This is a genomic window from Leptolyngbya sp. O-77 (genome assembly GCF_001548395.1).
In the GTDB taxonomy this organism is placed as follows: domain Bacteria; phylum Cyanobacteriota; class Cyanobacteriia; order Elainellales; family Elainellaceae; genus Thermoleptolyngbya.
The window spans coordinates 1031760-1088403 of record NZ_AP017367.1; the positions used below are offsets into that span (position 1 = coordinate 1031760).

Sequence of the window (56644 nt, forward strand, 5' to 3'; positions counted from 1 at the left end):
GGCCAGGTGAAGTACGTGGTGGAGCTGGCCCGCGCCCTGGCCCAGCAACCCGGCGTGGCAGCGGTCGATTTGTTTACCCGGCTGATTGCCTCGCCCGATGTGGATCAAGACTATGGCGAGGACCTTGAGCCGCTGGGCGGCAAGGCCCGGATTGTGCGAATTGTGGCGGGCCCGCCAGAAGAATACATCCCCAAGGAGCAACTGTGGGATCACTTGGACAGCTTTGTGGACAATATGCTGGCGTTTTTTCGCACGAGCGATCGCGTGCCAGACCTGATCCACAGCCACTATGCCGATGCAGGCTACGTAGGCAGTCGCTTAGCAAACTTCCTAAATGTGCCGCTGGTGCATACTGGGCACTCGCTGGGACGGGTCAAGCGGACGCGGCTTCTGGCCAACGGGTTGTCGTCGCAGGATATTGACCAGCGCTATAACATGCTGCGCCGAATCGAGGCAGAAGAGCTAACCCTGGCAAGCGCTGAGTTAATTATTACCAGCACGCGCCAGGAGGTGGAGGAACAGTACGAACTGTACGACTGCTACCAGCCGGAGCGGATGCGTGTGATTCCCCCTGGTACAGACCTGACGCTGTTTTATCCGCCCCAGGGGGATGAGTGGGAAACGGCGATCGCCCAGGATATTTGCCGCTTTTTGCGCGAACCCCAAAAGCCACTGATCCTGGCGCTGTCTCGTCCCGATGCCCGCAAAAACATTGGGGCACTGGTGAAGGCCTACGGCAGTTCCGAGCAGCTCCAGGAATTGGCCAATCTGCTGATTGTGGCGGGCAGCCGGAACAATATTAAGGATATGGACGCAGGCGCTCAGGAAGTGCTGACGGAGCTATTCCTGGCATTCGATTACTATGACCTCTACGGTCGCGTTGCCTATCCCAAGCGCCACAAAGCCGACGAAGTGCCCTATATCTACCGACTGGCAGCGCTATCTGGCGGCGTATTCGTCAACCCAGCGCTAACGGAACCCTTTGGGCTGACGCTCATCGAGGCAGCGGCCAGCGGCTTGCCGATTGTGGCAACGGAGGACGGCGGCCCGCGCGACATCATCGGCAACTGCAACAACGGCATCCTGATCGATCCGCTGGACAGTGATACGATTGTTGCCGCGTTGCTGACGCTGCTAGAAAACCCAGAAAAACGGCAGCTTGCTGTTGAAAACGGGCTGCGGGGTGTGCGCGAACACTATTCCTGGGAAGCCCACGCATCCAGCTACCTGGAGGTGATTCGACCGCTGCTCGACAAGACCCAGGTAGTGGAGCGAGTGCCGCTGTCACGCCGCGCTATGGTCTACAACGATCGGGCGATCGTTACCAGCCTCGATCAAAACCTGCTGGGCAACCCGGTTGATATTCCCTACTTTGTCGAAGTACTGCGCGAGAATCGCAAGTCTACGGCTTTCGCTGTGGCCACCGGGCGGACACTAGAGTCTGCCCTGAAAGTGATGCGCCAGTATCATATTCCCGAACCCGATGTGCTAATCAGCAGCAGCGGCACGGTGATTCACTATCGTCCAGATTTTACAGAAGATACCTGGTGGAAGCGGCATATCGACCACCGCTGGACCCCCGGAGAAGTGCGGCGTGTTTTAGCCGATCTGCCAGGTCTAGAGTTGCAGCCTGGCATCCACCAGAGCCAATTCAAAATCAGCTACTTCTATGATGCGGAGGTCGCGCCCGCGATTCAGGAAATCAAGAGCCTGCTCTATCAAGAAGATTTGGCAGTGAATGTGATCTTCTCCTTTGGGCAATATCTGGATATCTTACCCATCCGCGCCTCCAAGGGACAGGCGTTGCGCTACGTCGCCGATCGCTGGGGTATTCCGCTAGAGCATATCCTGGTAGCGGGCGGCTCTGGGGCAGATGAAGACATGATGCGCGGTAATACGCTGGCGGTCGTAGTCGCCAATCGCCACCATGAGGAGTTGTCGCATCTGATGGATGGAGAACGGATTTATTACGCCAAGCAGGCCCACGCGCTGGGGATTGTGGAGGCGATCGCCCATTTTGACTTTTTCAACACCATGACAGAAGTCTAAGCGACCCAAGCTTCTGCAATTTCTGGTGTCCTAACCCCTCACTGCGCCGGCCATCATGCGCTGCTTTAGCCGCTGCGGATCGCCCGATTCCACAATGCGCCCCCCTTCCATAAAAAACGCTCCGTCGGCGTAGTTCAGTTCATCTAGGCGATGCGTCACCCAGAGCGCCGTCATGCCGCGTGTTTTCACCAGTTGCCGGACTTGATCGACCAAATCAAGCTGGCTATCGGGGTCAAGCAGGGCGGTGGGTTCGTCTAGCAGCAGCACTTCGCAATGGCGGGCGATCGCCCCTGCAATGGCCACCCGCTGCTTTTGTCCACCGCTCAGCGCGTAAATGGGCCGTCGCTGCAAATGCAGCAGGTTCACCGCCGTTAGCGCCTCCTGCACCCGCCGCTGGGTGTCTGCCGTAGACAGATTTTCTGCCACCAGTCCAAAGGCCACATCTGCCCCCACCGTTGGCATCACCAGTTGATGATCGGGATTTTGAAACACAAATCCGACGGGCTGCACCAAGTTGACCTGCCCCGACTGGGGAGCCAGTAGCCCCGTCATCAGCTTTAACAGCGTAGACTTGCCGCTGCCATTGGTGCCCAGCAGCATCCAAAATTGCCCTTTGGGGACATGCAGCGAACAGTTTTGCAATACTGGCGATTGTGCCGACCAGGCAAAGCTTACAGACTCAATGGCGATCGCCCACTCACTCATCTAACCCACCTTCAATTACAGGAGCAGCCCCCAAGAGCATTCAGGAAATTCGCCTACAGTCAGGACGGCTCCGTCAGCGCAAAAAATCCCGGCGGACGAGCCGTGCCGCTGGCTCCAGCCTTCTCCGACACCTGAACCGCCGAAATCTCGCTGACCAACACGCCCAGTTTCTTGTCCGGCTGTTTTTCGCAGGTCAACTCCAACGCCACCGGGCTGCCCGACCGAATCGCGTTCAAAATCTCTTGATACACCGCCTCCGCATCTTCTGCGGTCTTCCGCTGAATCGACAGCATCGACGGCGTATTTTTCAGCACAATGTCAACAATAAACATCTAAATCCAGACCTTTACGCACAGAAACAAATGCTACCTCTTCAGTATCTCAGACAGACCTGATTTCAGGGGAAAGGACACAAACCCGTTCTCACGCCTAAATCTCCAAAATCCAAAACCCAAAATCCAACCCCTCCTCACTCAATTCTTAAGCTAATCCGATCTCACCGATAGCTTTCCCAGAAACTATCTGTATAATGAGGGGGAAAGTAAAGAAACGTAAACTCTGCTCATACTCCGTTGTCGATTTGTGCAGCTTTGTTGCACGATCACTCACAGGTATAGGCAGAGCCTTTCAGTACTCGTACTTAATTCATTGGAGATCCGCGCTATGACCATAGCAATGGGAAGAGCGCAAGCCCAGCGAGGATGGTTTGACGTTCTCGACGACTGGCTAAAGCGCGACCGATTTGTCTTCGTAGGATGGTCAGGCATTCTGCTATTCCCCTGCGCCTACCTGGCGCTGGGAGGCTGGCTGACCGGCACCACCTTCGTCACCTCCTGGTACACCCACGGCATTGCCAGTTCCTACCTAGAGGGCTGCAACTTTTTGACCGCCGCCGTATCCACCCCGCCCAACAGCCTGGGTCATAGCCTGCTGTTTTTGTGGGGCCCCGAAGCCCAGTGGAACTTCACCCGCTGGTGTCAGCTCGGCGGCTTGTGGACGTTCGTCGCCCTGCACGGGGCTTTTGGACTGATCGGCTTCATGCTGCGACAGTTTGAGATTGCCCGTCTGGTTGGCATCCGTCCCTACAACGCCCTGGCATTTTCCGGTCCCATCGCCGTGTTTGTCAGCGTGTTTCTGCTGTACCCACTAGGACAATCGGGCTGGTTTTTTGCCCCCAGCTTTGGGGTTGCCGCCATCTTCCGATTCATCCTATTCGTGCAAGGGTTCCACAACTTTACCCTCAACCCCTTCCATATGATGGGAGTAGCGGGCATTTTGGGGGGTGCGCTGCTGTGCGCCATTCATGGCGCGACGGTGGAGAACACCCTGTACGAAGACGGCGACAAGGCGAACACCTTCCGCGCCTTCAACCCGACGCAGTCTGAAGAAACCTACTCGATGGTGACGGCCAACCGCTTCTGGTCTCAGATTTTTGGGATTGCGTTTTCCAACAAGCGCTGGCTGCACTTCTTCATGCTGTTTGTGCCAGTCACAGGCTTGTGGATGGCGAGCATCGGGATTGCGGGCTTAGCGCTGAACCTGCGGGCGTATGACTTTGTATCGCAGGAGATTCGTGCGGCGGAAGACCCAGAGTTTGAGACGTTCTACACCAAGAACATTCTGCTAAACGAGGGCATCCGCGCTTGGATGGCTCCGCAAGACCAGCCTCACGAACAATTTGTATTCCCTGAAGAGGTACTGCCTCGCGGTAACGCGCTGTAAGGGGCTTCAGCAAAGATTTGCAGCTTTGACTGAGTTTTTATTGACAGCGATTATTGCTGTTCTCTCCGCCTTCACAGTTTTGTGGAGGCGTTTTTTTTCAATGCCGTATTTCTGCCTCAAAAAATCTCCTGAAGCCCCCGTCATCTGAGACACTCAGCCGTTAGCTGTGCTATATTCTGGGGTAAGCCACGGAGAAAAGCCTAGCTTTTCACAGCGGCGCTAATGCAGTCAATACGATTAAAAGAACAGGAGGTGTTGCCCATGCAGGACAGCAGTAAACGTATGGGTCGTCAGGTTGAGATGTACTGGCTGTGCGCCGGGGCTGTTCTCTTGTAGCTTGACCCAGCTTCAATCAGAATCAAGTTTTCTGGGAGATCTTGAGATAGTTCAGAGATCCTCCCGGCAGTCTAGGTCAATTTGAAGGCCCGCTAGACCGCCCTTGCTACTGGTGTTTTGGTTTCGACGGTTAGTTTCGATCCAAGGCACTCCCAGCAAGGGCGGATAGTTTTTTGGATAGTTTTTGGGGCAGTTTCAGGGCAATTTCCAGGTCATTTTTTGGGTTGGTTTTCGATGGTTTTTCGGCAGGGATTTCAATGTGGCGATCGCCCCAACCCCTGCTAAACCGTCCTACTGTGAAGTTAGATCAAGGAGTTAGATCAACCCATCAAGCGTACTCCCGGAGGAGGTTCACCATGTCTCAAACGCTAACCGACGCTGAAATTCAGGCTCAGATGGCGCAAGTGCCTGGCTGGACTGTGGAGGGCGATCGCCTCCAGCGCACCTATCGGTTTAAGGATTTCGTAGAGGCGATCGCCTTTGTAAACAAGCTGGTCGAACCTGCCGAAGCCGCCGGACACCACCCCGACATTGCCATTTCCTACAACCGCGTCACCGTTACCCTCACCACCCACGACGCAGGCGGACTCACCCAAAAAGACTTTGACCTAGCAGCCAGCCTGGCCAACTTGTAGGCAAGCACGTAGGCGAGAACTATGAAACTCATTCGCAAACCCAGAATTTAGTCACGATTTTAGTCGTCTTAGTCGTCTTAGTCGTCTTAGTCACTGTAGTTAGTCACTATAGCCCTCAGAGGCTTACCCCCCAGAACCGAGTTCCTGGGGGGCTTCTTATTTGGGTCACTTCCGAAACCTGCCAGTGGAGCAAACCAGCGTCATCTCCAATTGCAAATCTCTTGCATTTTGGTTTCAAACTTGGTATTTTTTTTCTGGATCTAGTTGATATAGATTCTCAACTAGTGAGCCTCTTTGGAAGAGGGCCGAACGTACATCCTTTAAGGCTGTTCGGTTCATTTGCCAGGATGATTCGTCTGGCAAACTCGATAGAGGAGCCGTCTACTATTGCAACTTTTGCAGTAAGACAATCTTCGGTTGTAAACAGGTTTAGTTGCAAATTAAATTCAGGTGTGAGGACACAAGCAATGCTGTCAAAGGTTCTTTGGAACTCTTTGCTGGTCACTCCAGCAGTTTTGGGCGCTGCCCTGGTCACTGCGATTGCCCCTGCCAGCGCTCAGGTTCAGTCTGAGCCTTCCGTGGCAACCCTCGATCAGGTGATGCAGTACAGCAACGAAGGTCGCAACAGTGGCTCTCTGGCCCAGGTGACCTCGGTCACTGAGTTTTCAGATGTCAGCCCCGGAGACTGGGCTTACGAAGCGCTCGCCTACCTGGCCAACTCCGAAGCGCAAGGCGGTCTAGACTGCTTGGAAGGATATCCCGACGGCACCTATCGCGGGGGTCGGGCAATGACCCGCTTCGAGTTTGCGGCTGGTCTGGCTTCCTGCTTGGATGCAGTGGTGGGTCGTCTGGAAAGCCTCGACCCGGAAGCACTGGCCCGCATCGAAGCCCTCCAGCGCGAGTTCGCTGCTGAGCTGGCTGTGCTGCGCGGTCGCGTGGATGCCCTGGAAGCAGCAGTGGAAGAACTGGAAGCCAACCAGTTCTCAACCACCACCCGTTTGAGCGGCACTGCTATCTTTGCCTTCTCTGATGCCTTTGGAAGTGATGTCTATGAAGATGCAAACAACACCGTGTTCCAAAGCCGAGTTCGCCTGGGCTTCAATACCAGCTTCACAGGTCGAGATCGACTTCTAACTCGGTTGCAAGGGGGCAACTTCAAGGACTTTGTGAATGTTCCGAGTATCTTTATCACCCCAGCAACCGAGGCATCCAGCACTCGCTTCTTTGACGAGTACGGCGATTTCTCCTTTGATAGCGGCGGCGACTTTGCCGTGGCAGTAGACCGCCTAGAATACTACTTTCCCTTTGGGCTAGGTCGTGTTTACCTCGGCGCACAAGGGCAGCGCATCTCAGATATGGTGTCTACGATTAGCTCCTTCGACAGTGGCGAGCAAGGAGCGTTATCCTCCTTCAATCGCAATCCCATCTACGACGTGGGAAAAAACGAGCAACGGGTCGGCTTTGGAGTCACCCTTGACCTATCCGATGATCTCCAGCTTGGGTTGGGCTATCTCACGGGCAGAGGCAATGAGCCGAATGATCGTGCAGGGTTATTTGATGGCGGCTACACGGCCTTTGGCCAGTTAACCTTTACTCCGGGCAACCTGAAGCTTGGTTTAACCTACACGAATGTCTACAGTTCTCATCAGGTCGCAAGCGGTATCTTTGCCCCGTCGGTCTATAACAGCTACGGCATCAGCTTTGAGCTAGGCCTGACTGACAGTAACAGCATCTTCATCGGCGGCTGGGGCATGTATACAGACACCCGCACCTTCGGAGGGCCACTGGCTTTTCGGGGGGATGGAGAAGCTTGGTCCTATGCACTGACCCTCGGCTTTCGTGACCTCGGTAGCCGAGGTAGCCTGCTAGGGATTATTGCTGGCGTGCCGCCCTACCAAGGCTCTTTTGGCAACAGCACACTAGGAAACGCCAGTCCCTTTAACACAGGAGGGGCATTTCACGCAGAAGCGTTTTACCGCTTTCAAGTGTCTGACAATATTTCTTTGACTCCAGGAGTCATTTTCGTAACGGATGTTGCAGATTCTGGAACCGATTTATTCATTCCTGTGCTTCGCACCTCTTTCCGATTCTAATGTTCGATGTCCTGTGGTCAACTTTCAGCCCTCGGAATTGGCCACAGGGCACCGAGTTTTATGTTCCCTTAATCGATTTACTCACGCCAAATAGAGAGCAACCTGCTACACTGAGGGGTGTTTGAGTGAGCGCAGTCTGTAGAGTTAGCAATCATTGTTGTAAAAGATTTCTCATCCGCCACGCAGATTTCTCCGTGTTGCTTGGGTAGAAGTCTCGAGCAGTCAATGTTATAACGATTATTGATTGCGAGTTCTTTATTTTAGGTGTGAGGACACAAGCAATGCTGTCAAAGGTTCTTTGGAACTCTTTGCTGGTCACTCCAGCAGTTTTGGGCGCTGCCCTGGTCACTGCGATCGCCCCTGCCAGCGCTCAGGTTCAGTCTGAGCCTTCCGTGGCAACCCTCGATCAGGTGATGCAGTACAGCAACGAAGGTCGCAACAGTGGCTCTCTGGCCCAGGTGACCTCGGTCACTGAGTTTTCAGATGTCAGCCCCGGAGACTGGGCTTACGAAGCGCTCGCCTACCTGGCCAACTCCGAAGCGCAAGGCGGTCTAGACTGCTTGGAAGGATATCCCGACGGCACCTATCGCGGGGGTCGGGCAATGACCCGCTTCGAGTTTGCGGCTGGTCTGGCTTCCTGCTTGGATGCAGTGGTGGGTCGTCTGGAAAGCCTCGACCCGGAAGCACTGGCCCGCATCGAAGCCCTCCAGCGCGAGTTCGCTGCTGAGCTGGCTGTGCTGCGCGGTCGCGTAGATGCGCTGGAAGCAGCAGTGGAAGAACTGGAAGCCAACCAGTTCTCAACCACCACTCGCTTGAATGGTCGCGCGATCTTCGCCTTTTCCGATATTTTCGGTAGCAGCAGCATCGAAGACGCAAACAACACGGTGTTCCAAAGCCGCGTTCGTTTGAACTTTGACACCAGCTTCACAGGTGAAGACCGCTTGAGAACTCGTCTGCAAGCCGGCAACTTCGTCGATTTCAACGCAGTTCCGGGTGCTCAAATCTCTCCCGTCAGCCAGGATTACACGGAACCCACTGATTTCTCCTTCGACAGCGGCGGTGCCTTCAATGTGACTGTTACTCGTCTGGAGTACTACTTCCCTCTCGGCCCTGCCACAGTTTACTTGGGCGCTCGTGGTCAAGGGATCTCCGACATCGTGACTTCGGTCAGCTCACTCGACGACCCTGAGCAGGGTTCGCTGTCCTACTTTGGCTACAACCCGATTTATGACTTGGGTGGCGCTGCTCAGGATATCGGCTTTGGTCTGACTTTTGACCTGAGCGATGCATTCCAGCTTGGTTTGGGCTACCTGACTGGCGAAGGTAACGATCCCTCCAACGGTGCAGGTCTGTTCAATGGTGACTACACTGCCTTTGGTCAGTTGACCTTCTCTCCTGGCGATCTGACGGTGGCACTGACCTACGTCAACAGCTACATTTCTGAGCCGAACAGCCTGGGTGATTTCTCGCCTTCTGTTTACAACGGTTACGGTATTAGCTTTGAGTTCGGTCTGTCGGATGCCTTCACCATCGGTGGTTGGGGTATGTATGTCGATACCCGCACCTTTGGTGGTCCTCTGGCATTCCGGGGTGACGGCGAAGCTTGGTCCTATGCTCTGACTCTGGGTATTGGTGACTTGGGTGTTGAAGGCAGCTTGCTGGGCATCATTGCTGGTGTACCTCCCTATCAAGGTTCCTTCGGCAACTCTACCCTGGGCAACGTTGCTCCTTTCAACACGGGTGGTTCCTTCCATGCTGAAGTGTTCTACCGCTTCCCGGTGTCTGACAACATCTCTCTGACTCCTGGCGTGATCTTCGTGAGCAACATTGGGGACACCAATGATGATGCCTTCATCGGTGTACTCCGTACCTCCTTCCGCTTCTAGAGTTCAGGTTTCATCAGGGCTTATGTCCTGCTGATCAGTTTCGATGAATGCTAGAAAGACCCTGCTTCGGCGGGGTCTTTTATTTTGGGCAGTTGAATCCAAGAAAAACCAAAACCCCGGTGGAGAACCGGGGTATACTGAGGAAGCTACTGATTTTTGATGAGCTTGTGGAACTTTCCTGTAAGACTGAGTATGCCCTGCTGGCACTTCTAGAATTGACGAATCACTACAGCAGTGGAGAGCCGCTGCAAATTCGCCAAATCGCTGCGGAGCAGAACATTCCAGACCGCTATCTAGAGCAACTGCTGGCCACGCTGAGGCGTGGGGGACTGGTGCGGAGCCAGCGGGGAGCGAAAGGCGGTTATGTACTGGCACGAGAACCCTGGAAGATCAGCTTACTGGAAGTCGTGAACTGTATTGAGGGACAGGACGCACAGACCACCGACACGAGACGTGATACCAAAACCGTTGAGGGAATGGTGATTTGGGAGGTGTGGCAGGAGGCGGGGCAGGCAGCCGATGCGGTTTTGCAAAAACAGACTTTGCAGGATCTGTCTGACAAGCGCGAAGCTCGCCGCCGTTTAGACATCATGTATTACATCTGATACATCATAAAGTTGGACTGAATCTAACCATGCGAATAGCTCAAAATATTACTCAGTTGATTGGCGGCACGCCGCTTGTGCAGTTGAACCGGATTCCCCAGGCGGAGGGCTGTGTCGCTCAGATTGTGGTGAAACTGGAGGGCATGAATCCTTCTGCCTCAGTTAAAGACCGCATTGGGATTAGCATGATTGAGGCGGCGGAACAGGCGGGCAAGATTGAGCCGGGCAAGACCGTTTTGGTGGAGCCGACCTCTGGGAATACGGGCATTGCGCTGGCGATGGCGGCGGCGGCAAAGGGCTATCGGCTGATCCTGACGATGCCAGACACGATGAGTTCAGAGCGGCGAGCGATGTTGCGGGCGTTTGGGGCAGAGTTGGAGCTAACGCCTGGAATCGAGGGCATGAGCGGCTGCATTCAGCGGGCGCAGCAGATTGTTGCCCTGTTGCCGGATGCCTACATGCTGCAACAGTTTAGCAACCCGGCAAATCCTCAAATTCATCGAGACACAACGGCGCTGGAAATCTGGCAAGACACCGACGGCGGAGTCGATATTTTGGTTGCGGGCGTGGGCACGGGTGGTACGTTGACGGGCGTGGCTGAAGTGCTGAAGGAGAAGAAGCCGGGATTTCGGGCGATCGCCGTTGAACCCGCCAACAGCCCGGTGATCTCTGGCGGCCGCCCCGGCCCGCACAAAATCCAGGGTATTGGCGCAGGCTTTATTCCCCAAGTATTGAACACAGAAATCATCGACGAAGTGGTGACCGTGACCGATGACGAGGCGATCGCCTTTGGTCGTCGGCTAGCCCGCGAAGAAGGGTTGCTCTCTGGGATTTCCAGCGGCGCGGCATTGGCGGCCGCCATCAAAGTGGGCCAGCGCCCCGAAAACGCCAACAAGCTGATTGTCATGATTCAACCCAGCTTTGGTGAGCGCTACCTCAGCACTCCCCTCTTCCAAGATCCCGAACTGGTTGCGTCTGGTTCGCTGAGTACCTAAGTCTTTGAAAGACGCGCTTTACACACGCCTTACAATAGGCGTATGCAGCAGCAAGACCACTATAAAACTCTGGACGTTCACCAGACGGCGACCCAGGCTGAGATCAAGCAGTCCTATCGCCGCCTGGTGAAGCAGTTTCATCCCGATCACAATCCCGACCTAGACGGGCACGATCAGATTGCAACCATTAACGCTGCCTACGAAGTGCTGGGCGATCCCCAGCGTCGCCGCACCTATGACCGGGAGTTGCACGACGCAGAACGGCTAAAAGCGGCAGGGTTTGACATTTATGAAGAGTCTGCAAGCAGCCGCCAGCAGCGCACGGCCGAAGCGCAGCGTCGCTATCGGCAGCGCCAGACCGGGCAAGACGACGACCAGCAGCTCAAGCTATGGCTGACGCGAGTTTATCAGCCGGTCAACCGACTGATTTCTAAAATTCTGAATCCGCTTAAAGAGCAGCTTGATGATCTTGCCTATGATCCATTTGATGACGAATTGCTAGAGGCATTTCAGGCGTATCTAGACGAATCCCGCGAATTGCTGCACAAGGCCCAGACTACGTTTAAATCGATGTCAAACCCGCCCAGCACGGCAAAGGCCGCTGCCGATTTGTTCTATTGCCTGAGCCAAGTGGGAGATGGCATCGATGAGCTAGAGCGATTTGTCACCAGCTACAACGAGCAGTACTTGCACACAGGTAAGGAATTATTTCGGATTGCCAAAGGGCTGAAGCGGGAGGCGCAGGCAGCAGTGAAGCGAATTGGGTAAGAGCAAAAATCAGGAACCCCTAGAATTCCCCTTTGATTCTGTTGTCGGGGCAATCGGTTTCAAGTTCATAAGTCCTGACCCCTGATCCCTGGGTTGTGCGTCACAATAGAAAAGCTGTGTCAATTTGGGTTGCGGGATCAAGGCTGAACCAGTCCCTAACTGCCAACCCTCAGTCCTCCCATGTCCCTTCCGATTGTTGCCGTTATTGGTCGCCCCAACGTAGGTAAGTCTACCCTTGTCAACCGACTGGCAGAGGGTGCGGGATGCGATTTGTGCATAATGAGCCGGGGGTGACGCGCGATCGCACGTACAAGCCTGCCTTTTGGAATGACCGCGACTTTTTGGTGGTGGATACCGGCGGGCTGGTGTTCGATGACGACACCGAATTTTTGCCGCTGATTCGAGAGCAGGCAATGGCGGCGCTGGCGGAGGCGAGCGTGGCGGTGATGGTGGTAGACGGACAGGCAGGCGTGACGGCGGCCGACGAGGCGATCGCCACCTGGCTGCGGCAACAGTCTGTCCCCGTGCTGCTGGCGGTCAACAAATGCGAATCGGTGGAGCAAGGGCTGATTCAGGCGGCGGAATTTTGGAGCCTAGGGCTGGGGGAACCTTATCCTGTGTCGGCGATTCATGGCAGCGGCACAGGCGACCTGCTGGACAAACTGATTCCCTTCTTGCCGCCGACCGATCAGCTGGAAGAAACTGAGGAGATTCGGGTTGCAATTGTGGGTCGCCCCAACGTAGGTAAATCTAGCCTGCTAAATGCATTTGTGGGAGAAAAGCGGGCGATCGTCAGCCCTATTTCGGGCACAACCCGCGACGCAATCGATATGCAGGTCGAGCGCAACGGCCAGCGCTATCGGCTGATCGACACCGCAGGCATCCGCAAGAAAAAGCAGGTGGAATATGGCCCAGAATTCTTTGGGATCAACCGAGCGTTTAAGGCAATTCGGCGGGCGGATGTGGTGCTGCTGGTGATCGACGCAATCGACGGCGTGACGGAACAGGATCAGAAGCTGGCTGGGCGCATTGCCGATGACGGGCGGGCTTGCGTCGTCGTGATCAACAAATGGGACGCGATTGAAAAAGATTCCCACACGATTTATGAATACGAGCGGCATCTGGAAGATCGACTGCACTTTACCAACTGGGCAGAGACAATCTTTGTCAGCGCGATGACCGGGCAGCGGGTGGAAAAGATTTTGGAACTGGTGAACCGGGCTGCCGAGCAGCATCGCCGCCGCGTTTCGACCTCGGTGATTAACGAAGTGCTGGAGGAGGCGGGCAACTGGCACTCGCCGCCGACCACGCGCCAGGGTCGCCAGGGCAAGATTTATTACGGTACACAGGTCAGCACCCAACCCCCGGCGATCGCCCTATTTGTCAACGATCCCAACCTGTTTAACGACAACTATCGTCGCTATATCGAGCGCCAGTTTCGCCAGTCGCTCGGCTTTGTGGGTACGCCAGTTCGCTTCTTTTGGCGAGGCAAAAAGCTGCGAGAAGTGGAGCGTGGCTCTGCAAACCGAGCGACGAAGGTGTAAGCGGAACGGCTATGGATCTGCTGCGATCGCTCCCCATCGGGCTATATCTAGAGCAACCCGTTACCTGGCTACATCGGCTTGATCCCCGCGTCAAAGCGGCCTGGCTGATGGCATTCGTGCTAACCCCGATCGCCGCAACCCCCTACTGGCGGCTGTCGCTGGTAGGCTGGCTGCTAGCGCTGATGGTGAGTACGCTGCTGCCGCTGCGCGTCTGGAAGCGGCAGGTCGGGCTGGCGGCGGGATTTAGCCTGCTGCTGTTTTTGGTGACGCTGGTCGTGCCTGACGGGTTGACGGTTACTCATCAGCCGCGCACCCCTGCGGACGAGCTAAGCATCACCGTGCCTCCGTCGTCCTCATCTGCAACTCCGTCCGTCGGGGAGGATGCGCCCATAACGCTGAACCTGGGCAATGGCTATCAGTATGTACTGCTTCAGGCAGGGCCGCTGCGCGTCACGCGGCGATCGCTCAATCTGGGCATCCGAGTCGGCACGCTGGTTTTCACGCTGCTGGTCAGCACGAACCTATTTTTGCTAACCACTGCGCCAGAGGAGATCACCGCTGGGCTAGAGCGCTTGCTAAGACCGCTAGGACGGTTTGGCATCCCTGTTACCGAAATCGTGCTGACGCTGACGCTCTCGCTGCGCTTTATTCCGCTGGTGCTAGAGGAGATTCAAAACCTAATCCGCTCCGTGCGAACCCGCGCCATCAACTGGCGAAAGCTGGGGTTTCGAGGCAGTTCCCAAGTCGCCCTCACCGTCGCAGAACGCCTAGTCGATAACCTGCTGGTTCGCGCCACCCAGATTGCCAGCGCCATGCAGGTGCGAGGCTTCACCAGTCCCAACCGCCATCAGGTCAAGTGGCATCAGTTTCACGTGTTTTGGCTCGATTGGCTAGCGATCGCCGTTCTGATGCTATTCATCCTCGCCCGCATCCGCTGGGGCAGCTAGCAGGCACGCCCAGAGCGTAGCCCAGACAAGCAGCAGGAAATGTTGCAAACTCGTGCAGAACTCCTTAACCTAGCGATAAAAACTTAAAGAAAACTTGTTTTTGTAGCGCCACTATACAAACTAGCATACAGTATTACTGTGAACGCATTTTGAGGCACGATTGAACAGCTCTCTAAACATCTCTCTAGGGACGGATATCGTCCATATTCCTCGAATCAGGGCGTTGATTGACCGTTTTGGCGATCGCTTTTTGAAAAAGGTCTACACTGTTATCGAGCAGCAAGACTATTGGCAAGCCTGCGCCCAGGCCATCGAAAATCAGGTTGGCATTACCAGACTGGCAGGACGATGGGCGGCAAAAGAGGCGGTAGTTAAAGCAATGGGCACTGGCTGGCGAGGAATTCGCTACACCGATATCGAAATTCAGCGACAGGGAAACGGCGCGCCAACGGTTTGTCTACACGGCACAGCAGCCCAGTGGGCAACTCAAGTGGGTGGCGGAAACTGGCGACTCAGCCTCAGCCATGACGGAGAGTATGCGATCGCCACGGCACTGTTTCTGGGCCTCGCAGCCGAATAAGATCCACCTGGGCAAAGTGAGCTGGTCGAAATCACCTGGGCAGGTTCACTGAGTCAAGGTCTTATCGTTTCAACATGCAGTCGGGCTGTCTGCATGAACTGCTCAGTCAAAACGCTTGATGAGGAGCTTCTTTCAATAAACCTCTTTGGGTGAGCGTTTTGCGTTTTGGTTAAGTTTTTACCGAACTTGTTAGACCACTTTAGACAACTTGTTAGACCAAACGGTTCAGCCAAAGCTCTTAGCCTGCCTCCAAAACATCCTGAACGTTGCGCTTCTCTGTCGTTCCACACTCTGCTAATCTGCTGTCATCATTTAACAATTTTATGAAATTTGCTCAATCGCTATCTGCCCCACCATCAGGAGCTAATGCAACTCGAATGAGTCGCGAATCCTACCTGAACCACCCAACCTTTGGGCTGCTCTATCAGGTTTGCGAAGTTACCGCAAATCAAGATTTGTTTGCGACACTCTACGCGCAGCGGCTGTTCTTTTTGGTGACGGCCTCCTCAGAAGGCTTGCAGTTTGAGCCGATCGGTCGCTCAGATGCCCGCATTTTGCTGGAGAATCGTTTGCGGGGTCTGCGTCGCAGCGGCAGCGAAGCGGAGTATGCCGCGTTGCAACTGGTCTATAAACAGACCTTTCAGTAGTCTGCTAAATGAACACTGCGCGGAATATCTGAAAGGTCGCAGAACCATCATTCCAGAAGTCCACGTCAGAAGGGATCGGCATGAGTGCTGCTGCGCCTGAGGCGATCGCCCAAACGATTCATCAAATTCGTCAAACGCTGCCCGATACGGTGCGGCTGATGGCAGTCACCAAGCAAGTGTCTCCCGCCGCAATGCGGGCCGCCTATGCCGCAGGCATCCGCGACTTTGGTGAAAGTCGGCTGCAAGAGGCGATCGCCAAACAAGCCGAACTGCGCGACCTGAGCGATGTGACCTGGCACCTGATCGGGCATTTGCAAAGCAACAAGGCCGCCAAAGTCCTCGACCATTTCCACTGGATTCACTCCGTAGACAGCCTCAAGCTGGCCCAGCGCCTCAATCAGCTAGCGGGCGATCGCCCCACCCGCCCACGCGTCTGCCTCCAGGTTAAAATTCTTCCTGACCCCAATAAATTTGGCTGGACGGTGCCAGCGTTGCTAGCTGACCTGCCCCTGCTCGACGAGTGTCAGCACTTGAATATCGTTGGGCTGATGACGATTCCGCCCTATGGACTAGAGCCAGCTGTAACGAAATCAGTCTTTGTGCAAACTCGCGAACTGGCTGAAAAAATTCGTCATCAAACCCTCAAAACGATCCGAATGGAAGAACTGTCGATGGGAATGTCAGAAGATTATCCCCTGGCCATCGAAGCCGGAGCGACCATCGTCCGGCTAGGTCGGGTCTTGTTTGGCGAACGAACCGCAACCTGATTATCGGTCAGGTAACCGACCAGCGATCATATTTCGTTTTTCATGAAGATGCCAGTGGAAGGGCGATCGCATGGCACACTAGCTAATGCAAAAGCCGCATTCCATTCAGCATGACGCGACCGATTGATTCCCTTTCTCCTGCCACTGCCCAAGCCCTTAGTGCCCCTTCCGAGCAGGCGATCGCCACCCAAGCCCGCAAAGCCGAACACATCCGCGTCTGCCTGGAAGAAAACGTCCAGTCGCACCTCACCACGGGTCTAGAGCGCTATCGGTTTACCCACTGCTGTTTGCCGGAACTGGCTCCAGCTGATTTGAACTTGCATACAACCTTTTTGGGCAAGGCGCTGACGGCTCCGCTGCTGATTTCTTCTATGACAGGCGGCACAGATTTGGCGCGAGTGATCAACCTACGGCTGGCGGCGGGCGGCGCAGCGACACGGGCTGGCGATGGGGCGTGGGGTCGCAGCGCGTCGCCATCGAAAATCCAGAGGTGGTGTCTACCTTTGCCGTGCGCTCCGCTGCGCCAGATATTCTGCTCTTTGCCAACCTGGGCGCGGTGCAGTTGAACTATACCTACGGCGTGGAGGAGTGTCTGCGGGTGGTGGACTGGCTCCAGGCGGACGCGCTGGTGTTGCACCTGAACCCGCTGCAAGAGTGTGTGCAAACGCGGGGGCGATCGCAACTTTCGCGGCCTGTTCGACAAAAATCGCGGCGCTGTGCACGCCCTGCCCGTGCCCGTGATTGCCAAAGAAGTCGGCAACGGCATTTCTGCGCGAATGGCGCAGCGGCTGATTGATTGTGGGGTGGGGGCAATCGACGTGGCGGGTGCTGGCGGCACGTCCTGGGCCCGAGTAGAAAGCGAACGCGCCCAAGATCCGCTCCAGCGCCGCCTGGGCAATACCTTTGCTGACTGGGGCATTCCCACGGCGGAATGCATCACCTCGATCCGAGCGATCGCCCCCCAGATTCCCCTAATTGCCTCTGGCGGTCTGCGAAATGGGCTGGATGTGGCCAAGGCGATCGCCCTGGGTGCAGACCTGGGTGGACTCGCCCTCCCCTTCTTGCAAGCCGCTGCCGACTCCGATGCCGCCCTAGATGAGCTGATCAAAGCCCTGATCGCAGAACTTAACACCGTCCTGCTTTGTACGGGCAGCGCTGCATTGCGGGATTTGCGGGAGCCGGGGATCTTGGTCAAAGCGGGGGCGAGAATGGAGTGATGCAATCCCCCTCGATTCCACGGTTCTCCATTCTCGCGCTGCGAACCTACTCCGGCTTTTCTTCAAAGGTCAGCGAAGCGGAGTTGATGCAATAGCGCATTCCCGTGGGTGCGGGGCCGTCGTTGAACACATGGCCCAAGTGAGCGCCACAGGTTTCGCAGTGGACTTCGACCCGGCGCATAAAGAAACTGTTGTCTTCCTCGTAGCCCACGTTTTCGGCCGCCAGCGGGGCCCAATAGCTCGGCCAGCCCGTGCCAGAGTCAAACTTGGTTTCGGAGCTAAACAGCGGCGTGCCGCAGCAGACGCACTTGTAAATACCAGGAGCCTTGTGGTTGTGATAGGCCCCGGTAAAGGCGCGTTCGGTGCCCTTTTTGCGGGTGACGTTGTACTGCTCTGGTGTCAACTGCGCTTTCCACTCAGCGTCAGACTTCACAATTTTTTCTGCCATGATGATTCCTTCAATCCTGCTTCTATTGTAAAGCTGTGTAAAGCTTTCGAGGCAGGACTGGTTTGCAAGTCTGGGTCGAGGGGTGCAGCAACGCCTCAGGCAGTCGCCACGGGTTCTAGCGCCAGCGCACTCATCAGCCGCTCCAGGTCAAAATGGCTCTGCATCAACTGGCGGATGTGCTGCACTTTGATCGATTCATGCAGGCGCACCTGACCAAAGGTGCGATCGATAATTTCCACCGTGGTCAGCGTGTCTAGATCAACAGAGAGAATGGGCACTTCCAGGTCTTCGGCACGGCTGAGGACGGCGGGTGTTGGCGGAATTTGCCCGGTCAGAATCAGGCAGTGCGTCGAGGTTTCCAGCGCTGCAAGCTGAATATCGGGGCGATCGCCCCCCGTCACCACCGCCATGTTGCGCGATTTGCGAAAATACTTGAGCGCCGAGTTCACATTCATCGCGCCAATTTTCAGGCTTTCCACCATTAAGTCCAGCCGATCCGGGCGACACAGCACCTCTGCATTCAGCTGATGCACCAGTTCCGCTACGCTGACGCTCCGCAGCAAGTCGCTCCGGGGCAACACCGCCAGCACTGGAATCCCCTTGCTTTCCAGAAATGAGCGGACGTTGGCATCCACCGCGTCTACCTGATCCAGCGGCACATCGTTCAGCAGCACCCCCTGGAGGCGATCGCCCAGCACCCGCTTCGAGGCCAGCAGCGAATCCACCACCAATTCTGAGTGATAGCGAGATACCAGCAGCACAGGCGCATCCAGCACCTCCGCCATCTGCGGCAGCGTCAGGTCAAACAAAGAGCCTTCGTCCAGGGTTCCTGGCCCCTCCAACAGCACCAAACTGCCGCCCTGCATCCGCTCATAGGCAGACAGCGCCTGCTGATAGTGGGTAGAGTCTTCGCCCCTGATGCGGCGGGCGATCGTGTTCGGGTCGAGCGAGAGCAGCGTGGGACGCAACCGACTTTCTGGCAGGTTCAGGGTGGCCGCGATGAACCGCACGTCTTCATCTAGCGTGTCTGCTTCCGACTCGCTCAGGCAAGTCCCCATCGGTTTGCCGTAGGCAATATCCACCCCTCTCTCTTGAAACAGGTGCGCCAACCCCAGAATAATTGCAGACTTGCCACTATACGCTTCGGGAGACCCAACGAGTAAATACTGCACAGACTCACCCACCCACCTTTTCTGAAAGACACGCTTTTGCTGCAAGACACGTCCGACGCTGCGGACTTCTCCCCATTGTAGAAGAGGTCTTTGCTTTCACAAGGGGGGGGCGGGCGAGTTCAGAAACCCCGCTTATTCATCCAAACGCAGCAGCTTGCGATAGAAACCCTGCGAAAAGTCTGCTATGCGGTTGGATTTGAAGTAAAAAATCACGTCGATTAAAAAATCGACAAACTCAAAATTTGCCAGCGTGACTTCATAGCTCAGCTCGGCGTTGCCATCAAACTGCATCCGGCAGCGCGTTAGGTCAGCAGGCAGCGACGACACGCTCCAGCTTGCCACGAACGGAATGCTCTCTCCCCCCTCGATCTTGCGAGACCCCTCCAGGCTGCCCTTTTGATAAAGGCTGATGGCGAGGGGCAGGGCGTTGCGCTTGCGGCCCTGATAGTAGGGTGCGTACACGTTCACGTCGCGAGGATTTGCAGGTTGAAGGGTCTCGATGGACATGCTCAAATCGTCCTTGGAGTCTCAATAGTTAGCAGGTGAAGAGTTGCAAACCAGCAGCGTGGGGATAGCAGGCTGGGCGATCGCCAGGATCTAGCCAAGATTTGCACCCTCCCCAGCAGCTATAGATGGACAAAGATGGACAACGGGTAGTGGATCACGACTAATGATTCACTACTGATTCAGTATGCCCTGTTCCCCCGGTTTGATAGCACCGCCTGCGAGAAAAATCGCAGAGAGACCACGTCATGACCTGAATCAGTGCTTCCCCAGTTGCAACCTTTTCAACGGTTTCAAGACGGGATCGCTCTCGAGACGTTAATTTAGACGGCGATCGACGACTTACAAGGCGGAACAAACTTTTGGCAGACTAAAAGAAAGTAAAAATGTATCAGAAATCACAATGAACTCTGGGCGACAACTTTAGCATGAGGGCTTTATGACTTGGTTTAGGACGATGCCTTTTGTGCCAGCATTACTGATTTTGAAGCGTCCCTGTTTGTAGCATAGGGCGCGTTCTGTCTGAGCTTGGTTCTGGGCTGAAGATGGGCTGAATGAACGGGTGAATTGAATGGGCTGAGGGTGGGCGCTTTCTCTCTCGACTCCTTCACTTTTCTATGGGGTTCTATGAGGCGGTTCTACGAGGCGATCGCCTCTGAGTCTCTCCTTCACCCTTGCGCTATCTAAACCAGGGAAATTGCAACCAACTATCACATCGTTAAAGCGATAGGGAGGATCAACTATGGAGCCTGAGGTTCTCCAGTCGGAACCCGGATCGCCTACGCCGCAATACAGCGGCATTTGGGCTAAGCTGGCAAACTTTTTTCGGTTCGACCAACACGGTACAAACTTTCGGACTGAGACGCTGGCGGGGTTCACCATTTTCATGACCATGGCCTACATCCTGGTCGTCAACCCGCTGATTCTGTCGGATGCAATTTTCCTGCAAGAACCGCGAGATCTGTTCGGTGAACAGGTGTTTGCGACGGCAATCTCAGCGGCGATCGCCACCCTAGTCATGGCCCTGATCGCCAACTATCCCTTCGCCCTGGCTCCTGGCATGGGGCTAAATGCCTTCTTTGCCTACTCCGTCGTGTTGACGCTGGGCTTTGACTGGCGGCTCGCTCTGGCGGCAGTGCTAGTGGAAGGCATCATCTTTATCCTTCTCACCTTTACCAATGTCCGTAAGCAGATTGTCGATGCCATCCCGATGACGCTGAAAACGGCGACCTCTGTGGGCATCGGCTTTTTCATCGCCTACATTGGGCTGGCGGGCGACCCGGCCACCGGCGGTGCTGGGCTGATTGCTGCCAGCCCAGTCACCAAGACCACGCTGGGCAGCTTGGGCAATCCCAATGCGCTGCTGGCCCTGTTTGGCATTGCCCTAACGACGGCCTTCTTGGTGCGGCGAGTGCGCGGAGCATTGCTCTGGGGAATTTTGGCAACGGCGGTGCTGGGCTGGATTTTGGGCGTGTCGCCCTGGCCTAGGGGCATTGTTGGCGCACCCCAGTTTCCGGTCGATCTGTTCGGCCAGGCGTTTAGCGGACTGGGCATGGTCACGGGCAGCAACTGGATCGATTTCCTGGCGGTGCTGCTGGTGTTTCTATTTGTGGATATGTTTGATACCGTAGGCACGCTGTCGGGCGTAGGCAAGCGGGCCGGCTTTTTGACAGAAACGGGCGAACTGCCCCGCACCAATCAGGCGCTATTGGCTGATGCGGTGGGCACAACAGCCGGGGCGATTGTCGGCACTTCGACCGTCACTACCTATGTAGAATCGGCAGCGGGCGTAGCCGAAGGCGGCCGCACGGGCTTTACGGCCCTGGTGACAGGCATCCTGTTTGCCCTGGCGATTTTCCTGGTGCCGTTGTTTGAGGCGATTCCTGCCTACGCCACGACTCCAGCCCTGGTGATTACGGGTGTGCTAATGATGGCAGGCGCAGCAGACATTCGCTGGGCCGACCCTGCCGAAGCGGTTCCCGCCTTCCTCACCATCTTCTTCATCCCGCTGTCCTTCTCCATTGCGACGGGCCTTTCCCTGGGCTTCATTGCCTATCCCCTGGCCAAGACCTTCCAGGGCAAAGCCCATGAAGTGAGCCTGGCCACCTGGATTTTGGCAGCGATTTTCGTAGCACGGTTTATCTTTATGACGCTGCGCTTTGGCTCAGCGGAGTAATCGGGTGATGGAGGCACGGGCGAATGGGGAGTGGGACGGTGGCTTTCTAGCACTCCCTAACCCCGTGACTCCATGACTCCACCCCTGCTGGTACTGTTCCGATGTCTATCCAATGCTTCTCTCAACTCGCAATCCTTTTGCAATATCATCCAGTTGTCCTGGCGACGGTCATCCAGGTGAGGGGATCGGTGCCGCGTGAGGTGGGGGCGCGGATGCTGGTTTGGAACGATGGCCAGATCTGGGGGACGATTGGCGGCGGGGCGGGTGAGGCCAAGGTCATTCGCGCCGCGCAGGCGGTACTGGCATCGGGCGAAAAGCAGCAGGTGCAAATTGACCTGTCGGGTGCGCCAAACCGCGAGATTCAGGGCGTGTGCGGCGGCTGGATGCAGGTGTGGGTAGAGCGCTGGCAGGGGGAAGGGGCGATCGCCCTGGCCCGGTCTATCTGCGATCGCCTCCAGTCGGGACAGCCCGCCACGCTAGTTACGCCCCTTGCTATTGACCTTGCTCCTGATCAGTCGCCTTACCTGGCCGATGAGTTGGGGAATGGACGGGCGATCGCCCTCAGCGAATCTGCCTTTGTCGAAACGCTACAGCCGCCGCCTGCTTTGCTGATCGTCGGCGCGGGTCACGTTGGCGAACAGTTGGCCAAAGTCGCAGCTCTCATTGGCTTTCAGGTGATGGTGCAGGACGATCGTCCAGAGTGGGCCAACGCCGACCGCTATCCCCAGGCGACGCGCATCTTTGCCGAGCCGATTGCTAGCGCTCTGCGCCAGCTAGCGCCTCATCCCCAGCTTTATGTCGCCCTGGTGACTCGCGGCTACCAATATGACCTAGAGGCGCTGGACTGTTTGCTAAGCCGCAATTTGCCTTGTTGCTACCTGGGTATGATTGGCAGCGAAAAGCGCGTGCGCCAGGTCTATCAGGCGATCGCCCAGCGCGGCATTGATCCCAGCAGGTTGCAAACCCTCTACGCCCCCATCGGGTTAGACATCGGTGCCCTCACTCCAGAAGAAATTGCCGTCAGCATCGCTGCCGAGCTAATCCTGGTTCGGCGCGGCGGCACAGGGCGATCGCTCTCCGCATCCCTCCGCCAGTCCGCCACCCCTCTTTAGCGTTCGCGTTTACGATTCCATCCCTCTGCCACCCTGTCACCCCCTCGTGTCCTAATGTCTTTCAACCCCTCTACGCCCGCCCTCGCCAAATCGCCCATTGTCCTGGTTGCACCCTTCTTCTTTTTGGGGACGGCGATGGTGGTGATGAAATTTGTTCTGCCGCATACCACGCCGCTGTTTCTGGCAGGATTTCGGCTCCTGCCTGCGGGGCTGCTGGTGCTGCTGGTGGGGGCGATCGCCAAACTGCCGCAACCTCAGGGCTGGAAAGCGTGGAGTTGGATCGCGCTATTTGGTCTGGTCGATGGCGCACTGTTCCAGGGCTTTCTGAGCGAAGGACTGGTGCATACAGGTGCGGGGCTGGGAGCCGTGCTAATCGACGCGCAGCCGATGATTGTGGCAGTGTTGTCGCGGTTCATTCTGAACGATGTGATTGGGCTTTGGGGCTGGATTGGGCTGGCGATTGGGGTGCTGGGCGTAGCGCTGTGCGGTTTGCCAGAAGCAGCGTGATTCGTGATTTTGCTTCGTTGTTCTGACGAATGGATGGATGCTTATGCCCAAAGAGCGATCGTTTTGTGTCGCTTTACCCGGTCTTAACTTTAGACAGGCTTAAATAGGGGAGGCGATGCCTTGCTATGGCTTCCTGAACGCAACTTCCTGAAACCGTCTCCCTTGCGATAGGTCTGAATTGGTCAATGCTCATTTCACTGTCTGATTTCATCTCTCGAACAACCCCTACAGGGGCGGCGCTGTTTCTGCGGTGGGAGGGCTATCACGTCTTTTCGATTCCCCGGAGAGAACTGACCCACGGCGGCGATCGCCTGCGTTTTTTTGGAGTGGGCGGCAAGCGGCGATCGCCCGACGAGTCCTGGACAGACTGCGCCCTGCGAGAGAGCGCTGAAGAAATCGGCGCGGTGGTTTCTGCGATTCACAGCGCTGAGCAGACCTATTTTCTGAGCGCTGAGGGGGAAGTCCTCACGGTGCGTCTGCTGGAATCAGGCCTGCGCCCCCGGCTGATTTTAGAAAAGCGAGCGCACTCCAGCTACGGCAGCCTGGCCAGCAGCCAACAGACCTACTACTTGCTTGCCTTTGATGCGTCTCTGCGGGCAAAACCCCAGCCCAGCAGCGAAATCGCAGCACTCCTGTACCTACGCGACGAGCATTTGCAGCAGATGCAGACGGGCGATCGCCCCACCCTCGGACACTTGCTCAGCACGGGTGCAAAAATCGACCTGCAACCGGGCATCCGGCTCAGCCCAGACGTGGTGTGTGTTCCCCACGGCACGGCCGCTTTTTTGACGCATCAGGGCGCGAGGGGTTGGGGATTGGGGACTACTACGCCACAGCGCTAATGCGAGGAAGGTTGGCGGTTTGGGATTAGCGCTTTAGAAGCGATTCAGCGTTGAAGTGCAACCTTGCCACAGCGTTTTTGAAGCTAGTGGGGTGTGCGGATGGCCAAGAAGCCCTTGCCTTATCAAAAACAGTGAGTGCCTCACCCCGCAAGACAATGCTGTAGTGCTGGGCAACATTAAACAGGCTGGCTGCCTGTAGTGGTGACTTTAGTTGCCCGGTTCAACGACCGTTTGTAGTGCAGACTTTAGTCTGCCTGTTCACGGCTAGCCCCTCGCAGGCAGACTAATATCAAATCCTTTGAATTGCCCATAATTGCAACTCAGTTACGACCAGGCTTTTGGCTTCTCTGTATTATGGCTAATCAACTGGATTTGATATAAAGTCTGCGCTAGAAATCTGGCAGACCAAAGACTAAAGTCTGCGCTACAAACCTGGCAGACTAAAGTCTGCACTACGAACTTAGGGCAGAACTTTCGCCTCAGAGTACATACAGGGCAGCGCGTTGAGTCTGCTTTCCCTAACGAATCGCTAATCTCTGCCCGCTGATTAGGCGTGTGCTTCAAACTTGTGGGCGTAGGCTTTGAGCAGCGTACTCACCTGACCCAGCACTTCGTCGCTGGTGCTCTTGCCCAAGGCCTGGCGTTCGGGATAGAAGTCGGGGCGGTTGACGCTGCGGGCAATCGCCTCTGCCACCTGTTCTGAAATCAGCGGTTGCAGATCTTCGCGGGCGCGGCTGCGCTGATAGTCTGCGCCTTCCTCCGTTGTGGCATACATGGGCGGCAGTCGGTTCAGCGCGTAGGCGGCAATGTCGCCCAAGTCGAGAGTGCAATCGCTGGTGGCTTCGATTTCGGCAACGCGGGCGATCGCCTCCGTCAGCACCATTTCTTCCATCACGTTAATAAACTGTTTGCGGGGCACCGCGACCACCTCGCCGGTCAATAGCGCCCCCATGAGCCGATCGAGGGCCATGTACTCTTCGATAGACAATTCGGAAGCCGTATCGCAAATGCGCCCAACCTCAGCTTCCATCGCAGGGGTAAGGTAGCCATCTTGAAGCGCTTGCTCGACGATTTTCTCAATGCTCATGTCGCCCTCAAATCTTCACAGCAAAACGGAATGGGTCACTCGAATCCATCAGGCTTATACCCATTAGGCTTAGTGTGCCCTGGAATTCCACAACTGCACCAAACCCATTTAACGATTGTGTGAAGATCTATCCGGATAGTGATCCGGATAGGGGCGCATATATTGCCTGATCTGGGGTTAGCATCTATGGGTTTCGTGATGACGTTATAGCATTTTCTTGCGAGGTGAGGCACGCGCTGTCCTCACCCTGCAAGAAAATGCTGTAGCTTCAAAAACGCTGTACAAACAATTCAACTGCTTTACGAAAAAATGACAATGCTCGCGCCTCAAGCTTGCCCCGTTCAGCAAATTAAGTTAAGTAAAGCCAATTTCAACAAAAACAGCCCGCTGGTGTTCGATTTGGCAAGGCTCAATCTGGCTCAACGTAGCCCTGGATATTTTCGGGGTCAAATTGTTTCAAGATTTTCGTGGCCTGATTCGTCAGGTTGGGTTGCCCCTTCACCACGACAAGATATTTCCCTGCCTTGAGGCGATTCCGGTAGGGCAAAGCATCGCCCCCGCCAAAGACCAGCCCCGTGCCGCCGCCGACAAAGAAGCTGCCCATTGCCCCGGCGATCGCCCCCAAAACGCCACCGATGATCTGATTGCCCAACACGCCCGCCGAGGGCACCAGTTGATACGCGGTCGCCAGGTTAAACGCCACCCCTGCAATAAAGCCAAATGGCACCAGCCACGTCGCCATCAGCAGTGCCTGCTTGCGGGCGGGCTTTTTGGGGTCAAGGAAGCCATACTCATCAGCGCTTTTATAGCCGCGCCCCAAAATGCTCACCTGATTCATGGGCAGGTTTGCCGCCTCCAGTGCTGAATAGGCCGCCTCTGCCTGAATGCGGTCAGGAAGGATTGCTACAACATAATTCATGGCGATCGCACTCCGTGCCTTCTCTGCAACGTCAGCTTGCAAGGTTTCCAACTGCTGGTTCCATTATCGGCTGAGATGGCAGCGCAAGCGTCGTTCGCGGGGTCAGGTGCAAAGCTGCCGATTAGGATAAAGATAGAGAAATTTAGATGCTGGCCCGGAGGACACAGTTCGATGGCATTGCAACAAGATTCACGCCAAGCAGCCCCGGCAGAGCAGGTGAGCGATGAGGGGATGCGCGGGGTAGACACCGCCGCGCCCCAGCCCAACGACGGCGAAATCATTACCGTGCGTCCCGATGCAGAAACCCTGACGCGCCAGCGGTTGCCCTATTTCGTCGGCATTTCTGGTAACACCGCAGGGACGCAGGGCATCTCCATGAACCTGGTGATGATTCCACCCGGAGCCTCTGCCGAGCCGCATTTCCACCGCGACTACGAAACCGCCATCTACATCCTGGAGGGGCGCGTCGAAACCCGCTACGGGCTGGGACTTCGGCAGTCGGTCATCAACGAAACAGGCGATTTCCTCTTTATTCCACCTGGCGTGCCCCACCAGCCCCACAACCTCAGCCAGACCGAACCCGCCCGCGCCCTCGTTTCCCGCAACGACCCTAACGAGCAAGAAAACGTCGTCCTCTACAATCCAGCACACCACAATCCAGCAGGTAATGATCCAGCAGGCAATCATCTAGCAGGTGATGATCCGGCAGGCTAGCACATCGCGCTAAAAAAGTTTCTTCCCTCTTCGTTCTTCCCTCTTCGTTCTTCCCTCTTCGTTTTCCCTCTTCCCCCACATCCCCCACCCACTCACCATCCCAACGGCGTTGGCGGGACGGGCGCAATCTCCGGGCGATCGCCCCCCACCTGGCAGGTTTGCAGCACCCAAATCCGTGCGCCCTGATTGAGAAACTGGCGGGCAATGGTTTCGCAGGCGAGGCGGGGCAGCAGCGTCCGCCAGCTAATCAGCCCGACGGTGAGGTTATAGAGAATTTCGCTTTCGGGGCTAACGCCGAGGGTGCTGTCGTTCGTTTTCCAGTCGGCGCGAGCCGTGCCGAGCGGCAGCATCTCTCGTTTGATAAACTGCCCCAGCCGCACCAGTTGGTCAAATCGCGCTGCCTGGTCGGGCTGTTCATCCAGCCAGTCCTTGAGTTCGGGCATCCGGTTGAGCGCGTCGCCCAGGTTTTTCACCGCCGCGTAGAGGGCCTGGTTAGAGTCTTGCGAGCAGTTGTGAGCGGGGCCGACGTAGGTGCCGCCAGTGCCGTCGCCGACGCGATAGCGGGCGGTCATGATTTCGAGTTGGGTCACGAGTCCGTCTAGCGCCGAGGCTTTTACGCCGCCAAAATCGAAGGGATTGGTGAACGGATCGTATTGAATCACTAGGTCACACACTGGTCGCACGCCCAGCCAGCCAAACTGGCGATCGCCCAAAAATCGCTGCCACGATAGTCTTCCCGCAATCACCCCATCGGTGTTGTGGGTATAGACTTGGTGATAGTGAATGTCGAAGATTAGCTCGTCGGCCAGCGGCTCACGCACCACCGTTGCCACGCCGTAGGCAAAGTGCCCAAAGTACAGCGGCCCCTGCGCCTGGGGTTCTGCTTTTGCGCCGCCGATGCCCCCATAGAGGTGAATCACCAGCGCCCGTGAGCCTTCGCAAACAGCGGGCTGGTGATTGGCGGGTTGAAGGGCATCCTGAGGGGCAGTCGGGGAATCTGCCAGGCACTCGTTCAAGAGCAGCGTTGAGCGGACGTTGCCTTTCAGCGCTGCTATGTTTTCCCAGATGCCGCGCCTAAGGAACTGCCAGGCCTCGCGGCGATCGCCAATGGTTTGATCCGGCTGCAAGCGCAGGAGCGCACGGGGGGCGATCGCCTGCACCACAAACCGACCCGCTGCGTCCTTTGCGCCATAGAGATACCAGCCATCGCGCCCCGCAGGAGACTTTTCCAGTCCCCGATTCCCAGCAGGCGGCAGGTTGTTTGCATCGGGAATGACCGGGGGAAAACGCACAATTTCCGTGGGCCCGTCAAACTGGCGCGTGGCCCGGTTGAAATGCTGAATGCGGAAAAATTCTGGCTCAGAGGCATCGGAGTCTGGCAGGGGTTGTCCCTGGGCATTGACGGGTTCCAGCACCGTCGCCAGGGCATAATAGCGACCTGTAATCTGCACGGGTTCTCGCGTAATCGCGAGGAGCGATCGCCCTTCGCCACAAATTTGGATGTCCTGCACCTGTGGCTCGTCCAGCATCACCAGCACGTCATCGTAGGGGCGGCTGCCTGCCAGCGACTCTAGCGGATCGACCCGCTGCCAGCGGTCAATTCGCAGCGGATGCACCAAGCCCTGGCAAATGCTGTATTCCGTCTCTTCGCTAAAAAAGACATCGCGGGTGGTCTGCTGCAAAAAGAACTGAATCCCCGGCGTTTGCTGCCAGCGCAGCACCACCACCTGTCCCATCAGATGGGCATATTCTGGCGGCGTGTGATGCACCTCAAACCACACGCCGCGCACCTGCCGCCGCTCGTTCGGTTTGGGCAAAATCAGCCGCCCCGTCCAGGGGGCGATTCGCGGAGCGATCCCTGCGGGAATCGCCCGATACAGCGATGGATCTACAGTTTGGTCGAGCGGATAATAGTCGGGTCGGTTAAACTCGGCTTGCCAATAGCGCTCATAGTTGCTGGGTTTGGCGACCTGCGTCTTGCTCACCAGCGCCGACTTGCCCTGCAAAATGTCGGATACAGCGCGGACAGTTGCCTCCAGGTGCGTGCGGCCGTCGGGCAGGCGCTCGGTGACGCTGTAGGGGCCGTCGGCTCCGTTGTGCCCTATCGAGCCAAGGGAAGAAATGGTAATCTTGCGGCGCTGGCGGGCGCGATTCCACGGTGACAGCGGAAACAGCCGCCAGCGCTGGGGAAACAGCACTGCGCCTTGTTTTTCTACCCAGTCGCGATCGCCCACCAAATGATAAAGATGCTCTAACTCCAGCAAATTGTGGTTGCCGCTGACCACGCCCGCCAGCGAAATCACGTCGATGGGTGCTTTGAGCAATCGCTTGAGCGTCAGCGCCGCCCGCAGCGCCACCTGCGCCCCGCCGCTATAGCCCAGCAGCGTCACCGGAACGCCGCTATTGGGCTGATACCCGTAGTGGGTCAAGCTGTTGAAGATGACCTGCGCCGTGCCCTGGCCGTAAATCGGACCGTAGCGCTGATCGGCAGTCACGGCGACGACCAGCACGTTGCGGATGTTAATCAAAAACGAGAGCAATAGCCCAAAGATGCCGCTGGAGGGCGACATTTGCAGCCGATCGACGATGCGCCAAAAGAACGCCAGTATTCGTCGCTCGGTAAGGGAGCGATTCATCACGGAGTAAGACATGATGCCCTGGATTAGCACGATGTCATCGGGCATGTCGGCCGCCAGCGTCGCCAGGAATTCCTCCACATCGGGCAAGTAAGTATACTTTCCTTGGGCGATGCCATCCAGGTAAACGACGTAGCGAGTGATGGTGCTGGGTTCGGGCAGCGGTTCTGCCAGGATTCCCGGTGCTTCCAGGGTTTGCAGATCCTCACCATACCAGCCCGCCCACCAGCCCAGGGCCTCCAGCGGGGCCAGCAGGCTGGCGATCAGGACTGCAATGCCGCCCACCAGCAGCAGGTCTTTGGTAATGCTGAGGGTGGCCGCCAGCACCAGCAGCGTGTGCGAGAGCCAGCCACTGACCGCCGGAATCAGCGTGGACGATGCTGCTAGAAATGCTGCCAGAACCGTGCCCGCGATACTGGCGACTCTCCAGGGCGCTTTCCAGGGCGATCGCCCTCGTTTGGCAGCACGAGTCGTGGTTGGGCTGGGCTGTTCCATAGACTCTCAGGGCTGAAACTCAGGCTCGGCGTTCGGCCTTATCGTCCAAGATTACGGCCCGGCGAGGTGTCTCAGCAAGCTTGAATCCCTTTAGCAGGATGGCTACGCTAAGGGCAAACAGCGTGGCAGGATGGGCAGATGCAAATCGTCAAGCGGAACGTGGAACTGCGGGTGGATGACAGCCTGATGCGGGTGTATGTGGCTGCGCCCAAGCCAGAGGGCCGCTATCCCGGCATCGTCTTCTTTTCGGATATTTACCAACTGGGCGGCCCGATTACGCGGCTGGCGGATCGGCTAGCGGGCTATGGATATGTGGTGGCTGCGCCGGAAATCTTCCATCGGCTGGAACCCGTGGGCACGGTGATTGAACCCAGCGACCTGGGGCGGATGCGGGGTAATGATGACGCTCGACGAACGGCGATCGCCCACTACGATGCCGACACCCGCGCCGTCCTCGATTTCCTCAAGTCTGAAGTCTCGGTGTTGCCCGATAAGCTAGGCAGTATGGGCTTTTGCATTGGGGGGCACTTGGCCTACCGCGCCGCCTTCCAGCCAGAGGTGAAGGCGACGGTAAGCTGCTACCCTACGGGCATCCCTATTGGCAAACTGGGTAAGGGCGTGGCCGATACGCTCCAGCGCACGAGTGAAATCCACGGCGAACTGCTGCTTATCTTTGGCACCCTCGACCCGCATATCAAAGAACCCGATCGCCACACCCTTGCCCAAACCCTGGCCAAAACAGGCGTAAAGCACCAAATTCTGATTTACGAAGCCGACCACACCTTTATGCGCGACGATGGCCCCCGCTACGACCCCGCCGCCACTGATGCTGCCTGGAATGAACTCATCCCGTTCCTGAGACGGGTAATTGGTTAGCGCCTCACTGCGACTGGCGGCGCGAGGTATAGTTGTAGGCGGCGATCGCCAGCAGAATCATGGCAAAGGAAAACAGCGTCGTCAGGGTGCCCAGAGCATACAGCGCAGGCGAGGTAACGTTGGTGGTCATGCCGAAGATTTCCAGCGGCAGCGTGTTCTTTTGCCCTGACACCAGCGACGTGCGCGTAAATTCGTCGTAGGACAGCGTAAAGCCCAATAGCCCAATGCCGATCAGCGCCGGCAGAATCAACGGAAACACAATCTCCCAGAAGGTTTTGGTGTCGTTTGCGCCCAGGTCGCGGGAAGCCTCTTCGTAGGACGGGTTAAATCGGTTGAAAATGCCCAGCATGATTAGAAAGGCAAAGGGAACCGTCCAGGTTAGGTGTGCGCCTAGACCCGACGAGAACCAGTTCGTTTCCAAATCCAGCACCTGAAATACAATGCCAATGCCTAGAGAAATCAGCACGCTGGGCACGATCAGGCTGGCAATCGTCAGATAGAACAGGGTTCCAGCCCCTTTGAACCGCTGCCGGAAGGCCAAGGCAGACATGACCGTGACGATAACCGATAGCAGCGTCACGATCAGTCCCAAGAGGAGCGATCGCCAGAAGGCATCTGTAAAGTTGCCCACGCGCTGTTCCTGGAAGACCTGCCCCAACCAGTAGAAGCTAAAGCCTTTCATCGGAAACGTCAGCGTGCCCTCTTCGCCTTGCAGCGACAGGATAAAGATCGCCAGCATGGGGCCGTAGAGAAACAGGACAAATAGCCCAAAGAAGCCCGCCAGCAGGTAGTAAGTCAGGGAGCGTTTCTGTTGCATCACAACTCCTTGCGAATATCGACCACGCGCAAAATTGCCATGACCAGCAGCAGCGTCACCAGCAGCAAAATTACCGCGTTTGCCGCCGCCAGCGGATACTGCAAGCTGCCGATTTGGGTCTGAATCATCTTGCCGACGGAGGCCGCCTGCCCGCCGCCCATCATTCGCACCCGTGACGAATTCGCCCCATCACCAACGTCACCACAAAAATGGAGCCGATGGCAATCCCCGGAGCCGCCAGCGGCAGGATGATTTCTTTGAGAATTTGAAACCCGGATGCGCCCATGTCTCGTGCGGCGGTGATCAGGTTGCGATCGATCCGCATGAGGCTATTGAAAATGGGCGCAATCATAAAAAAGTTATACAAATGCACCATGCCCAGCACAATGGCAAAATCCGAAAACAGCAGCCACTCCAGCGGTTGATTAATCAGCCCCAGGCGCAGCAGCGTGCTGTTTACCAGACCTTCCCGCCCCAGCACGGGCACCCAGGAAATCATCCGGATAATATTTGAAGTCCAGAATGGTACTGTACACACTAAAAAGAGAATGATTTGCCACTTTTGGTCTTCGATGAAGAATGCCAGAAAGTACGCCACAGGAAAGGCGATCGCCAGACAAAAGAACCACACCAGGAACACATACTTGAACGTGTTTAGGTAGGTTCTCAGCGTCACGTCGGACGTGAAGATACTTTTGTAGTTATCCAGCGTAAAGCTGGGAATCATCTGAATGCCGTCAAACTGCCAGAAGCTGACCACAAAGATCATGAGAATCGGCAGCACCAGAAACAGCAGCAGCACGAGTGTTTGCGGCGTTGCCAGTGCATAGGGCTGAATGCTTTTCCAAGATTTCAGCATCGCAAGTTAACTGAATAGCTGCGGCGCTTTGAGGGGGCAGGTCGCTCAAAGCACCGCAATGGACAGGAATTAGTAGAGATTAGCAGGCGATCGCTACGACGCGATAAACTCGTTCCACTTTTGCACCAGGTACACGTTCTCCTTCATCGTGGAGTTCCAACACACGATGTTGCCGAAGCGATCCTTGAAGGAGCCGCCATCCCGCACTGCGCCTTTTTTCTCAAGGGTTTTGCCGAAGGGGTCTACCATATCTTCGGCGGCGGGCTTGCCTTCGTACCAGAAGTCCCACTCTGCCTGCGACATATATTTCTTGGCATTTTCTGGCACGGCGCTGTAGTAGCCCTGGCGACCCAGGAAGGAGCCGACCCAGCCCTCTAGCATCCAGTTGATGTACTCATAGGCTGCGTCAAGCTGGATGCCCGACAGGTTCTTCGACAGGCCAATGCCGCCGCCCCAGCCGCGATAGCCTTCCTTCAGTGGTGCATAGATGCACTCCATGCCTTTAGACTTCACGGCGGTCACCGCAGGCGACCACATGGATTGCAACACTACCTCGCCAGAAGTCATCAGGTTCACCGATTCATCAAAGGTCTTCCAGAAAGCCCGGAACTGACCCGCCCGCTTCTGTTCCTTAAGAATATTGGTAATCTGGTCGATTTCTTCGCGGGTCATGTTGCCCTTGTCGCCAAATTTCATCAGCCCCAGCGACTCGGCTACCATTGCCGCGTCCATGATGCCGATTTGGGGGATGTCCAGAATCGAAGTCTTGCCTTTGAATTCGGGATTGAACAATTCGCCCCAGGTTTCGATCTTGCGGCCCACCAAGTCGGGACGGTAGCCCAGCGTGTCTGCGTTGTACTGGAATGGGATCAGCGTAGCGTAGTCGGTGGGGGTCGGTGAAAACTCTTTGGAGTCTGGCCCAGTAAGGTACTGCACCTTGTAAGGCGCTGTGCCTTGGGATTGTTCTACAGGCATCCCCTCAAACTTGCCCTGGGTAAAGAAGGGCACGATCTTGTCGTAGTCTTTGATCTTGCTAACATCGATGGGCTGGAGATTGCCCGACGGCACCACTAGCGGCAAGCTGAAATATTCCCCGTCAAAGATGTCGTACTGTTTGGGCTGAGTAATGGCGATCTGGTTGTTTTCTTCGGTGCTGAGGGCCCGCATGTCTAGCTTAAAGCCGAGATCTTGCTGCGCTTTATCGCGAATTTCATTGATCTGCGATACGCCGGTGCCAATCAGCCGCAGGGTCACGTCCTTGGTCTGGTTGGTGTTTACCTCCGGGCCCGTAGCCGGGTTGTTGGGGGTGCCGACGGGGGCTTCGCTGCGGGCGCAACGGGTCGCAGCCAGCGCGGCTCCGGCAGCGAGTCCAGTGCGGATGACTTGACGACGAGAGATTTTAGCCATAGTGCCTAGATGTGTAGAGAATGAATGAGGGGTAAACGTTGCTGGGCTGTTTGAGTTGCTCTGCTGGCGCTAGCTTTGCATCTATAGCGGTGACTGCGGGGTAGGTGCTGCGGATGATGGACAAGAGAGAGGGCGATCGCCCCACGCCAGATCACCAGTCACCCATAATCTCACCAGTCACCCATAATCTGCCGCAGACCCACCAGTCGCCAAGCTACTCGGCTCTGAGATCGCGTCATGGCTGGTGCGACGTTAATGCGACAAGAACACACAGTCATCAGCCAGCCAGCTTAGCGCCACGACCTGCCCTTCCTGGAGCGCTTGGCTCACCCAGTCGGTGCTGCGGACTTTGTACAGCACTTCCTGTCCGGTCTTTTCCAGCGCCAGGGTAACGCGAGTGACGTAGCCCGTGAATTCGACGGCTACAATTCGCGCTGTCACCTGATTCACCAGAGCGCGGGGTGATGTGTCCGCCGCCGACAGCGGCTCCACCTTCACCCGGTCTGCCCGCACCGAGCAGGCGGCCGCTGCGCCAGCCTGGGCATAGTCACCCCGGCAGAGGAGCGTTCCCAACTTTGGCACATCCATCTGCACTAGGTAGCCTTCGGCATCCTGGTCGGCGCGGCTGACGGTTCCTTTGAAGATGTTGTTGTCGCCTGTGAATTTTGCGACGAACTGGGAAATTGGCTTGACGAAGATTTCCTGAGGCGTGCCCACCTGGTCGATCCGCCCATGATCCATGACCACGATCATGTCCGACAGGGAATAGGCTTCGTCCTGGTTGTGCGTCACCTGGATGAAGGTCATGCCAAACTGCTTTTGCAGGCGGCGCAACTCACCCCGCGTTTTTACCCGCAGGTTTTCGTCGAGGGCGCTGAGGGGTTCGTCGAGCATCAGCACTTGGGGACGAGTGACGAGCGATCGCGCTAGGGCTACGCGCTGCTGCTGTCCGCCGCTGAGTTGGGCGGGCTTGCGGCTGGCAAACGGGGTCAGCCCGACGATTTCCAGGATTTCACCCACGCGCTGGTCGCGTTCGGGCTTGGGGATATCGCGCATCCGCAGCCCAAACTCGACATTCTGCCAGACCGTCTTGTGGGGAAATAGGGCATAGTTTTGGAACATCATGGCGGTGCTGCGCTGGGCAGGCGGCAGGTCGTTCACCCGCAGGTCGCCAATGTATACGTCGCCCTGAGTAATGTCTTCGTGACCTGCAATCATCCGCATCGTGGTGGTTTTGCCGCAGCCGCTTGGTCCCAGCAGACAGCAGTAGGAACCGGGCGGGATGTCCAGGGTGATGTTCTCAACTGCCGTCACGGGGCCGTATTTTTTGGTAACCGAGCGGAGAGATACGCCTACGGTCGTGGATGGCATGTCGTAGGGAATTGGTGCAACTCCGCCCCCATCGACGGTCGGCGAAGCTGAAGCTGAGACAGATGATTGAGTCATTAAAACATCCCCAAAAAGCCTTAAAAGAGCTTTGCAGCATGGACAGCGGCGAAGTGAGTCAGGTGATACCTCGAGTTCAACCAGAGATCCTGAAACGTTCTACAGGATCGGAGTTGCATCTGCCTGCTTTATGATTCGGATTTGCAATTCAGATGCCAGACATCTTAATGCCGAACGAATGTCATCTATCAAAAGGCTTTAAAGATCTACACGTTGTATCTGATGCTACATTCGCCAACCTCTGCAACCTCTAGAGCTTTCAGTCGCAAGTAATGGCAGATTACAGAAAAATTCCGATTCCTGGAGGATTGCCAGGGTTTCTGGTAGTTTATAGCTCTTTATTATGATTAAGCGTTCAAAAACGGCCGTGAAAGACTTTCCACGGCCGCTGAACGGTTTCTATAAGGCTCCCTATGGGCCTTTTTAAGGCCTTTTAAGCATAGATCGAGTCGAGCTTGATCAGCGTGTGAAGCAGCACGTCCGCGCCCTGGGTGCATTGCTCTGGCGAGGTGTATTCCATGCCGGAGTGGCTGAGTCCCTCCTGGCTGGGTACGAAGATCATACCCATGTCGGTAAAGCGGCCCATCTCCATTGCGTCGTGGCCGGCGCGGCTGGGCATGTAGAGGTAGCTCAGGTTCAGGTCTTGGGAAACAGCTTCAATCGCTGCCTGGACATTGAGAGAGGCCAGAGTCGGCTCGACGGTGAGGACGGGCGCGATGTCGATGCGGGTGTGGGTGGCGATCGCAATCTCGCGCAGGGCTTGCTTCAGCTTCTCCAGCATTTGCTCCAGCACCACCTGCGACAGGTCGCGCATATCGACCCGATAGCTCTACGGGTTCCCGGCACAATGTTCATGGCGTTGGGGGCGACGGTGAGATAGCCCACCGTGGCGACGGGCTGGCTGGGCTGCTCTAGGGCGATCGCCTGCACTGACAGAATTACCTTTGCGGCGGCAATCAGCGCGTCCTGGCGCATGTCCATCGGGGTGGTGCCTGCGTGGTTGGGCTGGCCGTGAATCGTGATCAGATGCCGCTGCATCCCTACTACGCCCTGCACCACGCCAATCGCCTGAGCTTTGCGCTCCAGCACGCAGCCCTGCTCCACATGCAGTTCCACAAAGGCGGCAATGTCGGCGCGGGTGCGGCGGGCGCTGGGCAGTTGGCTCCAGTCGCCGCCAATTTTCTCCAGGCACGACTCAATCGGCTGATTGATTTTGGGCAGGTAGCGTTCTGGCTGATCTAGCAGCACTGTCCCGGCGATCGCCTGTCCGCCAATCATGCTGCTCTCCTCATCGGTAAACACGATGACCTCAATGGGATGCCGCAGCCGCAGGTTATTTTCCTTCAGCGTCCGCACGACTTCGATGCCGCCCAGCACCCCCAGGGCCCCGTCGAAGGGGCCGCCAGAGGGCACGGTGTCGATATGGGAACCTGTGGCCAGGGCGGGTGCGTCGGGGTCGGTGCCCTCGTAGCGGCCGATTAGGTTTCCGGCGGCATCCGTCCGCACGGTCATCCCCGCCTCGATCATCCACTGCTGCACTAGATAGCGAGCCTGCAAGTCTTCTGGCGAAAAGGCTAGGCGGCAGATGTCTCCATTGGGCTGTCGCCCGATTTTGGCCAGCCGATCAATAGACTGCATGAGGCGATCGCCATTGACTGCAAGCTGTTTAGAAAGAACAACCATTCCATCCCCTAAATATGGATTTTCTGTGATTTCAGCGTCAACACGGGTCACTGAGGCGATTCCCATCCCAGGTTTGATCCTGTCGGTGGCGCTGCGTCCTGGAAGATCGGCGAATCAGCACACGCCCTCAAGCTACCCAGCATAAATTGGCTTCTATATGCATACTGTATACAAAGATGCGGAAATCGCAAACTTTTGGATTTGCAGGTTGTTGCCGCCATTGCTCACCCTTGCTAACTAAAAGGCAACCGTTTAGCGGTGATCGCTAACCAGCAACAAACCCGCAGCGCTCTGCCGATCTCCCCCTTTCCCCGTCACCCTCTATACACCACTGCCCGCCATGCAAACTGCGGCAGGGCCAGCATTCGCCGCCAGCGCCACGGTTCTTGATAGAGCCGATAAACCCACTCCAGGTTATTGTTCCGCAGCCAGCCAGGAGCGCGGGTTTTGGTGCCCGACCAGATATCGAAGCTGCCGCCCACGCCGATCCAAATTGCGTTGGGGCAAACATGGCGGTGTTGGGCAATCCAAAATTCTTGTCGAGGAACCCCCAGCCCCACCAAAATCAGGCGCGGCTGGAGTTCTCGGAGCCGTTCCAGCAGCGGGGCTTGCTCTTCGGGCGGGAGGTAGCCGTGCTGCACCCCGGCGATCGCCAGTCCTGGCACTTGTTCTTGCCACACCCGCGCCGCTTCATCTGCGACCCCGGGCGCACCGCCAAAGAAAAATAGCGAGTAAGGTGCATTGGGCAAGGCTGAGTCGGCAGACGCTCGAATCACCCGCTCTGATAGCTCAATGCCCGGACAGCGGTTGACGCGATGGCCGCGCAATCGCAGATATAGCACCACGCCCGCCCCGTCAGGAATCACCAGTTCTGCCTGCCGGATCACCGCTGCCAGCGCGTCGTTTTGCTCTGCCTGCATAGCCATTTCGGCATTCAGCGTGACCACATGCACGCCGCGATCGCCCTGCGCGAGTTGCGCCAGCAGCCAGTCGCAATAGTCTGGCAGCAGGTGAATCGGCAGCCCCAGCACGTCCGCCATTGCAGGTTGGAGGTTGTCTGGCAGCGCGTCGATTACGTCAGGCATGTTGAGCTTGTTCCCTCAAAACCACCGCTGATCATTATGCCCCAATGGGTCGGCGCTGATGGTTTTCTCCTGGGAGGGCGCATGAGAGGAAATTTCTCGATAGGCGATCGCCACCGTAGGGAACTTTATTTTAAGGACAGGTTGGCTGGGTGCATCTCTCACACTCTGATGAATCTCTATGAAAGCTTTGACTCGTTTGGGGGCAGGGTCTTTGCCCCCTGCGGTTCGAGCGCAACGTGGCGATGGGGTTTACGCTGATTGAGAAATTGCGGTCGTGGCGATTATTGCGGTTCTGATGGCGATCGCCGCCCCTAGCTGGATTACTTTCTTTAGCGCCCGCAGTCTCAACGTAGCCCAGGATGAAGTCTTTCAAACCATGCGGCTGGCCCAGTTTCGGGCAGAGCAAACCCGTTCTACCTGGCAGGTCAGCCTTCGGACAGACTCCTACGGCTTTGTGCAAGTTGCTGCCCACCCGATCAACACACCCATTGAACAGATTTTGTGGCGCGACCTCGACCCCAGGATTCAGCTTCATCCAACAGAAATGACGCTGTATCAAACAGGTGGGCTATATCGCGTTCAGTTTAATCATCAAGGTCGCGTCCTTGGGCAACTAGGACGGGTAACCCTGATCCGGCAGAACAACCTCCAGGTAAAACGATGCGTTACGGTATCTACATTGCTGGGAGCCGTTCGGAAGGGCTGTCCGCAGCCATAGCTTAGGTGAGCCATAGCTTTAAGTATTTAGATGCATGGTCAAACGCAGAATAGAACGAAACTTGTCTTGGAACCTTGGAACCTGCTTTTGAGGGTTGCCAGATGTCGCCGTGTATTTCTGCCATTGTCTGTACGCATAATCGGGCTGGCTATCTAGCTGGGGCGATCGCCAGTCTGCTGCGTCAAGACCTGACGGAACCCTACGAGGTTTTGGTGGTAGACAACGCCTCCACCGATGCCACGCGGACTGTGGTGGAGCCGTTTTTGCAGGATTCTCGGCTGCGCTATCTGCCAGAGCCGACGCTGGGGCTATCCGTCGCTCGCAACACCGGAGCCGTCAACGCTGCCGCGCCCCTGCTGGCCTATCTAGATGACGATGCGATCGCCGCTCCACAATGGCTGCGGACGCTATCCGAAGCGTTTCAGGCAGACGAGAATTTGGCGATCGCAGGCGGGCGTGTCTTGCTGGATTGGGAAGGACGACTGCCCCCCCGCTGGCTCTCGGCAAACCTGGCGGGCAGCCTCGGCGCATACGACCTGGGCAATGCACCAGTGAAGATTCAGCAGCCAGGGCAAACGCCACGCGGCGTGAACTACGCCCTGCGGCGCGACTTTTGGGAATCGGTCGGTGGCTTTTCGGTGCAGCTTGGCCGCATCGGCAATACGCTGTTATCCAACGAAGAGTTGCACCTGACAGAACTGGCGCTACGCCAGGGCAAAACCGTCCGCTATTTGCCCGATGCCGAAGTCACCCACCGGGTCGCGCCCGAACGCCGCCAGCAGGCTTGGTTTTTGGAAAGAAGCTGGTGGCAGGGCGTGAGCGAATATCAGCGGGAACGCCTGACCGGAAAAGCCGGCCTGGGGCAGGTTCAACGGGGGGGCGATCGCCTCCTGCGCGGGCTATATCACGCGCTGCGATATGGCAATGACCCCGCCCTGCGGTTCGATAATCTGGTCTATGCCTACGGCCAGATTAGCTACCTGGGGCTGGCACTCCGACATTTGATATTGCCCCAATGATGATTGTTCGTAGTGGCGACTTCAGTCGCCCTGAACATTCGTAGTAGTGACTTCAGCCGCCCTAAACGTTTGTAGTGGCGACTTCAGTCGCCCTGAACATTCGTAGTAGTGACTTCAGTCGCCCTGAACGTCCGTAGTGGTGAGTTCAGCCGCCCGATTCACAGCTAGTCCCTCGGAGGCAGACTAAAGTCTGCACTACGAACTGGAGGCAGAACTTCCGCCTTAGAGCAATAGTCTCAATTCCTGCAAACAGCCTAAACGATGAAAGCGCTAGATGTGTCACAGATACTTGATCGGCAATCCAAAATCGGCCACCTAAACATAAAACCGCTAATCCAAAATCGCCAATCCAAAATCCAAAATCGATATAAGTTTGGTATGGCGCTAGAGGTTTTGGCACTCACGTGATGGCACTTGACAAACCGACAATAGAGACCCAAGCGATGGATGCTGGGGCGATCGCCCCCCGCCAAACGCAGCATCGCCCCTGGGCGCTGGGGCTTTGGGCCGTGCTGGTATTCGGCTTTCTGTATTTGCCCATCGGTGTGCTGGTGCTGATGAGCTTCAACAACTCGCGCATTCTGTCGCTGCCGTTTCAGGGCTTTACCCTGCGCTGGTATCGCACGGCTCTGCAAGATGCAGCGATGCGCGTGGCGCTGGGCAACTCGATTCGGGTGGCGGCGGTGGCGACGGTGCTGGCATCCGTCTTTGCGCTGCTGGCAGCCTTTGCCATCTATCGCTACCAGTTTTGGGGCAAAAATGCCTTTCGCATCGCGCTGAATCTGCCGATCTTGCTGCCGGGAATTGTGACGGGCGTGGCAATGCTAGCCTATTTCTCGGATTTGGGGCTGTCGCTGTCGCTGTGGACCGTGATTTTGGGACATGCCATCTTTGGCTTGCCCGTGGCGCTGGGGCCAATGCTGACGCGCCTGGGCCAGTTTCCCCGCAGCCTCGAAGAAGCCGCCTATGACCTGGGAGCCACGCCCGTTCAGGTGTTTCGCGATGTGCTGTTTCCCTACCTTCGCAGTGCCGTGGTTGCTGGGGCTTTGCTGGCCTTCACGCTATCCTTTGATGAAGTTGTTGTCACTATTTTTCTCACTGGCCGCGACAATACTTTACCGATGGAGATCTGGGGTCGCCTCCGCACCAACATCACGCCAGAAATTGCGGCGATCGCCACCCTGATTCTGACTGTGAGTACCGTCCTGGTGCTGTTGAGCCAGCAGGCGCAGCGAGACGGTTGATGGCGTGAAGCGGCTGTCTATATCCCCAGCAACCCTTTCCAACTCTTCCACTCCTCCATCCCCAACCCCTCTCCATGCCTTCCCAACCCATCGTCTCCCTCGATCGCGTCAGCAAAATCTACGGCAGTGGACAAAAAGAGGTCTACGCGGTGAAAGACGTAACGCTGGCGGTGCAGCCGGGGGAATTTTTTTCGCTGCTGGGGTCGAGCGGGTCGGGCAAAACAACCACCCTGCGGCTGATTGGCGGATTCGAGATTCCAGAGTATGGGCAGGTTTGCATCGGTGGTGAGGATGTGACTACGCTGCCGCCCTACCGACGGGCGGTGCATACGGTGTTTCAGAGCTATGCGCTGTTTCCCCACATGACGGTGGCGGAAAATATTGCCTATCCGCTGCAAATTGCAAGCGTGGCGCGGGCAGAGGCAGAACCGCGCGTGGCAGAGGCGATGCGGATGTTTCGGATTGAGGGGCTGGGCGATCGCCGTCCGTCGCAGCTTTCGGGCGGGCAGCAGCAGCGAGTCGCGCTGGCACGGGCGCTAATCAGTCGGCCCAAGGTGCTGCTGTTGGATGAGCCGCTGTCGGCGCTGGATGCCAAGATTCGGGAAGAGGTGCGACAAGAACTGCGAGAGCTTCAGCGCGAGACGGGGCTGACCTTTATCTATGTGACGCATGACCAGGAAGAGGCGCTGGCCCTGAGCGATCGCATTGCCGTGATGCACAGCGGCCAAGTGCAGCAGTTGGGCAGCCCGAAAGACATTTACAACCGACCCGCTTCGCATTTTGTGGCGCAGTTTATCGGCAAGGCAAATTTTCTGCAAGGCACGGTGCAGGCGATCGAGGGCGAATGGGCGGCGATCGCCCTCAAAGGCTTTTCCCTCCGGGCGCTGTCTACTGGAACCCCGCTGACCGTGGGCGATGCAGCGACTGTCATGCTGCGGCCAGAGCGGGTGCGGCTGGTCGCAACAGAGGCTCCAGGGGCGATCGCCGCGACGATTCGCCAGGTCACCTACATTGGCCAGGTCTGGGAATGCAGGTTGGATACGCCGGTGGGCCCCCTGATGGCGACCCAGCTTGGAGGAATGGTCTCCCCTGCAGAGGGTGATGCCTGTGGAGTCATTTGGGAAGAGGACGCTTGCATCGTGCTGCCAAACTAGAGGGGCGACTGATGTCGAAACCCAGACGAGACCCAGTAGTCACCGCATCTTCTGAGATAAGATCGAAGTGCCGACTTTACATGAAGGCAACAGAACTTCACGCCATATACGCATTTTCTTGCGGGGTGAGACACGCATAATCCTGACGAGGCAAACGCTTCTTGACTATCCACGTACCTCACCAGCTTCAAAAACGCTCTATCTTGGACATTTTTTAAAGGTTTCAGCGTTTTTGACTTTATCCATCGAAAAACTGACGGATAGATTTGCTTTTTAGGCAAAAGTCGCTTTTTCGGATTTTTTTGGCATTTCTGGGATTTATTAAAACAAGCCCCCTCCTAAGATGTCCTGTCTGCAAGATGCCTGCGTAACGCAACTATGCCATTTGATGTTCAGCCCTTCTGGGTCCTGTTTGATGATTCTCTAGACGGGGTGGTGGCGATTGATGCCAGGGGCTGCGTCGTGGGCTGCAATGCAGCGGCTTGCAAACTATTGGGGCGATCGCGCGAAGCATTGGTGGGGCAGCCTGCTGCGGAGGTACTGCCTGCGTTCCTCTGGGCCGGTTTGCAGCGGAGCCAGAAGGCCGACGGGGCAGCAACGGAACCCATCAAGGGTGAGCTAGATTGGTTTGCACAAGACGGCACTGCTCGACAGATTGCCTACAAAATCGCAGGTCATGCCCTGCCCGACCTGAGTTTAATCACCTTGCGGGAGGTCGGCCACTCTAGAGCGAATTGCTCTGCAAACTGCCAGCAGATAGAGGAACTGCTCCACCAGCAAATTCAGCGCGAACAGGTTTTGCGGGGCATTACTCAGCGCATCCGCCAGTCGCTCAGTGTGGAAACCATTCTGGCGACGGCAGTGGATGAGGTACGACAGGTCCTCCAAGTCGATCGAGCGCTGATCTTTCGGCTGATCAGCGCTGAGGTGGGTGTGGTGATCCAAGAATCGCTGAACCCGGCCTACCCGCTGACTCTGGAGATGAAGCTGGAAGATCGGTGCTTTGGGGGCAGCTGTCGAGACTTTTATCAGCAGCACAAGACGCGGCTGGTTCCCGATGTGCGGCAGGATGCTTGGGCTGGGTGTCTAGCAGACTACATGCAACAGTTTCGCGTCAAGTCCAAAATGGTGGCGGCGATTTTGCAGCGAAACTCTCTCCAGCCCTCGGATCAGCCCACCAAGGGCAAGGATTTGGTGGACGACGCTGACAATGCTGACAATTTAGACGGCTCGCCTGAAATGCCCACGCTCTGGGGGCTGCTGATTGTGCATAGCTGCGAAACCCATCGCCAGTGGCAGCCCAGCGAAGCAGACCTGTTGCAACACATTGCTGATCAGTTGGCGATCGCCCTTCAGCAGGCAGAACTCTACGACCAGGTGCGGCAGTTAAACCTGAACCTAGAAGACAAGGTGCAGCAGCGCACGGCAGAACTGGAGCGATCGCTCAATTATGAAGCCCTGCTGCGCCGCATTAGCGATCGCCTGCGCGACAGCCTCAACGAGCATCAGATTTTGCAAACGGCGGTGCAAGAACTCGCCGAGCAACTCCACCTGTCTACCTGTGAAGTCGGTTTTTTTAGCAGCGACGGCCAGTCCTATCGAATTGCCTACGAATTTCCGACTAGTTTGCCGCCGATTCGAGGAGCCGAGTTTCGCTGCGAAGAGCATTATGAGCTGGCAGTTTGCCTGAAAGCCCGTTCCTACACGCACACCTGCGGGCAGCACCCGCTGGCGGGCTGGGTCGGTCTGTTTCGCTGCCCCATTGCCGACGAACAGGGTAACCTGGGTATCTTGACGCTGGTGTGCCCGCCGGAGCGGGTGTTTACGGAGCCAGAAATTCGCCTAGCGGAACAGGTCGCGATTCAATGTGCGATCGCCATTCGCCAGGCTCGCCTGTTTCAAGCCGCCCAAACCCAGGTCGCCGAGCTAGAGCGCCTCAACCAGCTCAAGGACGACTTTCTCAATACAGTGTCTCACGAGTTGCGAACGCCCCTGTCGAATATCTCGATGGCGACGCAGATGCTCGAAATCATTCTGCGCGACATGACCGACAGCGTGACCGAACCGCTAGCCGCCCAATTGCTCCGGCACGCCGCCCCTTTTGTGCAAATTCTCAGAGAAGAGAGCCTCCGTGAAATCAGCTTGGTCAACGACCTGCTCGACCTGGCCCGCATCGACTCAGAAACAGAGCCGCTGCTGTGGACGACGGTGAACCTGCGCGACATCTTGCCCCACGTCGCTGAGCCGTTTTTGCCATATGTCCATCGGCAGCACCAGCACCTGGAAATCCATGTTCCAGATGACCTGAAGCCGTTGACCACCGACCTGAACTATCTGGAGCGCATTCTTTCGGAGTTGCTGCACAATGCCTGCAAGTACACGCCCGCCGGAGGCAAGATTCAAGTCTTGATTGAACAGGATCAAGAATCGTTTGGAGAACAGGGTCGAGAACAGGCTAGAACACCAGCAGAAGGGGTATCGGTTCTCGGTCAACTGCGGCTTTGCGTAACGAATACTGGGGTGGAGATTCCCGACCAAGAGCGCGATCGCATCTTTGAAAAGTTCTATCGCATTCCCAACAACGACCCCTGGAAATATGGCGGCACGGGCCTGGGTCTGGCGCTGGCTCGAAAGCTGGCCACGCTCATCGGGGGGCAACTGTCGGTTCAAAGCGCTCCAGGTCAGACGACCTTTGTGCTTGCCCTACCACAGTTTGGGCTGTTTCACGATGGAACTGTTGCTACACCCAGCAGCACCCACACCAACGCATGAACGCCGATGCCAGTGCCAAATGCCAGTGCCCTGCTACCTCGAGCCTTTCTGGCAGCAAATTTAGCAGCTTAGCGCTCGCCCTGAGCGCCAAACTGGTACAACCGCACCCTCACGCTCCGCAGCGCCCTGTCGTGTATTCAAACTCATCCAGCACTACAGGCGGCTTTCCATCCCCTTTCAAGCCATAAGTCTTAACCTGCAATCGCTGATCCGGCGTGAAGTGAAGCTGCGTAAACACATGCATCGTATTGTTGCGATAGGCAGTCCAGGGGGGCGCAGTGTCGCTTTGAAAGATGGAAAACGAGCCGCTCTTGTTGCTCTCTTTGCCGCCAGGACTCGATTTGAGCCAGGTCACGCCATCTTCCAGGGTATAGCAAGACTTTGAAGTAGACGTTGCGGTAATAGACTGGGGTACATTAACCAGCGGATAGGTGCGCTCGTAGGCTTGATCATGGGAGGAAACAATCAGCTTCACGCCGTACTTTTCAAGCAGCGGCCCAAGCTGCGCTCGCAATGCCAGGTTAGACGGATGGCTCTTGCCCTCAGCAAAAGCAGACACATGGGTAAACGGAATAATCCACTGCTTGCCTGCTGCTTGCGCTGCTTTGAGGTCTTCCTCCAGCCAGTTCAGTGTCCCACTAGAAACGCCCTGCTCTTCAAAAATCGTGAGCAGCGAGATGAAATGCACATTGCCCACGTCAAAAGAATAATTCAAGTTGTGGTCAAATCCGGCGGGCGTTGGGAAGCGCTGCGACCAGAGATCGACACTCTCCTGCAATATAGCTTCGTGATTGCCATAGGTCGGCATCAGCGGGGCCTTGCTGGCCACGGGCATCATCTGGTTAAACCAGGCATCGATCGCCCGATCGAGTGGTCGAAAGCGCTTGTCGCCATCGTAGTAGGCATAGTCGCCTCCACCCAGCACAAGCAAGGGATTCAGCTTGGCAATTTCGTCGATGATTTGCTGGGTTCCGGTCGAAAGTCCGTCCTTGCGGCCCACCAGTCCTGTATCTGCGACATACACCACATCAAACTCACTTGCGCCCCCCGATGGAGCCGTGCGGAACGTGTAAATATCGCTCCAGACTGACCAGTAGTCGCCTTTTACGCGGTATTCGTATTCAGTGTTGGGCGAAAGATCTTCAAGGGTAACCTCATGCAACATGCCCTCTGTGCCAGAGGGACGGTGGACTCCTACCCACTCTTGCCACTCTTCAGCGCCCTTCGGGCGATATTGCACATGGGAGGGGGTGTAGTCCCGGTAGGTGCGCCAGGTGACGGTCATGGTGGTTGCGGGGTCTTTGATCCAGGCGAGATGCACCTGATCGGGCGGGCGACGGCGATGTGCTTTGTAGGCGGAATAAGCAACCGTCGCGCTAAAGAAGAGAAACAGCAGCGCTAGCGCCAGCGAAATCAGCCATTTGGGAAGGGATTTGCTAACGAATTGCCAGCGTGGAACTGGGGAAGTGCGATGACGAGCCATGATGGTTTCGGTAGAGAGATTTTACAAGGGTTTACAGACTCTAGAACTTTAGGAACTTTGGGAAAAACAGCCCGAAGCGTGTGTGAGGTCAGTCCCCAGAGGAAGGGATTAAGAACATCGGCCTCAGGGCTATTGAGTGTGGTCTATCGGTCTAGCGGTCTAACGATCTATCGTTTTGCAGCGATCGCCCGTTGATAAATCTCAACGGTGCTTGCAGCAATCTTTGACCAGTTCAGGTCAGTTTGGCAGCGGGCTAGACCAGCGGCCGCGAAGCGCTCTTGTAAAGCGCGATCGCCCAACAGGTGAATGATTGCGTCTGCCAGAGCGCGGCTATCTCCGGGAGGCACGAGCAGCCCGTCTTGTCCGTGGTTGACCATTTCTGCCAGTCCGCCAATGTTAGAGGCAATGACCGGAGTTCCCATCGCAAACGCCACAGCCGCCACGCCACTCTGGGAAGACTCGACATAAGGTAAAACCGCCACAGTGCTGCGCTGAAATAGCCCCGCCACCGCCTTGAGGGGAATAAACTCGTTCAAAATTTCAAACTGGCGGGGGTCCGGTTCCCCAGAAAAATACTGGCTCAGGTTTTCCCCCCGCCCCGCAACAATCAGTCGCACATCGGGGAAGCGCTCTGCTACCAGCGGCATGGCTTCCACCAGATACTTCAAGCCCTTGTAAGGCCAGATGCGACCGAAAAATAGCAGAGTATAGGGTTCGCGCGGCAAATGCACGCCATCGGCCCAGGTCTGAAAAAAGCTGCCAATTTCGCCATGAGGCAAGACCGAAATGCGATCGCCCGACACCCGAAACTGGTTCACTAGGGCTTCTTTGAGCGGATTGGCATGGACGATCAGCGCCTGCGACTTGTAGAACGCGATGCGCCGGGTATATTCAGACCCCCATACATTGTCGCGATCGCCCGGATGTCGAAACACATCGTGAATCGTGGTCACCAGCGGCGGCATTGAGTTGAAGAACAGCGTCAGGTCATACCAAAAGTCGTTTGTCTCCTGCACATGCAGCACATCGGGTTGAGCCTCCCAAATCAGCCGCATCATCTCCGCCATTGCAAACACATTGCGCGGATCGCGAATCCGAGGCTTGGCAAACGTCCGCACCTTGACGCGCGGATCGAGCGCTTTGTGACAGTCCGCAGAAATCTTTTCTGGATGAATCAACGTTAAATCAACATAATTCGCCAATCCATTGGCCAGCCCAACAGTATATTCCGTAAAGCAAAAGTGTAATAGAACAACCTTCATCAATGACCCCGTCTATTTCTGCAACAGCTTTGTGTAAACTACTCTGACTCCACCCGCCTGAAACGTCACCATCGCACCCACGAGCAAAAGATAAACCACAGTTGAAATGGTGGTAATCTTCAAAATTTCTTGAACATGGCTTTCGAGAACCCAAAATACTAACGTCATCAGCGCTGTGATTAAAAGGGGACGCTTGAGGGACTTCCAAAAGCGAACTGAGAATAAGTTAAACGAAACGCCGTAGACATACTGTCCAAGACTGATGAATCGCATGAGCAAAACGCAAACTGCCGCCCCCATTAGTTGAAACCGAGAAATCAAAACAATACCCGTGATACCTGTTAGCGTTGTGGTTACCATCACTTCACGCATATTGATATGTTCGAGATGATTGGCAACCAGAAGATAGCTCAGAGGGCGAATATATGAAGATGCAATCAGCCCCAGCGAAACAATAGCTAGGGGAGCTGCGGCATTTCCAAAATCAGATCTGTGGTAAACCAGGTTTAGCAACTCTTTGCCAAAAAAGATCAGCGCCATGACCAAGGGCAAAGACACCGTCAGCAGCAACTCTATGCTCATTTCAGCAAGCTGCCGCTGCCTGTGTCGCCCAAGATCCACCGCCTTTGACATGCTCGGAAAAACGCCGACCGTGAGGCTAGTCGATAAAATGTCGAAGGGCTGCATTAATTGCATAATGGCCCCGTAAAGACCAACGATAACCTCTCCGCCTAGCACCGAAAGAATCAGGATTTGCATCCGAGCGTTGATCACTGAAACGCCTTCAATTGCAACAAACGTCCGCACCGACTGCATCGATTGTCGGATAAATGCTCGATCAACCTTCCAACAGGGAATGACCGATCTCAGAAGCAACCCCCACTGAAAAAATAAGATGAGTATTTCCGAGAAAAACATCACCAAGCTCAGCCCAACAACCCCGTACCCCGCCTGCATTGCCCAAATCATCACGGGCAGACGCAAAATGTAAACCGGAACCGTGGTAACAGTAATCAGATACATCTTCTCTTTGGACTGGAAGATAGCCTCTGATATGTTTGACAAAGAGAATGGAAAAATAGTTAGCCCCATGACGTAACACACCAGCGTTGTGTTGTCTTGATAGGGCAGAAAATACACAATAAGCACCAAAACCGCGTAGGCAATGGTGCTGAATAGAAGTTGCAGGAGCGTGCCGCTAACTAGGTAGGTGGGCGTTTGTTCTGGATGGCGAGAAAGCTCTCGCGTGAATAAAACTTTGAACCCCTGCGAGGCGAGGCTCATGAAGATAAAATAGTATCCAAAGGCAAGGAGATATTGACCCAGCTCGTATGCGCCTAATAAACGGGCAATGAAAGCGCTGAGCGCAAACGTTGTAATACTTTGAGTTAGGCGCGTGACAAAAATGGAGAATGAATTCCCAAGCAGTCGCTTTCCCATCATCAATAGCGCTCCTCTCTTGGATATATCGAAATCGAATCTCTGCTGCGATCGCCCTTCTAATCTCCCTACTGAGATCCCTTAGCTAAAAGGCTTTGGCGAGGATCGCGATTGGTTGAGTGATTGAAACCATTGAGAGTTATTGAGAACTATTGATTGGATAAGCGAGTTTCGTAGGCCAGCGTATTTTTTTGGAAATAGTAGCGCCAGCGTCTTTGCAGAATGTTGCTAATCTGCCCTGCAAAATGCACAAAGAAATAGGGATTTTGCACTGCGGCAAGCAAGGCTTTGAAATACTGCTGTTGCTTCAGTGGTTCAACGACCCGATAGTAGGCTCGGTTGCGCTTGAAGACAGCAAGATTGTGAGAGAGCGATCGCACGAGACGAGGATTACTCCTGACCTGCTCCTTTTGCAAGCAGCTTTGTGCTGCGCGGCAGTAGCCGTCTAGTCGAGCAATTTTGCTCTGCTTGACCAAGGAGTTGGGGCGGAAGCGATAGTAGTAATATGGCTCTGGCACGAGAAAATAGCGTGCGCCATTGATCAGGCAGTTCATATACAGCCAAAAGTCTTGCCCAAGGCGCAGCGAGAGGTCATACTCAATGCCGTGTTTAATCAAGAACTGACGGCGCATCAGCGGCTTGCTCAATCCCAGGTGTAGCCCCTGCTGTCCGTAGACATCGGTTTCCACAAAGAAGACCGGATCGACGCGGCGGATCTCTGTAATCGCGTGCCCGCTTCCCTGGATTAACGTGCTTAGAGGGGTGTCGCTGCCATCCTGCACGTAGTACAGGTCGTCGGCTACCATATCTGCCTGTTCTGCTTGGGCAACCTGGAGAAGACGTTCTAGGCGCTCCGGGGCGTACCAGTCATCGGAGTCTAGCACAGCAATCCAGTTGCCTCGGGCTTCTCGCAGAGCGCGATTGCGAGCGCCCGCTGCCCCCATATTCCGGTCATTCACAAAGACCCGAACCCGCTCATCTTGAAAGCGTCTGGCGACCTCTGCTGTGCTATCGGTCGAGGCATCGTCTACTACGAGAACCTCGATGTTGTGCAGCGTTTGGTTCAGGGCCGAGGCGATCGCCCGTGCGATATACGACTCAGTGTTGTAAGCAGGGATGATAACAGAGACTTCGGGACTCATAGGAAGCGCTGGGGTAGATCTGCAAAATCGGTTGCTTATGAGGCAGGACGGGCTGCAAGTTCGACGATATCGCCTCCACAGCCCGCGCCTCGATTCATGAATGTGGAAGTCTGGATGATAGAAGTCTCTTACCGAATAGCCGCCGACCGAACGGAGGACACTTCCAGCAGCGGCGTTCCATCCAGGCGATCGGGAATGGGCGCACCCAGCAGACCCAAAATCGTCGGCGCAATATCGAGTGCCTGACCGCGCTCAATGCTGGAATTAGGAGCAATACCCGGCCCCTGAGCCATGAAGAATCCTCTAGACCGATGCCCGCCCGCCCGGAAGTGGGGAATGGGGCCAATTCGCCCAAAGTCGGGGCTGTCTACCACATCGGTAATCACTTCTTCCCAGACCACCACAATGTCTGCATCCGAGAGATTGCCCTCGTCAAACGGCGTGCGGCGAGTGCGAGAAATTTGCCGCACGATGGACTTGCCTGTTCTGGCATCCTTGAGCTTCCAAAGCTTTTCGATCACCTCTTCACAGACGGCATCATATTCAGACGGCGGCACAATGCCACTGCCCTCGCGCCCCTGGACATTGATGCGAACGTGTCCATCGGCAAAGTAGGGCAGCGCGAAGGCCCGCATCTGCGACCACAGCGGGCGATACCACATGGCTGGCATCCAGAACAGCGGCGCGTTTTGCTCCATTAGCACGTAGGGCGATTCCAACCCATTCAGGCGATCGTGCAGAAGCTTGCTGGGCAGATAAGGACGCAGCGCCCGCTTAAGGGGATTTTGCTCGTAGTTCCGCGCCCACATTTCACCCATCCAAGACTTGCGGAACGGATGGCTGATGACCGGGCCTGGCTCCTCGTCCGGATTTCCGGGGGCGATCGCCGCTTTGCCAAAGTTAAAGCGATACATCATCTCCGGCAGCACAGCCATGCTCAGCAAGTCGGTATAGTTTGCGCCCATGCCGTGGGGCGAGAAGAGCGTAATGTAGGCATTTTCTGGCACGGCATCTAAAATCTCGCCGATCGCTCGGTCGATATTCTCAAAGGCCTCCAGCATCAGCGGGCCCGCAGGCTTGCCGTGGAATTCGTATACAGGATGATCGGGATGGGTATACCAGAGGTCATGCCCAGCGGTATGGGCTTCTCCAAACCCAACAAAGAAGAAATCCCAATCCTCCTTCTTGAGATAGTCGCGGCAAACCTGGGCACGCTTCTCCACACTGTCCTTGATTGCGCTGGGAACCCACTTTTCGTAAGCCTTGTCCCACCAGATGCCATCGTCTTTGTAGAGAACCGGATTTTCCCCATATTCCCGAATCATTTCCGGCAGCACCTCTGCGGGAACAGACACACTGGGAGTGAAGGGATAATGTCCGCCCCACGCGAGAACCTGAAGCCCGTTGACCTGGCTCGACAATCCCGAAGTCGGCGGGTCTAGCACAAATACCCGATAGTCTTCGCCAAGGGCATAAAAGGGAGGATTCTGCTCAAAATCGCAGCCGACCTTGAGAATGTCTCGGTCAATGCCGTAGCTTTCGGGATAAAACTTGGACGTGCCCCAAAAGCCTGTCTTGTCAGGCATGCAGCCTGTCCAGGTCATAGCCCACAGCCGCTCAGTCGAAGCAGCGGGTGTCGGCACACCGCAGTAGTTCACGATGTTTTCTAAGCGACCGTAGGCACCCTGCTCACGGATACGACTAAGATTCTTGAGATGCCCCTGAGACATCCACTCCTCGAGAACCACTGGGTCAGCAGCGTCTAATCCAATCGCAACTACAGGAGTTTTCACACTATCCTCCGACAAAACAATGCACTACCAATGAACTAAAACCAGGCGAAGACGTGCCCAGCCTTGGGAAACCGAGCGCCAGACAACGAAGGCTACTGCCCACCGTCGGAAACTGGCGATGCATGAACGAGTGCTGTGAACTTAGTGCAGACTGATTCCCTGGCGATCGCCCGCTCCAAGAACGCTTGCCTAAGGACTCAGCGGTCTACCTAAACAACCATCCGACAGATTCGGAAACCGCTCAAGCGCACGCCTTAAGCACTATGCAAAAACTTTGTGAGAAAAACTCGCAAGCCAAAACCAAGCCAGACCCAATCTAAAACTATGTGAAATCACGGAGCTTTATACTGTGTTGCTCGAAATCATAGTCAAATTACGGACAGGCTTCTAGCCCTCACTGAGAACTTTATGGAAACTTTGTCTAGAATCTGAAATTCTCTCCTTTTTTGTAAGGGATAGTGAAGCTCTCGATTCAGTAAGCTTCTGACTTATACCGCTTTAGAAAATAGTTTTGGAGCCACACATAGCGGTTCGTGAATTCATGGATAACCAGGTTAGGTTTGCTTTCCAGGGCGAGATCCGGGTTATTTACAGGCGTTGATTGTAATGTCTTGATTAATTTTTGAAGGACGACAAACCAAACTGATAGGAGGAATTGAGAGACTAGTTTTTTCTCCAGAATGATTCTTCAGAGAGTCTTTAAACAGTCTTTAAAGACTCTTCAAACATTCATCTAGCACAACTCCATTGTCTGTATTTTGGGGCGGATAAGGTTTCTCTTTATACGACAATCACATTTTCTTTCCTAGGATTAGACTCAAACTTCAAAGCAAAACCACTATGTAAGCCTTGATACAGACTAGCTACAGCATTTTTGAAGCTAGTGAGGCACACGGATGGTCAATAAGCCCTTGCCTCGTGAGGGCAGCGTGTGCCTCACCCCGCAAGAAAATGCTGTATACAAACTGGCTGTGTTGAAATCTGAGTTGAAATCTGACTTTATGGCTCGGATTTTATGGCTCGGTTCTCAAGCCAGCTTTCACAAATCTGTGGGCGATCGCCCTTCCTAGTGCTTACGCATCCGCACAGCGCTTGCATGGCAATTGTGCGAACGAGAGAACTGCGTAACAATTCAACGTATAACCCACCCGACTCAACGCGATTCAACGCCTGTGATGGCTCATCATGGTTGAAGTTTTGGCCATTCTTTCGATTTCAGCCGCTACGGGGATGCGGATTGCCCTGCCGCTGCTGCTGATCGGGCTGTTGCAGCGCGAGTCGCTCTGGTCGTCGGTGCCGCTGCTGTCGCAGGTGCCGCCGCCGCTGGTGTTGGGGGTGCTGGTGAGCTGGTCGCTGGTGGAGCTGCTGTTTTCTAAAGACCGACTCGCTCAGCGGTTGCTGCAAATTGTGGAGATGGTGTGCAGCCCGGTGGTGGGGGCGATCGCCGGAATAACAGTCGCCCGCCTCATGCAAACGAGCCAAGAGCTAGTACCCGTGGCGGCGCTGGTGAGCGGGCTGCTGGCGCTGGTGTTTCAGTTGGTGCAGGTGGGCTGGTTTTATCGGCTGCGGGGGCTGCCGCTCTGGGCCATTTTTCTGCAAGATTTTCTCTGTGTGCTGCTGGTGCTATTTGCCTTTGATGCGCCGCGCCAAGGGGGGCTGATTGCGCTGCTGTTGCTATGGCTGGCGATTCGCAGCACGGCAGAGTGGCAACAGTGGTATCAAGCCCAGGCTAGCGCGGGCGATCGCCGTTTTCCCCGGCGCGGCAAGCAAGATCCTGATTAGCCAGGAAAAACACGCTATGCCAGATGAGCTGAGCCAGGAACAGACTGGGTGGGCGAGTGTGTGGAGCTTGCGATCGCATCTGGAGGTGGCGCTGGCAACCTGCTGGCGGGGGGCGATCGCTCGTCACCCCTTGCCTGACCTGCCAGATTTGCAAAACCAAATTAGACTGCGCCGAGTGGATGCGCCGACGGGAGTGGTCTATAGCTCGGCGATCGCCCCCCGACTGGCGGCGAGTCTAGATATGACAACCGAAGAGATAGCAACCCTGTTGGCCCACAGTTGGCAACCTCCGGCTGAACCCCAAGCAGACTGGGCCGATAGCCTGCTCACCGTCACCCAGCGGCATCTGATCCAAATTCGCCTGGGCGATCGCCTGCTGGCGGCATGGTTGCAGCAATTTGCAAAATCTGCCAGCGCCAGAGCGCCAGATTCCCCAACCCCTGCGACACTGTCTGTTCCAATCTCGCCGCCCCTAATCCAGCCGTCTCGATCTCTCCGCCAGAACGAATACTTTCAGAACGAATACTTTGAAATGCAGGCTGCTCACGCCCGATGTTGCGCCTTGCTAACCCTAGCAGAACGGCTCGGTCTGATTCGCTTTGAGGCACCCGTAATGATCGACGGTGCGCTGGTCTGGCCAGCGCCGCTGCCCTGGCTGGAGGCAGATGGGACGCTTCGCACTCAGCAGCCCACAGAGCTGCGCCTGCTTCTGCAAGTGGTGGATAGTGTAGACGCTCTGGCGCAAGCTCAAAACGGTTCGGCGATCGCCCTAGCTCTGTCCCTCAGCCGCTGTGTGTATGACTTTGACGCAAGCTGCCGCATCTTTGGCGACGTGGCAGTTAACCAACTGGAACTGGCGCAGGCGAGGCTGGGGCTGGTGCGAGCCGCGCAGCAGACGTTGCGCTGGCTGCTAGAAGGGCCTCTGCGGGTGGCGGCTCCATGCTCCCTATAGGCATTTTCTTGCAGAGAGGAACGTGTAAAGACTGTGACAATTATAGGAATTGCTAATCATTGGCACTGGGACGCTGACAAGACTGGGAAGGGTCTGATATATTTTCATCAGTGTGAGGAGCGAACCAGCAAGGGCATCGAGACGAAACACGGTCAGTCGCCGATGCCCTTCCTGATTTCTAAGCTCCACCTCTCAGGTGAGGGGCTTTATGTTGCTAGCTTTTTGAGCTTTCAGAGTTTTGACGTAGGTTTTAATCGCTGAGCGACTTCCATCTTTTCAGGCAGGGAGTGAGCAAGCGTAGCAAGGATTTAGGCGGATTTTGTTTTACCGAACCACGCTTGCGCTGCGGGCTGGATTCTGGCTTCTCGGTTTAGGAACTTGCTTCAGCCCAGAATGAACTTTTCGATGGCGATCGCCGCTCCGTCTTCTTCTACGGAAGGGGCGACCCAGTTGGCGATCGCCTGCACGCCCTCCGGCGCGTTGCCCATTGCCACGCCAATGCCTGCATATTGCAGCATCTCAAAGTCATTGAAGTTATCGCCGATCGCCATTACCTGGTTGGCACGGAGTCCCAGAATGGTCTCCGCTAGATAGCGAACCGCGTTGCCCTTATTCACCTTTGGGTGGGTCGCTTCCAGGAAAATATCCACAGATTTGGTCAGGTATAGCTCGGTCGGGGCGTAGCGCTGCCGCAGCTTTTCCAGCAGGTCGTCAATCAGTTCTACGTTGCTGCTTTGGGCGAGGATCTTGGTCAGGTCGGCATCGAGCAGGGTTCGCAGGTCGCCAACAGCAATCGGCTCAATGCTGGAGCGTTCTGCATAGGCTTCGGTTTCGGCGGTGATCTCGCGGACGTAGAGCTGGTCATTAATATAAAAATGCACCGAGACTTCTTTTCGCACCGAGGGCTGCTCGTAAAACTCTAACAATTGCTGCGCGTAGACCCTGGGCAAGTGCCAGTGGCGATGCAGCGTGTCGTCGGCAGGATCTTTGATTAATGCGCCCTGATAGCTCATCAGCGGCAGGGTAGAGCCAAGATCTGCATGAAAACGGCAGGCTGATTGATACATCCGCCCCGTGGCGATCGCCACAGGAATGCCCTGCGCCTGCACCGCTTGCACCGCCTGTTTCACTCGCGCCGAAATCTGGTTCGACGCGCCCACAACTGTCCCGTCCAGATCCACTACTAGCAGGCGAATCTCTCCCGATTGGGCTGCCGAGTTTTCCACAAATGCCCCTTGCGCTGTCCCTGCCGCTAAATTTCCCATCCCAGCTTACCGCAAGCTTCAGTTTTCATTAAGCCAAGCCAGGTCAGCAATTAGCGCTTGTTATGATTTGAGCCGAAATAGCGAGTTGAGTTCATCCAACCATGACTACTGCAACTGTGCTGGAATTTATGCATCGCACTGCCGCCGACGACACCCTGCGACAACAGCTTGAAGCCCTGCTCGGTGTGGGCGACGGCAACATCAGCAGCGAATCTGAGCTAGACCCGGCCGAAACTGCCGCTCTGACGGGCGATCGCGCTCCGGATGTGGCAGCCTTTGCGGCTCAAAAGGGCTTCCAGTTTTCTGCCGATGAGCTAATCGCCGTGGTCAGCGCTTT

The 56644-nt window shown here is 56.1% G+C and carries 55 protein-coding genes (2 of these 55 only partly in view); 32 read left to right on the plus strand and 23 right to left on the minus strand.

Annotation, left to right across the window (positions count from 1 at the left end; translation table 11 throughout):
• A protein-coding gene (locus O77CONTIG1_RS04410; protein ID WP_068508394.1) for an HAD-IIB family hydrolase crosses the window boundary here: on the plus strand, positions 1 to 2049 show its 3' portion. Its footprint begins 102 nt before the window's first position; only the last 2049 of its 2151 coding nucleotides appear in the window; its start codon lies off the left edge, out of view; it ends in the stop codon at positions 2047 to 2049.
• Between the two features lie 30 nt (positions 2050 to 2079).
• Here the strand turns inward: O77CONTIG1_RS04410 and O77CONTIG1_RS04415 are convergent, their stop codons facing one another.
• A complete protein-coding gene (locus O77CONTIG1_RS04415) occupies positions 2080 to 2754 on the minus strand; it encodes an energy-coupling factor ABC transporter ATP-binding protein (protein WP_068508397.1) in 675 nt (224 codons plus the stop codon).
• A gap of 59 nt (positions 2755 to 2813) precedes the next feature.
• Entirely contained in the window at positions 2814 to 3086 is a 273-nt protein-coding gene (locus tag O77CONTIG1_RS04420; protein ID WP_068508399.1) for a hypothetical protein, read from the minus strand.
• Between the two features lie 331 nt (positions 3087 to 3417).
• Here O77CONTIG1_RS04420 and psbD point away from each other — a divergent pair, with 331 nt between their 5' ends.
• From psbD to O77CONTIG1_RS27760, 16 genes are all read left to right on the plus strand, one after another.
• A complete protein-coding gene (psbD, locus tag O77CONTIG1_RS04425; protein ID WP_068508400.1) occupies positions 3418 to 4476 on the plus strand; it encodes a photosystem II D2 protein (photosystem q(a) protein) in 1059 nt (352 codons plus the stop codon).
• Between the two features lie 692 nt (positions 4477 to 5168).
• The gene (locus O77CONTIG1_RS04430) at positions 5169 to 5447 is read left to right on the plus strand and encodes a 4a-hydroxytetrahydrobiopterin dehydratase (protein ID WP_068508402.1); all 279 of its coding nucleotides are present in this window, start codon (positions 5169 to 5171) and stop codon (positions 5445 to 5447) included.
• A gap of 467 nt (positions 5448 to 5914) precedes the next feature.
• Entirely contained in the window at positions 5915 to 7540 is a 1626-nt protein-coding gene (locus O77CONTIG1_RS04435) for an iron uptake porin (protein ID WP_068508404.1), read from the plus strand.
• Between the two features lie 281 nt (positions 7541 to 7821).
• Positions 7822 to 9426 carry an iron uptake porin gene (locus O77CONTIG1_RS04440; protein WP_197673320.1) on the plus strand — a complete coding sequence of 535 codons (1605 nt, stop codon included), beginning with the start codon at positions 7822 to 7824 and terminating at the stop codon, positions 9424 to 9426.
• A gap of 167 nt (positions 9427 to 9593) precedes the next feature.
• Positions 9594 to 10031 (plus strand): RrF2 family transcriptional regulator, encoded by a 438-nt coding sequence (locus O77CONTIG1_RS04445; RefSeq protein ID WP_068516006.1) that lies wholly within the window; start codon positions 9594 to 9596, stop codon positions 10029 to 10031.
• A 29-nt stretch (positions 10032 to 10060) separates the two neighbouring features.
• On the plus strand, positions 10061 to 11026 hold the full coding sequence (cysK, locus tag O77CONTIG1_RS04450; RefSeq protein ID WP_068508408.1) for a cysteine synthase A: 966 nt from the start codon (positions 10061 to 10063) through the stop codon (positions 11024 to 11026).
• 42 nt (positions 11027 to 11068) lie between these two features.
• Positions 11069 to 11794, plus strand: a complete 726-nt coding sequence (locus O77CONTIG1_RS04455) for a DnaJ domain-containing protein (protein ID WP_068508410.1) — start codon at positions 11069 to 11071, stop codon at positions 11792 to 11794.
• Positions 11795 to 11974: 180 nt separating this feature from the next.
• Positions 11975 to 12088 carry a GTPase gene (locus tag O77CONTIG1_RS27745; RefSeq protein ID WP_197673321.1) on the plus strand — a complete coding sequence of 38 codons (114 nt, stop codon included), beginning with the start codon at positions 11975 to 11977 and terminating at the stop codon, positions 12086 to 12088.
• The gene (gene der / locus O77CONTIG1_RS04460) at positions 12058 to 13338 is read left to right on the plus strand and encodes a ribosome biogenesis GTPase Der (RefSeq protein ID WP_197673322.1); all 1281 of its coding nucleotides are present in this window, start codon (positions 12058 to 12060) and stop codon (positions 13336 to 13338) included. Before O77CONTIG1_RS27745 ends, der begins: the two co-directional genes overlap by 31 nt.
• Before the next feature lie 11 nt (positions 13339 to 13349).
• On the plus strand, positions 13350 to 14285 hold the full coding sequence (locus O77CONTIG1_RS04465) for an energy-coupling factor transporter transmembrane component T family protein (protein WP_068508412.1): 936 nt from the start codon (positions 13350 to 13352) through the stop codon (positions 14283 to 14285).
• Positions 14286 to 14445: 160 nt separating this feature from the next.
• On the plus strand, positions 14446 to 14865 hold the full coding sequence (gene acpS / locus O77CONTIG1_RS04470; protein ID WP_068508414.1) for a holo-ACP synthase: 420 nt from the start codon (positions 14446 to 14448) through the stop codon (positions 14863 to 14865).
• A 377-nt stretch (positions 14866 to 15242) separates the two neighbouring features.
• The gene (gene pipX, locus O77CONTIG1_RS04475; protein ID WP_068508416.1) at positions 15243 to 15512 is read left to right on the plus strand and encodes a transcriptional coactivator PipX; all 270 of its coding nucleotides are present in this window, start codon (positions 15243 to 15245) and stop codon (positions 15510 to 15512) included.
• Positions 15513 to 15592: 80 nt separating this feature from the next.
• Complete coding sequence (locus tag O77CONTIG1_RS04480; protein WP_068508418.1) at positions 15593 to 16279, plus strand: YggS family pyridoxal phosphate-dependent enzyme; 687 nt, start codon at positions 15593 to 15595, stop codon at positions 16277 to 16279.
• 110 nt (positions 16280 to 16389) lie between these two features.
• Complete coding sequence (locus tag O77CONTIG1_RS27750) at positions 16390 to 16845, plus strand: hypothetical protein (protein WP_286132536.1); 456 nt, start codon at positions 16390 to 16392, stop codon at positions 16843 to 16845.
• Complete coding sequence (locus O77CONTIG1_RS27755; protein WP_286132537.1) at positions 16836 to 17075, plus strand: hypothetical protein; 240 nt, start codon at positions 16836 to 16838, stop codon at positions 17073 to 17075. Before O77CONTIG1_RS27750 ends, O77CONTIG1_RS27755 begins: the two co-directional genes overlap by 10 nt.
• The gene (locus O77CONTIG1_RS27760; RefSeq protein WP_286132538.1) at positions 16996 to 17496 is read left to right on the plus strand and encodes an alpha-hydroxy-acid oxidizing protein; all 501 of its coding nucleotides are present in this window, start codon (positions 16996 to 16998) and stop codon (positions 17494 to 17496) included. Before O77CONTIG1_RS27755 ends, O77CONTIG1_RS27760 begins: the two co-directional genes overlap by 80 nt.
• 46 nt (positions 17497 to 17542) lie before the next feature.
• On the opposite strand, the gene msrB is transcribed toward O77CONTIG1_RS27760, so the two are convergent.
• From msrB to ebsA, 3 genes are all read right to left on the minus strand, one after another.
• Positions 17543 to 17944: a peptide-methionine (R)-S-oxide reductase MsrB gene (msrB, locus tag O77CONTIG1_RS04490; RefSeq protein WP_068508420.1), complete on the minus strand. Its 402-nt coding sequence runs from the start codon at positions 17942 to 17944 to the stop codon at positions 17543 to 17545.
• A gap of 95 nt (positions 17945 to 18039) precedes the next feature.
• A complete protein-coding gene (locus O77CONTIG1_RS04495) occupies positions 18040 to 19128 on the minus strand; it encodes a phosphotransacetylase family protein (protein ID WP_068508422.1) in 1089 nt (362 codons plus the stop codon).
• 120 nt (positions 19129 to 19248) lie between these two features.
• On the minus strand, positions 19249 to 19623 hold the full coding sequence (gene ebsA, locus O77CONTIG1_RS04500; RefSeq protein WP_068508424.1) for a type IV pilus biogenesis protein EbsA: 375 nt from the start codon (positions 19621 to 19623) through the stop codon (positions 19249 to 19251).
• 739 nt (positions 19624 to 20362) lie between these two features.
• On the opposite strand from ebsA, the gene O77CONTIG1_RS04505 reads away from it, so the two are divergent.
• From O77CONTIG1_RS04505 to O77CONTIG1_RS04520, 4 genes are all read left to right on the plus strand, one after another.
• Positions 20363 to 21796, plus strand: a complete 1434-nt coding sequence (locus tag O77CONTIG1_RS04505; RefSeq protein WP_068508426.1) for an NCS2 family permease — start codon at positions 20363 to 20365, stop codon at positions 21794 to 21796.
• 137 nt (positions 21797 to 21933) lie between these two features.
• Positions 21934 to 22908, plus strand: a complete 975-nt coding sequence (locus O77CONTIG1_RS04510; RefSeq protein WP_286132540.1) for an XdhC family protein — start codon at positions 21934 to 21936, stop codon at positions 22906 to 22908.
• A gap of 54 nt (positions 22909 to 22962) precedes the next feature.
• On the plus strand, positions 22963 to 23415 hold the full coding sequence (locus O77CONTIG1_RS04515) for a DMT family transporter (protein ID WP_084782184.1): 453 nt from the start codon (positions 22963 to 22965) through the stop codon (positions 23413 to 23415).
• A 185-nt stretch (positions 23416 to 23600) separates the two neighbouring features.
• Entirely contained in the window at positions 23601 to 24257 is a 657-nt protein-coding gene (locus O77CONTIG1_RS04520) for an NUDIX hydrolase (RefSeq protein WP_068508430.1), read from the plus strand.
• A gap of 547 nt (positions 24258 to 24804) precedes the next feature.
• Here O77CONTIG1_RS04520 and O77CONTIG1_RS04525 read toward each other — a convergent pair.
• Both O77CONTIG1_RS04525 and O77CONTIG1_RS04530 read right to left on the minus strand, forming a co-directional pair.
• Entirely contained in the window at positions 24805 to 25344 is a 540-nt protein-coding gene (locus O77CONTIG1_RS04525) for a late competence development ComFB family protein (protein WP_068508432.1), read from the minus strand.
• Positions 25345 to 25753: 409 nt separating this feature from the next.
• On the minus strand, positions 25754 to 26263 hold the full coding sequence (locus O77CONTIG1_RS04530; RefSeq protein WP_068508434.1) for a hypothetical protein: 510 nt from the start codon (positions 26261 to 26263) through the stop codon (positions 25754 to 25756).
• Between the two features lie 171 nt (positions 26264 to 26434).
• Here O77CONTIG1_RS04530 and O77CONTIG1_RS04535 point away from each other — a divergent pair, with 171 nt between their 5' ends.
• Positions 26435 to 26977, plus strand: coding sequence for a cupin domain-containing protein (locus O77CONTIG1_RS04535; RefSeq protein ID WP_286132541.1), 543 nt, complete (start codon positions 26435 to 26437; stop codon positions 26975 to 26977).
• 92 nt (positions 26978 to 27069) lie between these two features.
• On the opposite strand, the gene O77CONTIG1_RS04540 is transcribed toward O77CONTIG1_RS04535, so the two are convergent.
• The gene (locus tag O77CONTIG1_RS04540) at positions 27070 to 30108 is read right to left on the minus strand and encodes a CAAX protease (protein WP_156434931.1); all 3039 of its coding nucleotides are present in this window, start codon (positions 30106 to 30108) and stop codon (positions 27070 to 27072) included.
• Between the two features lie 138 nt (positions 30109 to 30246).
• Here O77CONTIG1_RS04540 and O77CONTIG1_RS04545 point away from each other — a divergent pair, with 138 nt between their 5' ends.
• Entirely contained in the window at positions 30247 to 30984 is a 738-nt protein-coding gene (locus tag O77CONTIG1_RS04545; protein ID WP_068508436.1) for a dienelactone hydrolase family protein, read from the plus strand.
• 4 nt (positions 30985 to 30988) lie between these two features.
• Here the strand turns inward: O77CONTIG1_RS04545 and O77CONTIG1_RS04550 are convergent, their stop codons facing one another.
• The 9 genes from O77CONTIG1_RS04550 to O77CONTIG1_RS24175 form a co-directional block, all read right to left on the minus strand.
• Positions 30989 to 31801: an ABC transporter permease gene (locus O77CONTIG1_RS04550; protein WP_068508438.1), complete on the minus strand. Its 813-nt coding sequence runs from the start codon at positions 31799 to 31801 to the stop codon at positions 30989 to 30991.
• Positions 31801 to 31965: a hypothetical protein gene (locus tag O77CONTIG1_RS27765; protein WP_286132543.1), complete on the minus strand. Its 165-nt coding sequence runs from the start codon at positions 31963 to 31965 to the stop codon at positions 31801 to 31803. The genes O77CONTIG1_RS04550 and O77CONTIG1_RS27765 overlap by 1 nt, the downstream gene beginning before the upstream one ends.
• Entirely contained in the window at positions 31962 to 32660 is a 699-nt protein-coding gene (locus O77CONTIG1_RS04555; RefSeq protein ID WP_286132544.1) for an ABC transporter permease, read from the minus strand. The genes O77CONTIG1_RS27765 and O77CONTIG1_RS04555 overlap by 4 nt, the downstream gene beginning before the upstream one ends.
• Before the next feature lie 93 nt (positions 32661 to 32753).
• Positions 32754 to 34067 carry a PotD/PotF family extracellular solute-binding protein gene (locus O77CONTIG1_RS04560; RefSeq protein ID WP_068508440.1) on the minus strand — a complete coding sequence of 438 codons (1314 nt, stop codon included), beginning with the start codon at positions 34065 to 34067 and terminating at the stop codon, positions 32754 to 32756.
• 252 nt (positions 34068 to 34319) lie between these two features.
• Positions 34320 to 35513: an ABC transporter ATP-binding protein gene (locus tag O77CONTIG1_RS04565; protein ID WP_068508441.1), complete on the minus strand. Its 1194-nt coding sequence runs from the start codon at positions 35511 to 35513 to the stop codon at positions 34320 to 34322.
• 433 nt (positions 35514 to 35946) lie between these two features.
• Entirely contained in the window at positions 35947 to 36327 is a 381-nt protein-coding gene (locus O77CONTIG1_RS26650; RefSeq protein ID WP_286132545.1) for a M20/M25/M40 family metallo-hydrolase, read from the minus strand.
• Positions 36279 to 37196: a Zn-dependent hydrolase gene (locus O77CONTIG1_RS04570; protein ID WP_286132546.1), complete on the minus strand. Its 918-nt coding sequence runs from the start codon at positions 37194 to 37196 to the stop codon at positions 36279 to 36281. Before O77CONTIG1_RS04570 ends, O77CONTIG1_RS26650 begins: the two co-directional genes overlap by 49 nt.
• A gap of 314 nt (positions 37197 to 37510) precedes the next feature.
• Entirely contained in the window at positions 37511 to 38281 is a 771-nt protein-coding gene (locus O77CONTIG1_RS04575) for a WecB/TagA/CpsF family glycosyltransferase (RefSeq protein WP_197673323.1), read from the minus strand.
• 15 nt (positions 38282 to 38296) lie between these two features.
• Positions 38297 to 38443 (minus strand): hypothetical protein, encoded by a 147-nt coding sequence (locus O77CONTIG1_RS24175; protein ID WP_156434933.1) that lies wholly within the window; start codon positions 38441 to 38443, stop codon positions 38297 to 38299.
• Positions 38444 to 38555: 112 nt separating this feature from the next.
• Here O77CONTIG1_RS24175 and O77CONTIG1_RS04580 point away from each other — a divergent pair, with 112 nt between their 5' ends.
• The 5 genes from O77CONTIG1_RS04580 to O77CONTIG1_RS04600 all read left to right on the plus strand — a co-directional run bounded on the left by O77CONTIG1_RS04580 (position 38556) and on the right by O77CONTIG1_RS04600 (position 45188).
• Positions 38556 to 38999, plus strand: coding sequence for a Tfp pilus assembly protein FimT/FimU (locus tag O77CONTIG1_RS04580; protein ID WP_068508443.1), 444 nt, complete (start codon positions 38556 to 38558; stop codon positions 38997 to 38999).
• Between the two features lie 101 nt (positions 39000 to 39100).
• Positions 39101 to 40018 carry a glycosyltransferase family 2 protein gene (locus tag O77CONTIG1_RS04585; RefSeq protein WP_068508444.1) on the plus strand — a complete coding sequence of 306 codons (918 nt, stop codon included), beginning with the start codon at positions 39101 to 39103 and terminating at the stop codon, positions 40016 to 40018.
• A gap of 407 nt (positions 40019 to 40425) precedes the next feature.
• Positions 40426 to 41262: an ABC transporter permease gene (locus O77CONTIG1_RS04590; RefSeq protein WP_197673324.1), complete on the plus strand. Its 837-nt coding sequence runs from the start codon at positions 40426 to 40428 to the stop codon at positions 41260 to 41262.
• Between the two features lie 74 nt (positions 41263 to 41336).
• Positions 41337 to 42416, plus strand: coding sequence for an ABC transporter ATP-binding protein (locus tag O77CONTIG1_RS04595; RefSeq protein WP_068508447.1), 1080 nt, complete (start codon positions 41337 to 41339; stop codon positions 42414 to 42416).
• 378 nt (positions 42417 to 42794) lie between these two features.
• A complete protein-coding gene (locus tag O77CONTIG1_RS04600; RefSeq protein ID WP_068508449.1) occupies positions 42795 to 45188 on the plus strand; it encodes a GAF domain-containing protein in 2394 nt (797 codons plus the stop codon).
• A 109-nt stretch (positions 45189 to 45297) separates the two neighbouring features.
• Here the strand turns inward: O77CONTIG1_RS04600 and O77CONTIG1_RS04605 are convergent, their stop codons facing one another.
• From O77CONTIG1_RS04605 to O77CONTIG1_RS04625, 5 genes are all read right to left on the minus strand, one after another.
• The gene (locus O77CONTIG1_RS04605; protein WP_068508452.1) at positions 45298 to 46671 is read right to left on the minus strand and encodes a purple acid phosphatase family protein; all 1374 of its coding nucleotides are present in this window, start codon (positions 46669 to 46671) and stop codon (positions 45298 to 45300) included.
• 167 nt (positions 46672 to 46838) lie between these two features.
• Positions 46839 to 47933, minus strand: coding sequence for a glycosyltransferase family 4 protein (locus O77CONTIG1_RS04610; protein WP_068508455.1), 1095 nt, complete (start codon positions 47931 to 47933; stop codon positions 46839 to 46841).
• Positions 47934 to 47945: 12 nt separating this feature from the next.
• Positions 47946 to 49376, minus strand: coding sequence for an oligosaccharide flippase family protein (locus tag O77CONTIG1_RS04615; RefSeq protein ID WP_084782191.1), 1431 nt, complete (start codon positions 49374 to 49376; stop codon positions 47946 to 47948).
• Between the two features lie 146 nt (positions 49377 to 49522).
• Positions 49523 to 50515: a glycosyltransferase family 2 protein gene (locus O77CONTIG1_RS04620; protein WP_068508457.1), complete on the minus strand. Its 993-nt coding sequence runs from the start codon at positions 50513 to 50515 to the stop codon at positions 49523 to 49525.
• Between the two features lie 128 nt (positions 50516 to 50643).
• A complete protein-coding gene (locus O77CONTIG1_RS04625; RefSeq protein ID WP_068516017.1) occupies positions 50644 to 52308 on the minus strand; it encodes an alkaline phosphatase family protein in 1665 nt (554 codons plus the stop codon).
• An 896-nt stretch (positions 52309 to 53204) separates the two neighbouring features.
• On the opposite strand from O77CONTIG1_RS04625, the gene O77CONTIG1_RS24180 reads away from it, so the two are divergent.
• The 3 genes from O77CONTIG1_RS24180 (at position 53205) to O77CONTIG1_RS04635 (ending at position 55042) form a co-directional block, all read left to right on the plus strand.
• Complete coding sequence (locus O77CONTIG1_RS24180; protein WP_156434935.1) at positions 53205 to 53378, plus strand: hypothetical protein; 174 nt, start codon at positions 53205 to 53207, stop codon at positions 53376 to 53378.
• 115 nt (positions 53379 to 53493) lie between these two features.
• Positions 53494 to 54090 (plus strand): DUF4126 domain-containing protein, encoded by a 597-nt coding sequence (locus O77CONTIG1_RS04630; protein ID WP_068508459.1) that lies wholly within the window; start codon positions 53494 to 53496, stop codon positions 54088 to 54090.
• Positions 54091 to 54106: 16 nt separating this feature from the next.
• On the plus strand, positions 54107 to 55042 hold the full coding sequence (locus O77CONTIG1_RS04635) for a hypothetical protein (RefSeq protein WP_068508460.1): 936 nt from the start codon (positions 54107 to 54109) through the stop codon (positions 55040 to 55042).
• Between the two features lie 383 nt (positions 55043 to 55425).
• On the opposite strand, the gene O77CONTIG1_RS04645 is transcribed toward O77CONTIG1_RS04635, so the two are convergent.
• Positions 55426 to 56307: a Cof-type HAD-IIB family hydrolase gene (locus tag O77CONTIG1_RS04645; RefSeq protein WP_068508464.1), complete on the minus strand. Its 882-nt coding sequence runs from the start codon at positions 56305 to 56307 to the stop codon at positions 55426 to 55428.
• Between the two features lie 101 nt (positions 56308 to 56408).
• On the opposite strand from O77CONTIG1_RS04645, the gene O77CONTIG1_RS04650 reads away from it, so the two are divergent.
• Positions 56409 to 56644: the 5' portion of a hypothetical protein gene (locus O77CONTIG1_RS04650; RefSeq protein WP_068508467.1), read on the plus strand. It continues 151 nt past the right edge of the window; only the first 236 of its 387 coding nucleotides appear in the window; it begins with the start codon at positions 56409 to 56411; its stop codon lies beyond the right edge, outside the window.

Coding starts and splice junctions, on each gene's coding strand:
- O77CONTIG1_RS04415 (WP_068508397.1), bottom strand. CDS start 2,754: ATGAGTGAGTGGGCGATCGCCATTGAGTCTGTAAGCTTTGCCTGGTCG.
- O77CONTIG1_RS04420 (WP_068508399.1), bottom strand. CDS start 3,086: ATGTTTATTGTTGACATTGTGCTGAAAAATACGCCGTCGATGCTGTCG.
- psbD (WP_068508400.1), top strand. CDS start 3,418: ATGACCATAGCAATGGGAAGAGCGCAAGCCCAGCGAGGATGGTTTGAC.
- O77CONTIG1_RS04430 (WP_068508402.1), top strand. CDS start 5,169: ATGTCTCAAACGCTAACCGACGCTGAAATTCAGGCTCAGATGGCGCAA.
- O77CONTIG1_RS04435 (WP_068508404.1), top strand. CDS start 5,915: ATGCTGTCAAAGGTTCTTTGGAACTCTTTGCTGGTCACTCCAGCAGTT.
- O77CONTIG1_RS04440 (WP_197673320.1), top strand. CDS start 7,822: ATGCTGTCAAAGGTTCTTTGGAACTCTTTGCTGGTCACTCCAGCAGTT.
- cysK (WP_068508408.1), top strand. CDS start 10,061: ATGCGAATAGCTCAAAATATTACTCAGTTGATTGGCGGCACGCCGCTT.
- O77CONTIG1_RS04455 (WP_068508410.1), top strand. CDS start 11,069: ATGCAGCAGCAAGACCACTATAAAACTCTGGACGTTCACCAGACGGCG.
- O77CONTIG1_RS27745 (WP_197673321.1), top strand. CDS start 11,975: ATGTCCCTTCCGATTGTTGCCGTTATTGGTCGCCCCAACGTAGGTAAG.
- der (WP_197673322.1), top strand. CDS start 12,058: ATGCGATTTGTGCATAATGAGCCGGGGGTGACGCGCGATCGCACGTAC.
- O77CONTIG1_RS04465 (WP_068508412.1), top strand. CDS start 13,350: ATGGATCTGCTGCGATCGCTCCCCATCGGGCTATATCTAGAGCAACCC.
- pipX (WP_068508416.1), top strand. CDS start 15,243: ATGAGTCGCGAATCCTACCTGAACCACCCAACCTTTGGGCTGCTCTAT.
- O77CONTIG1_RS04480 (WP_068508418.1), top strand. CDS start 15,593: ATGAGTGCTGCTGCGCCTGAGGCGATCGCCCAAACGATTCATCAAATT.
- O77CONTIG1_RS27750 (WP_286132536.1), top strand. CDS start 16,390: ATGACGCGACCGATTGATTCCCTTTCTCCTGCCACTGCCCAAGCCCTT.
- msrB (WP_068508420.1), bottom strand. CDS start 17,944: ATGGCAGAAAAAATTGTGAAGTCTGACGCTGAGTGGAAAGCGCAGTTG.
- ebsA (WP_068508424.1), bottom strand. CDS start 19,623: ATGTCCATCGAGACCCTTCAACCTGCAAATCCTCGCGACGTGAACGTG.
- O77CONTIG1_RS04505 (WP_068508426.1), top strand. CDS start 20,363: ATGGAGCCTGAGGTTCTCCAGTCGGAACCCGGATCGCCTACGCCGCAA.
- O77CONTIG1_RS04515 (WP_084782184.1), top strand. CDS start 22,963: ATGTCTTTCAACCCCTCTACGCCCGCCCTCGCCAAATCGCCCATTGTC.
- O77CONTIG1_RS04520 (WP_068508430.1), top strand. CDS start 23,601: ATGCTCATTTCACTGTCTGATTTCATCTCTCGAACAACCCCTACAGGG.
- O77CONTIG1_RS04525 (WP_068508432.1), bottom strand. CDS start 25,344: ATGAGCATTGAGAAAATCGTCGAGCAAGCGCTTCAAGATGGCTACCTT.
- O77CONTIG1_RS04530 (WP_068508434.1), bottom strand. CDS start 26,263: ATGAATTATGTTGTAGCAATCCTTCCTGACCGCATTCAGGCAGAGGCG.
- O77CONTIG1_RS04535 (WP_286132541.1), top strand. CDS start 26,435: ATGGCATTGCAACAAGATTCACGCCAAGCAGCCCCGGCAGAGCAGGTG.
- O77CONTIG1_RS04540 (WP_156434931.1), bottom strand. CDS start 30,108: ATGGAACAGCCCAGCCCAACCACGACTCGTGCTGCCAAACGAGGGCGA.
- O77CONTIG1_RS04545 (WP_068508436.1), top strand. CDS start 30,247: ATGCAAATCGTCAAGCGGAACGTGGAACTGCGGGTGGATGACAGCCTG.
- O77CONTIG1_RS04550 (WP_068508438.1), bottom strand. CDS start 31,801: ATGCAACAGAAACGCTCCCTGACTTACTACCTGCTGGCGGGCTTCTTT.
- O77CONTIG1_RS27765 (WP_286132543.1), bottom strand. CDS start 31,965: ATGATGGGCGGCGGGCAGGCGGCCTCCGTCGGCAAGATGATTCAGACC.
- O77CONTIG1_RS04555 (WP_286132544.1), bottom strand. CDS start 32,660: ATGCTGAAATCTTGGAAAAGCATTCAGCCCTATGCACTGGCAACGCCG.
- O77CONTIG1_RS04560 (WP_068508440.1), bottom strand. CDS start 34,067: ATGGCTAAAATCTCTCGTCGTCAAGTCATCCGCACTGGACTCGCTGCC.
- O77CONTIG1_RS04565 (WP_068508441.1), bottom strand. CDS start 35,513: ATGACTCAATCATCTGTCTCAGCTTCAGCTTCGCCGACCGTCGATGGG.
- O77CONTIG1_RS26650 (WP_286132545.1), bottom strand. CDS start 36,327: ATGCGCGACCTGTCGCAGGTGGTGCTGGAGCAAATGCTGGAGAAGCTG.
- O77CONTIG1_RS04570 (WP_286132546.1), bottom strand. CDS start 37,196: ATGGTTGTTCTTTCTAAACAGCTTGCAGTCAATGGCGATCGCCTCATG.
- O77CONTIG1_RS04575 (WP_197673323.1), bottom strand. CDS start 38,281: ATGCCTGACGTAATCGACGCGCTGCCAGACAACCTCCAACCTGCAATG.
- O77CONTIG1_RS04585 (WP_068508444.1), top strand. CDS start 39,101: ATGTCGCCGTGTATTTCTGCCATTGTCTGTACGCATAATCGGGCTGGC.
- O77CONTIG1_RS04590 (WP_197673324.1), top strand. CDS start 40,426: ATGGCACTTGACAAACCGACAATAGAGACCCAAGCGATGGATGCTGGG.
- O77CONTIG1_RS04595 (WP_068508447.1), top strand. CDS start 41,337: ATGCCTTCCCAACCCATCGTCTCCCTCGATCGCGTCAGCAAAATCTAC.
- O77CONTIG1_RS04600 (WP_068508449.1), top strand. CDS start 42,795: ATGCCATTTGATGTTCAGCCCTTCTGGGTCCTGTTTGATGATTCTCTA.
- O77CONTIG1_RS04605 (WP_068508452.1), bottom strand. CDS start 46,671: ATGGCTCGTCATCGCACTTCCCCAGTTCCACGCTGGCAATTCGTTAGC.
- O77CONTIG1_RS04610 (WP_068508455.1), bottom strand. CDS start 47,933: ATGAAGGTTGTTCTATTACACTTTTGCTTTACGGAATATACTGTTGGG.
- O77CONTIG1_RS04615 (WP_084782191.1), bottom strand. CDS start 49,376: ATGATGGGAAAGCGACTGCTTGGGAATTCATTCTCCATTTTTGTCACG.
- O77CONTIG1_RS04620 (WP_068508457.1), bottom strand. CDS start 50,515: ATGAGTCCCGAAGTCTCTGTTATCATCCCTGCTTACAACACTGAGTCG.
- O77CONTIG1_RS24180 (WP_156434935.1), top strand. CDS start 53,205: ATGGTCAATAAGCCCTTGCCTCGTGAGGGCAGCGTGTGCCTCACCCCG.
- O77CONTIG1_RS04630 (WP_068508459.1), top strand. CDS start 53,494: ATGGTTGAAGTTTTGGCCATTCTTTCGATTTCAGCCGCTACGGGGATG.
- O77CONTIG1_RS04635 (WP_068508460.1), top strand. CDS start 54,107: ATGCCAGATGAGCTGAGCCAGGAACAGACTGGGTGGGCGAGTGTGTGG.
- O77CONTIG1_RS04645 (WP_068508464.1), bottom strand. CDS start 56,307: ATGGGAAATTTAGCGGCAGGGACAGCGCAAGGGGCATTTGTGGAAAAC.